At 64.1% G+C, this 55,117-nt stretch carries 59 protein-coding genes (2 of these 59 cut by a window edge); 29 read left to right on the top strand and 30 right to left on the bottom strand.

Going from position 1 to position 55,117, the window contains the following annotated elements:
* On the top strand, window positions 1-321 hold the 3' portion of the coding sequence (locus tag F1609_RS13715) for a TonB-dependent receptor (protein WP_167076970.1). Its footprint begins 2,457 nt before the window's first position; only the last 321 of its 2,778 coding nucleotides appear in the window; its start codon lies off the left edge, out of view; its stop codon occupies window positions 319-321.
* A gap of 417 nt (window positions 322-738) precedes the next feature.
* A complete protein-coding gene (locus tag F1609_RS13710) occupies window positions 739-1,392 on the top strand; it encodes a hypothetical protein (protein WP_167076969.1) in 654 nt (217 codons plus the stop codon).
* A 127-nt stretch (window positions 1,393-1,519) separates the two neighbouring features.
* Here the strand turns inward: F1609_RS13710 and F1609_RS13705 are convergent, their stop codons facing one another.
* From F1609_RS13705 to F1609_RS13630, 16 genes are all read right to left on the bottom strand, one after another.
* Window positions 1,520-1,810: a type II toxin-antitoxin system RelE/ParE family toxin gene (locus tag F1609_RS13705; RefSeq protein WP_167076968.1), complete on the bottom strand. Its 291-nt coding sequence runs from the start codon at window positions 1,808-1,810 to the stop codon at window positions 1,520-1,522.
* Complete coding sequence (locus F1609_RS13700) at window positions 1,798-2,082, bottom strand: hypothetical protein (RefSeq protein ID WP_167076967.1); 285 nt, start codon at window positions 2,080-2,082, stop codon at window positions 1,798-1,800. The genes F1609_RS13705 and F1609_RS13700 overlap by 13 nt, the downstream gene beginning before the upstream one ends.
* Before the next feature lie 222 nt (window positions 2,083-2,304).
* Complete coding sequence (locus F1609_RS13695) at window positions 2,305-3,639, bottom strand: tetratricopeptide repeat protein (RefSeq protein WP_167076966.1); 1,335 nt, start codon at window positions 3,637-3,639, stop codon at window positions 2,305-2,307.
* 184 nt (window positions 3,640-3,823) lie between these two features.
* Window positions 3,824-4,927 (bottom strand): ABC transporter ATP-binding protein, encoded by a 1,104-nt coding sequence (locus F1609_RS13690; protein WP_167076965.1) that lies wholly within the window; start codon window positions 4,925-4,927, stop codon window positions 3,824-3,826.
* A gap of 1 nt (window position 4,928) precedes the next feature.
* A complete protein-coding gene (locus tag F1609_RS13685) occupies window positions 4,929-6,245 on the bottom strand; it encodes an MFS transporter (protein WP_167076964.1) in 1,317 nt (438 codons plus the stop codon).
* A 17-nt stretch (window positions 6,246-6,262) separates the two neighbouring features.
* Window positions 6,263-7,081, bottom strand: a complete 819-nt coding sequence (locus F1609_RS13680) for a carbohydrate ABC transporter permease (protein WP_167076963.1) — start codon at window positions 7,079-7,081, stop codon at window positions 6,263-6,265.
* A complete protein-coding gene (locus F1609_RS13675) occupies window positions 7,081-7,947 on the bottom strand; it encodes a carbohydrate ABC transporter permease (protein ID WP_167076962.1) in 867 nt (288 codons plus the stop codon). Before F1609_RS13675 ends, F1609_RS13680 begins: the two co-directional genes overlap by 1 nt.
* Window positions 7,947-9,176, bottom strand: coding sequence for an ABC transporter substrate-binding protein (locus tag F1609_RS13670; RefSeq protein ID WP_229421873.1), 1,230 nt, complete (start codon window positions 9,174-9,176; stop codon window positions 7,947-7,949). The genes F1609_RS13675 and F1609_RS13670 overlap by 1 nt, the downstream gene beginning before the upstream one ends.
* A gap of 46 nt (window positions 9,177-9,222) precedes the next feature.
* The gene (locus tag F1609_RS13665; RefSeq protein WP_187363022.1) at window positions 9,223-10,233 is read right to left on the bottom strand and encodes an SIS domain-containing protein; all 1,011 of its coding nucleotides are present in this window, start codon (window positions 10,231-10,233) and stop codon (window positions 9,223-9,225) included.
* On the bottom strand, window positions 10,226-11,338 hold the full coding sequence (gene nagA / locus F1609_RS13660; protein WP_167076960.1) for an N-acetylglucosamine-6-phosphate deacetylase: 1,113 nt from the start codon (window positions 11,336-11,338) through the stop codon (window positions 10,226-10,228). Before nagA ends, F1609_RS13665 begins: the two co-directional genes overlap by 8 nt.
* Window positions 11,335-12,069, bottom strand: a complete 735-nt coding sequence (locus F1609_RS13655; RefSeq protein WP_166874143.1) for a GntR family transcriptional regulator — start codon at window positions 12,067-12,069, stop codon at window positions 11,335-11,337. Before F1609_RS13655 ends, nagA begins: the two co-directional genes overlap by 4 nt.
* Window positions 12,070-12,071: 2 nt before the next feature.
* Window positions 12,072-12,944 (bottom strand): glucosamine kinase nucleotide-binding domain-containing protein, encoded by an 873-nt coding sequence (locus F1609_RS13650; protein WP_167076959.1) that lies wholly within the window; start codon window positions 12,942-12,944, stop codon window positions 12,072-12,074.
* 272 nt (window positions 12,945-13,216) lie between these two features.
* The gene (locus tag F1609_RS13645) at window positions 13,217-13,789 is read right to left on the bottom strand and encodes a hypothetical protein (protein ID WP_167076958.1); all 573 of its coding nucleotides are present in this window, start codon (window positions 13,787-13,789) and stop codon (window positions 13,217-13,219) included.
* Window positions 13,790-13,873: 84 nt separating this feature from the next.
* A complete protein-coding gene (locus tag F1609_RS13640; protein WP_167076957.1) occupies window positions 13,874-14,776 on the bottom strand; it encodes a head GIN domain-containing protein in 903 nt (300 codons plus the stop codon).
* A gap of 273 nt (window positions 14,777-15,049) precedes the next feature.
* On the bottom strand, window positions 15,050-15,295 hold the full coding sequence (locus F1609_RS13635; protein WP_167076956.1) for a hypothetical protein: 246 nt from the start codon (window positions 15,293-15,295) through the stop codon (window positions 15,050-15,052).
* Window positions 15,296-15,442: 147 nt separating this feature from the next.
* Complete coding sequence (locus tag F1609_RS13630) at window positions 15,443-15,700, bottom strand: hypothetical protein (protein ID WP_167076955.1); 258 nt, start codon at window positions 15,698-15,700, stop codon at window positions 15,443-15,445.
* Between the two features lie 175 nt (window positions 15,701-15,875).
* Between F1609_RS13630 and F1609_RS13625 the strand changes: the two genes are divergently transcribed.
* From F1609_RS13625 to F1609_RS13575, 11 genes are all read left to right on the top strand, one after another.
* Entirely contained in the window at window positions 15,876-16,793 is a 918-nt protein-coding gene (locus tag F1609_RS13625; protein WP_167076954.1) for a LysR family transcriptional regulator, read from the top strand.
* 583 nt (window positions 16,794-17,376) lie between these two features.
* Window positions 17,377-17,562 (top strand): hypothetical protein, encoded by a 186-nt coding sequence (locus tag F1609_RS13620; protein WP_167076953.1) that lies wholly within the window; start codon window positions 17,377-17,379, stop codon window positions 17,560-17,562.
* 232 nt (window positions 17,563-17,794) lie between these two features.
* Window positions 17,795-18,256 carry a hypothetical protein gene (locus tag F1609_RS13615; RefSeq protein WP_370661626.1) on the top strand — a complete coding sequence of 154 codons (462 nt, stop codon included), beginning with the start codon at window positions 17,795-17,797 and terminating at the stop codon, window positions 18,254-18,256.
* Window positions 18,257-18,283: 27 nt separating this feature from the next.
* On the top strand, window positions 18,284-19,912 hold the full coding sequence (locus tag F1609_RS13610; protein WP_167076951.1) for an ExeA family protein: 1,629 nt from the start codon (window positions 18,284-18,286) through the stop codon (window positions 19,910-19,912).
* 1 nt (window position 19,913) lies between these two features.
* A complete protein-coding gene (locus tag F1609_RS13605) occupies window positions 19,914-20,651 on the top strand; it encodes a general secretion pathway protein GspB (protein WP_167076950.1) in 738 nt (245 codons plus the stop codon).
* A gap of 53 nt (window positions 20,652-20,704) precedes the next feature.
* The gene (gene mobB, locus F1609_RS13600; RefSeq protein ID WP_167076949.1) at window positions 20,705-21,220 is read left to right on the top strand and encodes a molybdopterin-guanine dinucleotide biosynthesis protein B; all 516 of its coding nucleotides are present in this window, start codon (window positions 20,705-20,707) and stop codon (window positions 21,218-21,220) included.
* Window positions 21,221-21,278: 58 nt separating this feature from the next.
* Complete coding sequence (locus F1609_RS13595) at window positions 21,279-21,470, top strand: YjfB family protein (RefSeq protein WP_167076948.1); 192 nt, start codon at window positions 21,279-21,281, stop codon at window positions 21,468-21,470.
* 201 nt (window positions 21,471-21,671) lie between these two features.
* Window positions 21,672-21,950 carry a BufA1 family periplasmic bufferin-type metallophore gene (locus tag F1609_RS13590; protein WP_166874111.1) on the top strand — a complete coding sequence of 93 codons (279 nt, stop codon included), beginning with the start codon at window positions 21,672-21,674 and terminating at the stop codon, window positions 21,948-21,950.
* A 13-nt stretch (window positions 21,951-21,963) separates the two neighbouring features.
* Window positions 21,964-23,634: an MNIO family bufferin maturase gene (gene bufB, locus F1609_RS13585; protein WP_167076947.1), complete on the top strand. Its 1,671-nt coding sequence runs from the start codon at window positions 21,964-21,966 to the stop codon at window positions 23,632-23,634.
* A gap of 134 nt (window positions 23,635-23,768) precedes the next feature.
* Window positions 23,769-24,284, top strand: coding sequence for a hypothetical protein (locus F1609_RS13580; RefSeq protein WP_206752956.1), 516 nt, complete (start codon window positions 23,769-23,771; stop codon window positions 24,282-24,284).
* A 9-nt stretch (window positions 24,285-24,293) separates the two neighbouring features.
* The gene (locus F1609_RS13575) at window positions 24,294-25,238 is read left to right on the top strand and encodes an NTF2 fold immunity protein (RefSeq protein WP_167076945.1); all 945 of its coding nucleotides are present in this window, start codon (window positions 24,294-24,296) and stop codon (window positions 25,236-25,238) included.
* A 66-nt stretch (window positions 25,239-25,304) separates the two neighbouring features.
* Here the strand turns inward: F1609_RS13575 and F1609_RS13570 are convergent, their stop codons facing one another.
* From F1609_RS13570 to fumC, 3 genes are all read right to left on the bottom strand, one after another.
* The gene (locus F1609_RS13570) at window positions 25,305-25,589 is read right to left on the bottom strand and encodes a DUF883 family protein (RefSeq protein ID WP_167076944.1); all 285 of its coding nucleotides are present in this window, start codon (window positions 25,587-25,589) and stop codon (window positions 25,305-25,307) included.
* A 158-nt stretch (window positions 25,590-25,747) separates the two neighbouring features.
* A complete protein-coding gene (locus F1609_RS13565; protein WP_167076943.1) occupies window positions 25,748-25,981 on the bottom strand; it encodes an RNA-binding S4 domain-containing protein in 234 nt (77 codons plus the stop codon).
* 114 nt (window positions 25,982-26,095) lie between these two features.
* On the bottom strand, window positions 26,096-27,487 hold the full coding sequence (gene fumC / locus F1609_RS13560; RefSeq protein WP_167076942.1) for a class II fumarate hydratase: 1,392 nt from the start codon (window positions 27,485-27,487) through the stop codon (window positions 26,096-26,098).
* A 116-nt stretch (window positions 27,488-27,603) separates the two neighbouring features.
* Here fumC and F1609_RS13555 point away from each other — a divergent pair, with 116 nt between their 5' ends.
* Both F1609_RS13555 and F1609_RS13550 read left to right on the top strand, forming a co-directional pair.
* The gene (locus tag F1609_RS13555; RefSeq protein WP_167076941.1) at window positions 27,604-28,761 is read left to right on the top strand and encodes a type IV pilus assembly protein FimV; all 1,158 of its coding nucleotides are present in this window, start codon (window positions 27,604-27,606) and stop codon (window positions 28,759-28,761) included.
* A 360-nt stretch (window positions 28,762-29,121) separates the two neighbouring features.
* On the top strand, window positions 29,122-30,342 hold the full coding sequence (locus F1609_RS13550; protein ID WP_167076940.1) for an aspartate aminotransferase type Ic: 1,221 nt from the start codon (window positions 29,122-29,124) through the stop codon (window positions 30,340-30,342).
* Window positions 30,343-30,404: 62 nt separating this feature from the next.
* Here F1609_RS13550 and F1609_RS13545 read toward each other — a convergent pair whose 3' ends face one another.
* Together F1609_RS13545 and F1609_RS13540 are read right to left on the bottom strand one after the other, a co-directional pair.
* On the bottom strand, window positions 30,405-30,683 hold the full coding sequence (locus F1609_RS13545) for a flagellar protein FliT (RefSeq protein WP_167076939.1): 279 nt from the start codon (window positions 30,681-30,683) through the stop codon (window positions 30,405-30,407).
* A 122-nt stretch (window positions 30,684-30,805) separates the two neighbouring features.
* Window positions 30,806-31,633, bottom strand: a complete 828-nt coding sequence (locus F1609_RS13540; protein ID WP_167076938.1) for an HDOD domain-containing protein — start codon at window positions 31,631-31,633, stop codon at window positions 30,806-30,808.
* Between the two features lie 198 nt (window positions 31,634-31,831).
* Here F1609_RS13540 and F1609_RS13535 point away from each other — a divergent pair, with 198 nt between their 5' ends.
* The 6 genes from F1609_RS13535 (at window position 31,832) to F1609_RS13510 (ending at window position 40,084) form a co-directional block, all read left to right on the top strand.
* Entirely contained in the window at window positions 31,832-34,459 is a 2,628-nt protein-coding gene (locus F1609_RS13535; RefSeq protein WP_167076937.1) for a M1 family metallopeptidase, read from the top strand.
* Between the two features lie 24 nt (window positions 34,460-34,483).
* A complete protein-coding gene (locus F1609_RS13530) occupies window positions 34,484-36,517 on the top strand; it encodes a M13 family metallopeptidase (protein ID WP_167076936.1) in 2,034 nt (677 codons plus the stop codon).
* 64 nt (window positions 36,518-36,581) lie between these two features.
* Window positions 36,582-38,630, top strand: coding sequence for a M13 family metallopeptidase (locus F1609_RS13525; protein WP_167076935.1), 2,049 nt, complete (start codon window positions 36,582-36,584; stop codon window positions 38,628-38,630).
* A 13-nt stretch (window positions 38,631-38,643) separates the two neighbouring features.
* Window positions 38,644-39,267: a class I SAM-dependent methyltransferase gene (locus F1609_RS13520; RefSeq protein ID WP_167076934.1), complete on the top strand. Its 624-nt coding sequence runs from the start codon at window positions 38,644-38,646 to the stop codon at window positions 39,265-39,267.
* Between the two features lie 96 nt (window positions 39,268-39,363).
* Window positions 39,364-39,546: a CsbD family protein gene (locus tag F1609_RS13515; protein WP_099874788.1), complete on the top strand. Its 183-nt coding sequence runs from the start codon at window positions 39,364-39,366 to the stop codon at window positions 39,544-39,546.
* 358 nt (window positions 39,547-39,904) lie between these two features.
* Complete coding sequence (locus F1609_RS13510) at window positions 39,905-40,084, top strand: CsbD family protein (protein WP_166896229.1); 180 nt, start codon at window positions 39,905-39,907, stop codon at window positions 40,082-40,084.
* A 69-nt stretch (window positions 40,085-40,153) separates the two neighbouring features.
* On the opposite strand, the gene F1609_RS13505 is transcribed toward F1609_RS13510, so the two are convergent.
* Together F1609_RS13505 and F1609_RS13500 are read right to left on the bottom strand one after the other, a co-directional pair.
* Window positions 40,154-42,370: a S9 family peptidase gene (locus F1609_RS13505; RefSeq protein WP_167076933.1), complete on the bottom strand. Its 2,217-nt coding sequence runs from the start codon at window positions 42,368-42,370 to the stop codon at window positions 40,154-40,156.
* An 87-nt stretch (window positions 42,371-42,457) separates the two neighbouring features.
* Window positions 42,458-43,849 (bottom strand): MATE family efflux transporter, encoded by a 1,392-nt coding sequence (locus F1609_RS13500; protein ID WP_229421872.1) that lies wholly within the window; start codon window positions 43,847-43,849, stop codon window positions 42,458-42,460.
* 172 nt (window positions 43,850-44,021) lie between these two features.
* Here F1609_RS13500 and F1609_RS13495 point away from each other — a divergent pair, with 172 nt between their 5' ends.
* From F1609_RS13495 to F1609_RS13470, 6 genes are all read left to right on the top strand, one after another.
* A complete protein-coding gene (locus F1609_RS13495; RefSeq protein WP_167076932.1) occupies window positions 44,022-44,894 on the top strand; it encodes a beta/gamma crystallin-related protein in 873 nt (290 codons plus the stop codon).
* A 96-nt stretch (window positions 44,895-44,990) separates the two neighbouring features.
* On the top strand, window positions 44,991-45,914 hold the full coding sequence (locus F1609_RS13490; RefSeq protein ID WP_167076931.1) for a DnaJ C-terminal domain-containing protein: 924 nt from the start codon (window positions 44,991-44,993) through the stop codon (window positions 45,912-45,914).
* 3 nt (window positions 45,915-45,917) lie between these two features.
* Window positions 45,918-46,247 carry a chaperone modulator CbpM gene (locus F1609_RS13485; protein ID WP_167076930.1) on the top strand — a complete coding sequence of 110 codons (330 nt, stop codon included), beginning with the start codon at window positions 45,918-45,920 and terminating at the stop codon, window positions 46,245-46,247.
* An 87-nt stretch (window positions 46,248-46,334) separates the two neighbouring features.
* Window positions 46,335-46,925 (top strand): type 1 glutamine amidotransferase domain-containing protein, encoded by a 591-nt coding sequence (locus F1609_RS13480; protein WP_167076929.1) that lies wholly within the window; start codon window positions 46,335-46,337, stop codon window positions 46,923-46,925.
* A gap of 77 nt (window positions 46,926-47,002) precedes the next feature.
* Window positions 47,003-47,539, top strand: a complete 537-nt coding sequence (locus F1609_RS13475) for an NADPH-dependent FMN reductase (RefSeq protein ID WP_167076928.1) — start codon at window positions 47,003-47,005, stop codon at window positions 47,537-47,539.
* The gene (locus tag F1609_RS13470; RefSeq protein ID WP_167076927.1) at window positions 47,536-48,054 is read left to right on the top strand and encodes a DUF5063 domain-containing protein; all 519 of its coding nucleotides are present in this window, start codon (window positions 47,536-47,538) and stop codon (window positions 48,052-48,054) included. Before F1609_RS13475 ends, F1609_RS13470 begins: the two co-directional genes overlap by 4 nt.
* A 31-nt stretch (window positions 48,055-48,085) precedes the next feature.
* On the opposite strand, the gene F1609_RS13465 is transcribed toward F1609_RS13470, so the two are convergent.
* From F1609_RS13465 to F1609_RS13435, 7 genes are all read right to left on the bottom strand, one after another.
* The gene (locus tag F1609_RS13465) at window positions 48,086-48,637 is read right to left on the bottom strand and encodes a hypothetical protein (protein WP_167076757.1); all 552 of its coding nucleotides are present in this window, start codon (window positions 48,635-48,637) and stop codon (window positions 48,086-48,088) included.
* Between the two features lie 105 nt (window positions 48,638-48,742).
* The gene (locus F1609_RS13460; protein ID WP_167076926.1) at window positions 48,743-49,171 is read right to left on the bottom strand and encodes a hypothetical protein; all 429 of its coding nucleotides are present in this window, start codon (window positions 49,169-49,171) and stop codon (window positions 48,743-48,745) included.
* Between the two features lie 40 nt (window positions 49,172-49,211).
* Window positions 49,212-49,598 (bottom strand): hypothetical protein, encoded by a 387-nt coding sequence (locus F1609_RS13455; protein WP_167076925.1) that lies wholly within the window; start codon window positions 49,596-49,598, stop codon window positions 49,212-49,214.
* Window positions 49,599-49,657: 59 nt separating this feature from the next.
* The gene (ampC, locus tag F1609_RS13450) at window positions 49,658-50,815 is read right to left on the bottom strand and encodes a class C beta-lactamase (protein WP_229421871.1); all 1,158 of its coding nucleotides are present in this window, start codon (window positions 50,813-50,815) and stop codon (window positions 49,658-49,660) included.
* Between the two features lie 44 nt (window positions 50,816-50,859).
* Window positions 50,860-51,720 (bottom strand): subclass B3 metallo-beta-lactamase, encoded by an 861-nt coding sequence (gene bla, locus F1609_RS13445; RefSeq protein WP_167076924.1) that lies wholly within the window; start codon window positions 51,718-51,720, stop codon window positions 50,860-50,862.
* A gap of 23 nt (window positions 51,721-51,743) precedes the next feature.
* Entirely contained in the window at window positions 51,744-53,600 is a 1,857-nt protein-coding gene (gene blaOXA, locus F1609_RS13440) for a class D beta-lactamase (RefSeq protein ID WP_167076923.1), read from the bottom strand.
* Complete coding sequence (locus F1609_RS13435; RefSeq protein ID WP_167076922.1) at window positions 53,597-53,980, bottom strand: BlaI/MecI/CopY family transcriptional regulator; 384 nt, start codon at window positions 53,978-53,980, stop codon at window positions 53,597-53,599. The genes blaOXA and F1609_RS13435 overlap by 4 nt, the downstream gene beginning before the upstream one ends.
* Before the next feature lie 208 nt (window positions 53,981-54,188).
* On the opposite strand from F1609_RS13435, the gene F1609_RS13430 reads away from it, so the two are divergent.
* Together F1609_RS13430 and F1609_RS13425 are read left to right on the top strand one after the other, a co-directional pair.
* Window positions 54,189-54,419, top strand: coding sequence for a response regulator (locus tag F1609_RS13430; RefSeq protein WP_196785436.1), 231 nt, complete (start codon window positions 54,189-54,191; stop codon window positions 54,417-54,419).
* A gap of 225 nt (window positions 54,420-54,644) precedes the next feature.
* Window positions 54,645-55,117: the 5' portion of a hypothetical protein gene (locus tag F1609_RS13425; protein ID WP_167076921.1), read on the top strand. 73 nt of this gene lie beyond the right edge of the window; the window shows 473 of its 546 coding nt (coding positions 1-473); it begins with the start codon at window positions 54,645-54,647; its stop codon lies beyond the right edge, outside the window.

Genomic DNA, 55,117 nt, shown 5'->3' with positions numbered 1-55,117 from the left:
ATCGGAACGTCCAAGAACGCCTATAACGTCGGCGCTTTCTATGAGCAGAACAAGATCAGCGCGCGTTTGACGTATAGCTGGCGCTCGGGCTTCCTCAATGGCACGAGCCGCAGTTCGGCCTCGTACCAGGCCTCGGTGGGATCGCTGTCGGCATCGCTGGCGTACCAGATCAACGAGAACTTCAGCGTCACGCTCGATGGCAAGGACCTGAACAATCCGTTGGTGCGTTCGGTGATTCATACCGCCGGCGCGATGGATGTGCCGGGTTCCCTGTACAAGAACGGCCGCCAGATCTACCTGGCGCTGCACGGCAAATACTAAGCCGATGATGGAGGGACTTCGGTCCCTTTGATAAATAACGGGACGCTTGTGCGTCCCGTTTTTTTTGAGAGCTCTTTGTGCTGGATCCTTCCCGGACTGCCTTGGAGAAACGATACCGCGATCTGCGGCAGGTTGCGCGGCAGGCGGTGATGGAGGAGTTCTCTGGAAAGACCTATGCCAGGGTGATAACGAGGCGGTAAGATTACTGGTCTCAAGAAATTTTTGCCCGTATCAGTGGGGCGAGATGGGAGCGGACATGAAGAAACATACACGTGACGGTCATGTGGAGGAGGGTGTTTCCGACACGCCGGTTCCACGGCGAAGCAAGGTGGCGATCTGCGAGCCAGCGGGTGGTATCGTCATGCGAATACGAACGAAAACGTTATCTTTGGTCTTTCACGCATTGCATCGGAAACCATGAAATTTACCGACGACATGGCAGCAGCTTTTCCAAAGCGAAATCCACTGCCGGACGTGCTGCGGCAAGCCCTGGAATTCATAGAAGAACACGGTTGCGTCCGGACGCGCCCCGATGGGAGCCGCTACATGACGGTGTATCCGGCGCCTGAATATGACGACATGACCCACCTTGCCTTCCACGTGCCGGACCCTTCTGATACCGCCGGCTGGACCCACTGTAATGATCCCGAGGTGAACGACCGCCTGGTGATATTCCTGAGAACCGGCGGCGATGGATCCTGGGCCGGGCTTTGGCTGGACGACGATGGGCAGCAGCGGATCGTGCATTTGGGCTCCGGGTCCGGGTCGGTGATGCTTTGTGTGCTGACAGACAACATGGAAGACCTGTTACGCCTGCTGGCAATCGGCTACGCGGATCTCTGTTGGCCCGACAACTTCGAGCGAACGCCCGACGACATATTCCAAGAGGAAAGCGACGACAATGACGAGTACACTCCGCCGCCCCTGCTGTTTCAAGAATATGTCGAAGCGACGCTCGGACTGAGCATTCCCGCACGGGCATCGGAGATTGTTTCAAGTACTGTCGGTATGCACGAGGAGGAATCGGACGACCCGTTCTGGAACTGGATCAAGGGTCTTCAGCGGTGGTGAAGGGCTGCCGTGTGCGTGTGAACGCGTGGCTGGTTGTCAGGCTGAGGCCTTGGCGCACGATCCGGATTCATACCTGAATGGGCCCGCTGCTCAACCAACGCTACAGGCAGCAGATTTGCTAAACGAACTATATCCGGAAGCCCACTTCGCGTTGGTGCCTGATGGATAGGATATGAATGACATCATGCTGCGCAGCGTAGTTATACAGTGCGATATAGCCACTCTTCCCTTGTGAAATGACCAGTTCGTGCAATCCCGTCTCGGCTGGCCGTCCAACGAAAGGATGACGGCCGAGAATGCTGATGGCTTCGTCAATCAGGTCGAGTGTACCCAACGCATCTGAATTTCTCGTCAAGAGAAAGTGGCTTATATGGTCAAGATCGGCAACAGCGCGATTTGTGTAGCTTACTTTCGCCATGGCTTGGCCTTGGGCCTGGCTGTATCAGGATTGGTAAGGCGCTCTCGCAGATACTTGCGCACGTCGTCAGCATCGTAGCCCAACCCGGTTTCAAGCGTTTCTGCGAGCGCGGCTTGGGCCTGGGCAACGAACTCCGCTCGCTGCTCAGCCGCATCTGTCGCTTGGCTGATCGCACCGACCATGAACGCATGTGTGCTGATTCCCAATTCGTCGGCTACCGCCACGGCACGCTCTTTGAGCTCTGAAGATAGTTTTAGTGAGGTGGTTGACATGATCAAAAAACTCCTTAAAAGGTGCTACTAGGGTAACACCTTTGTGCCTGGGGTGTAAACGCTTGGACCTAGAGGCTGGGTACAAAGTTTAGAAGGGGACAACATGCATTTGGTTCATCAAACATTCATCCTGTTTGACTGCGATTAATCTACCTGCGCCAACGAAAAAGGGCGGGCCCGGCTTGCGCCGGAACCCGCCCGTTCATACAGCCATGCCGTGAATTACTTGGCCACTGGCGCTGCTGCCGGGGCCGCTGCCGCTGCCGTATCGGCAGGACGCTTCAACCACATCACCCAGTAACGCGCCAGGTCGCCGATGCCATCGGTGCCCTTGATGCCCTCGAAGGTCTTGATCGCATCGTCCTTGCGGCCGGCCTTGGCCAGCGCCATGCCCAGCTTGAGCTTGGCTTCTTCAGGACGCTTCAGGCCGCCTTTGGCGATGCCTTTTTCGATCAGGTCGACACCCTTGTCGAACTCGTCCATGGTCGAATACGCGTAACCCAGGTTGACCAGGCCGGTGCCGTCTTTCAGTTTCGATGCGCTCGCTTCGCCCGACGCGATGTTCTTGACGTCGTCGGCGGCATTCTTGTTGGCGCGCTCGCGCAGCGACTTGTGCTTGGCGGCGTTGGCGCCAGTGCCCAGCACATTGGCCGCGAAACCGGCGTCAACCGCCTTTTTCGCTTCGATCGGGAAACCGGCCAGCAGTGCCAGTTCAGCCATCTCGACGTACTGTTCCGCTTCCATCTGCTTGAGCACGGTGGTCTCGAGACGGTACGCGTCCAGTTGCAGCTTGCTGTTGAAGCTGGTCTTGCCGTACATGCGGTGCAGCAGGTCGGCCCACAGTTCTTCGGTCGGATACGAGGCCACCAGCTTCTCGACGGTGGCGGTGTAGGTTGCCATGTCCTTCTGCTTGCCGGCGATGGTGGCCAGCAGGCGCAGGTCGTCCGCAGGCGGCACTTTGCCGGCTTTTTCGGACTCGGCCAGCATGGCCATCACTTCGGTCTTGGCCGCAGGGAAGTCATTGTTCAGATAGTAGGCACGCACGATCGAGCCGCGCACGCGGGTTGGCGAGCCGCCGTCGCTGATGTAGCGCTTCATCCATTCAATCGCCTTCGGATAGTTCTTGGCGTTGAACTGCATGTTGCCCATCGCCAGGATGAATTCCGGCTTGTCGGCCGCCGGCGTGCTTGGCGAGTTGATGATCGCTTCAAGCGAACTCATTGCCAGGGCATCGTTGCCGCTGGCTGAGGCCAAGGCGAACTTCATGCGTTCGATGACGTAGGTCTCGTACGGGGTGCGGTTGGCAAAGGCTTCGGCAGCGGTGACTTTTTCCTGGACTTCGGCAAATTTCTTGCCGTCGATCAAGCCCTTGATCATGCCCGGTTCGAGCAGTTTGTACAGATCCGGACGAACGGTGTCGGGTTTGGTCGGAGCGGCGCTGGTCGCAGGCGTAGCCGGGGCGGTTTGTGCGCTGGCGCTGGTCATCAGCGCGGGGGCGGCGTTGAGGCCAATGGCGGCCAAGATCAGGCTGATACGAGCGAGACGAAACTGGGACATGGAAAATCCTTCAATCAAAGACATAAAGACAGCCTGACGCTATAACGCATCAGAGCGCCGAACCGTGGACACGCGACCTGCATACGCGACATCCGGCTCAGGGGGAGCCGGGTGCGAATTTCGGACGAAGCGCATATTGTTACATAAACTCTATCTTTGCACGCCAATTTCCGTGCGGACCGCTTCATGCACGGGCAAACGCGCGTCCGCCGGCGTCGAAAAGATGGCAGTGCGCGGGCGGCAACTGCACCGCAATGCGCTCGCCCGCGCGCAGCATGGCGCCTTGCGGCTGGCGCAGCGCAATCAGGGCCGGGTCGCCCGGCATGCTGGCGTAGACGATGGTCTGGTCGCCCAGGTACTCCACGTGGCCGACCGTGGCGGCCACGGTATTGGCCTGCTGCGCCGCTTCCGGCAACACCGCCATGTGTTCGGCGCGCACGCCCAGCGTGAGCTTGTCGCCGATGGTGGCGGCGCTGCCGTCGGCATCGACGTCGACCAGGGTGCCGTCGGCCAGGCGCACGCGCACGCCGATGGCGCCGATATGCGCCACTTCGGCAGCGATGAAGTTCATCTTCGGCGCACCGAGAAAGCCCGCCACGAACAGGTTGCCCGGGTTGTTATACAGCTCGTAGGGCGTGCCCACCTGTTCGATGCGCCCGCCGTTGATGACCACAATGCGCTCGCCCAGGGTCATCGCCTCGACCTGGTCGTGGGTCACGTAGATCATGGTGGTCTTGAGTTCCTTGTGCAGGCGCGACAGTTCCACCCGCATCTGCACGCGCAGGCTGGCGTCGAGGTTCGAGAGCGGTTCGTCGAACAGGAACACCTCGGGTTTGCGCACGATGGCGCGTCCGATCGCCACGCGCTGGCGCTGCCCGCCCGACAGCTCCTTGGGGCGGCGCTGCAGCAGGTGCGTAATCTGCAAAATCCCGGCGGCGCGCCCGACCTGGGCCTTGAGCTCCTCGCCCTTGTGGCCGGCCAGCTTGAGCGCGAACGCCATGTTCTCGAACACCGTCATGTGCGGATACAGCGCGTACGACTGGAACACCATGGCCAGCCCGCGCCTGGCCGGCGCCACATCGTTGGCCAGCAGGCCGCCGATATGCAGTTCGCCCGCGCTGATTTCTTCCAGCCCGGCGATCATGCGCAGCAGGGTCGACTTGCCGCAGCCGGACGGCCCCACGAAGACCACGAATTCGCCATCGGCGATGGCCAGGTCGATGCCGTGGATGATGGTCTGCTTGTCGTCGTAGCGCTTGACGACGCCCTTGAGGGTGACGGCGGCCATGTCAGTTCGCCGTCGATGGCCGGGCGGCCGCCAGGTCGGCCTGCTGGCGTCCGCTCGCGCTCATCGGAATGATCTGCGACAGGATCGCCACCGGCACCGCGGCGGCCAGCACCCACAGGAAGAAGTTGTGGTAGCCGAGCGCGATCTGGATGTCGCCGCTGACCCACTTGAACAGCGAAAAACCGAGCTGCATGATCCCGGTGGCAAACGCATAGTGCGCGGTCTGGTATTTGCCCGGCGCGACCACCTGCATCATGTACAGGATCAGGCCCACGAAACCGAAGCCATAGCCGAACATCTCCACCGCCAGCGCCGCGCCGATCAGGGTCAGGTCGGTCGGCAGGGTGGTCGACAAGAAGTAGAACACCAGGTTGGGCAGGTTCACCGCCAGGATCAGCACCAGGATGGCGCGCTTGAGGCCCAGCCACGAGGTGAAGTAGCCGCCGGCGATGCTGCCGATGACGAAAGCGACGGTGCCGGCCGTGCCGTACACGGCGCCCACTTCGATCGTCGTCAATCCCAGCCCGCCCAGGTTGCGCGCCTCGCGCAGGAACAGCGGGCCGATGGTCTGTACCTGCGCTTCGCCGGCGCGGAACAGAATGATGAACAGGACCGAGACCCAGATCCCGGGCTTCTTGAAGAAGTCGATGATGACTTCCTTGAGCGTGCGCGCGATCGCGCTTGCGGTGATGTCGGCGCTGACCGGATTTTTCGCCAGCGGCAGCGCCCAGCCGTTGTACAGGCCGAGCGTGACCATCATCAGCGCCAGGATGCAGAACACGATGGTCCAGGCCGAGGTGACGCCCATGGTCTTTTCAAAATACCCGGCCAGTAGCAGCAGGCCGCCGGACGAGATGAAGCGCCCGGCGTTGAAAAAGGTGCCGGTCCAGCCGGCGTAGGCTGCCTGCTCTTTTGGCGTCAGGCTGGAGATATACAGGCCGTCGCAGGCCACGTCGTGGGTAGCCGATGAAATGGCGACCAGGGTGAGCATCACCACGCAGGCGGCGAACCAGAACGGCATGTGCAGGGCGAGGGCCACCAGGCCGAGGCAGGCGCCGCCGATCAGCTGGAAGCTGACCACGATGATCTTTTTGCTGCTCGCCAGTTCCAGAAAAGGACTCCAGAGCGGCTTGAAGATCCAGGCCGACATGATGGCGGCGGTCCAGTGGGCGATGTCGTCGTTGGCCACGCCCATGCTCTTGAACATCTGGCCGGCCACCATCGCCACCGCGAAGAAGGGCAGGCCCTGCGCCAGGTACAAGCTGGGGACCCAGGCCAGTGGGCTGCGTTCTTTTTTCGTTGTTTTAGTCAGTTCCATCGACATCCTTGAGTGGGTTACTTCACTGCGCCGTCCATGCCGCGCATGAAGAAGCGCTGCGTGAACAGAAAGGCGGCCAGCGTGGGCAGGATCGTCAGCACGGTGCCGGCGGCGATCACGCGGGTGCTGCTGCCGAAGGTGCCGCGCAAATACAGCACGCCCACCGACAGCGGAAATTCATCGGGTTTGCTCATCACGATCGACGGCCAGATGTACTCGTTCCAGGCTTCGACCGCCGTCAAAATGCCGACCGTGGCCAGCCACGGGGCGATCAAGGGCAGCATGATCTTGCTAAAGATGATCCACTCCGAGGCGCCATCGACGCGGGCGGCGTCGATCAGGTCTTGCGGCACTTCCTCGAAGGCCTGCTTGAGCAGCAAAATGGCGACGGCGGTGACCACGTTCGGCAGAATCACGCCGGTATAGGTGTCCACCAGCGACAGCTTGGTGACGGTGATGAAGTTCACCAGAAAATTGACTTCGGACGGCAGCACCAGCGTGGCGAGGATGATCCCGAACACCAGTTTACGGCCACGGAACTGCATGCGCGCGAGCGGGTACGCCGCCAGCGAACACAGTGCCAGCTTCCAGAACACGGTGCACACCGCGATCAGCACCGAGTTCTTGAAGAACGCCAGGATGGGAATCGCGCGGAACACCTCGGCAAAGTTTTCCAGCGACGGCTTGCGCGGCCAGAAGGTGGGCGGGAAGGCGAACACATTGCCTTCGGTCGACATGGCGGTCACCAGGGTCCACCAGAACGGGAACACGCACACCACCGCGAGCAAGCACAGGATCAGGTAATGGCCGAACGTGGCCAGCGGACGGGCGCGCATCAGCGGTGCTTCGGCTTGAGGTAGCGCAGGCACACCAGCGCAATGCCGATGCAGATGCTCGATACCACCAGGCTGGCGGCCAGCGCGCGCGGCAGCTTGAGGTGCTTGAGGCCCTGGTCGTAGGCGTAATACAGCGCCGTGAAGGTCGAATTCATCGGCCCGCCCTGGGTCAGTACGTCGACTTCCTGGTAAGCCTTGAGCGCGGCCAGCACCGACAGGATGGTGCACACCGCAATCGTGGGCCTGAGCATCGGCACGGTGATTTTCCAGAACTGCTGCCAGCGGTTGGCGCCGTCGAGCATCGCGGCTTCCTGCATGTCCGCCGGGATCGATTGCAGCGCCGCCAGGTACATCACCATGTACCAGCCAAGCCCGCGCCAGAGCGTCACGAACATGACCGCGAACAGGGCCAGCGTGTCGTCGGTCAGCCAGCCGATCGGCGCGTTGGCGAGGCGCAGCTGCATGAACACGTAATTGAGCGTGCCCTGTTCGTGGAACATGAAGCCCCACATGATGCCCACCACCGACACCGTGGTCACCACCGGCACGTAAAAGGCGGCGCGGAACCAGCGGATGCCGGGCAGCTGGTTATTGACCAGCACCGCCAGCGCGACCGCGCCGATCTGCACGAAGGGCACCATCACCAAAAACAGCAGCGAATTTTTCAGGCCCGTGACGAACATCTCGTTATCGAAAATGTAGCGGAAGTTGTCCAGTCCGACGAACGAGGTTGGCCGGATCAGCGAGTAGTCGGTGAACGCGAGGAAGGAGCCGTAAGCGACCGGCCAGAACGAAAACACGGCCAGCAGCACCAGGGCCGGTGCCAGGAACATCCATGCCTGCAAGGTGTGGCGCCGTGTACTCATTAATGCAGCCTCTGTTTGGACAGCTTCTTGTTCCAGATCGCGACCGCCTGGTCGAGCGCTTGTTGTACATCCTGCTTGCCGGTGACGCCGGCTTCAACCGCCTTGACCAGCGAGCGGCGCAATTCGTCGTAGTCGTCGATGCCGGCCACGTACAGGGTGTGCGAATGCGCCATCGAACGCGCGCCCGCTGCCACCGCTTTTTCGGCCGCGCCGGCGTTGGCGGGCAGCGCCAGGAAATACGGATCGGCGGCCGCCTTGACGGTGGTCGGGAACACGCTGGCCTGCCTGGCAAAGGCGAGCTGGTTGGCGTCGCTGGTCAGGTACAGCGCAAATTTGCCGACTGCGGGCAGCAGCTTGGCATCGACGCCCTTGGGGATCGCAAAGTGAATCAGCCAGCCGCCGTCGGCGATGCCGGTGGGGCCGAGCGGCGCCGGCGCCACGCCGGTAATCGCGTAGATGTCTTTTGCGTCGCCCTGGATGCGTTTCAGTGCGGTCGGCGGCGCGAGCAGCATGCCGAGGCGGCCGCCCTTGTAGGCGTCGATCACGGCCGGGAAGTTATCTTCGGCGAACAGGCTTTCTTTCAGCAGCCCGCCGGCCTTGTAGGTGGCCGCGAGTTTCTGCACCAGCGCCACGTGCTGCGCCGAATTGAACACCGCCTTGCCATCCTTGATGACGGCCAGGCCCTGCCACATGAACAGGCCATCGATTTTCGACAGCGCCGGGGCGATGCCGGCCTTGCCGGTGCGCGCCGCGATCTGGCGCGCAAACGCCAGCTGTTCATCGAAGCTTTGCGGACCGCGCGTCAAGCCCGCATCCTTGAAAATCACCTGGTTGTAGGCGATCACGGCGACGTTGCTGTACATCGGGAAGCCGTAGGTCTTGCCCTTGAAGCGCAGGTCTTCCAGGGTGCTGGGGATGTAGCTGGATTTGGACGCGCCGAGCAGGGCGTCGACGGGCGTGAGCAGCTCGTCGCGCGCGTATTCGTCGGCCCAGGGCACGTTCAGGTTGACCAGCGCCGGCGGCGTGCCGGCCACGATGCGGGTGACCAGCTTGGTCTGGATGACGTCCCATGGAAAATCGATCCATTCGATCTTCACGCCCGGATTGGCCGCCTCGTAATTGCGCGCCACCGATTCGAAGAAGGGCGTGAACTTGGGCTTCATGCTGAAGGTCCAGAATTCGATCTTCGTTTCGGCGGCGGCTGCGGATGCCGCCAGGCCAAATGCCATCAATGCCGTCAGGAGTGTCTTGATCTTCATCGATGGCGGGGGAGGGTCAGTTGGTCTTGGTGACTTTGCTGAGATGGCGCGGACGGTCCGGGTCCATGCCGCGCGCTTTCGACAGCTGCGCCGCCATCACATAGAAGGCTTGCACGGCGACGATCGGGTCCAGGTCCGGGGTGGCGGCGGTGGGCAGGGTCAGGTCGCGCTCCGCTACGTCCGCGGGTGCGGCCAGCAGCACGCGCGCGCCGCGGGTGCGCATTTCGGCCGCCAGTGCAATCAGGCCGGCCTGGGTCGGTCCGCGCGTGGCGAAAATGAGCAGCGGATAACCGTCTTCGATCAGCGCCATCGGGCCGTGCTTGATTTCGGCGCCGCTGAAGGCTTCGGCCTGCAAGGCCGAGGTTTCCTTGAATTTGAGCGCCGATTCGAGCGCGATCGGAAAACTGATGCCGCGTCCGACCACCATGATGTTGCGCGCCGGCGTAAGCACCTCCAGCGCCGGCGACCAGTCCACTTCCGTGGCGCGGCGCAGCGCATCGGGCAGGGCGGCCAGGCCTTCGGTCAGTTCCGGGTCGTTCTGCCATTGCGCTACCAGGCGCGCACCGGCCACCAGGCTGGTGATGAAGCTCTTGGTGGCGGCCACGCTTTGCTCTTTACCGGCGCGCAGCGGCATGGCCCATTCGGCGGCGGCGGCCAGGGGCGAATCGATATCGTTGACCAGCGCGATGGTGGTGGCGCCGCCGTCGCGGAAGTAGCGGATCGGTTCGACCACGTCCGGGCTCTGGCCCGATTGCGAAATGGCGATGGTGAGCGTGTCGCGCGTGACCAGCGGCGACTTGTACAAGGTCACCAGCGACATCGGCAGGGACGCGACGATGCGCCCCATGCGCGCCATGATCAGGTAGGCGCAGTAGTTGGCGGCGTGGTCGGAACTGCCGCGCGCCACCGTCAGCGCGGTGTTGAAGGTGGTGGTCCTCAGCTTGCGGCCCAGCTCCGCGTAGCGTTCGACGTCGTTTTCCAGCTGCAGGGCGACGCAGTCGGCGGCGGACAGGGCTTCTTTAAGCATCAGTGAGGTCACACTTTTCTCCTTCGATATAGACAGCTTTGATTTTCAAATCGCGGTCCAGCACCACCATGTCGGCAAAGGCGCCGGTCGCCAGGCGTCCGCGTTCGGTTTCGCCGAGGTAGTCGGCGGCATAGGTGGAGACCCGGTGCGACGCGTCTTCCAGCGTCAGGCCCAGGCTGACCAGGTTGCGCAGCGCCTGGTCCATGGTGAGCGTGCTGCCGGCCAGGGTGCCGTCGGGCAGGCGCACGCCGCCCATGCATTTCTGCACGCTGTGGCGGCCAAGCTTGTAGTCGCCGTCGGGCATGCCGGTGGCGGCGGTGGAATCGGTGACGCAGTACAGATGCGGAATCGAACGCAGGGCCACCTTGATGGCACCCGGGTGCACGTGCAGCAGGTCGGGAATCAGTTCGGCGTACTGCGCATGCGCCAGCGCCGCGCCGACCATGCCCGGCTCGCGGTGGTGCAGGCCGCTCATGGCGTTGAACAGGTGCGTGAAACCGGCCGCCCCATGCTCGAGCGCGGCCACGCCATCTTCGTACGATCCGAGCGTGTGCCCGATCTGCACGCGGATGCCGGCGTTACTCAGTTCCCTGACTAAATTGAGGTGGCCGGCGATTTCTGGCGCCACGGTAATGAGGCGCATCGGCGCCAGGGTGCCCAGCTGCTGCACTTCGGCCAGGGTGGCGGCGCGCGCGTAATTGGGTTGGGCTCCCAGCTTGCCGGAATTGATATACGGGCCTTCCAGGTGCACGCCGAGCACGCGCGCGGCGCCCGGCCGGCGCGCCGCGCAGGCCGCCCCGATGGCTTTGAGCGCGGCCGTGATTTCGTGCGGCGGCGCCGTCATGGTGGTGGCCAGCAGGCTGGTGGTGCCGTGCTTGGCATGCATGGCGGCGATGATGTGCGGCGCGTCGCCGGCCTCCATGATGTCCTTGCCGCCGCCGCCGTGTACGTGCAGGTCGATGAAGCCGGGGATGACATAGTCGTCGCCGTTGACCGACGGGTCGACCGCGCCGCCGATGATGTTGGTGATGCGTTCGCCGAAGCTGACCGCGCCGTTGACCCAGCCGCTGCTGGTCAGGATGTTGCCCTTGATTGCATCGCTCATCGGCGCGACTCCGCTACAAATTCATAATAATCGCTGCGGCAGAACGAGTGGGTCAGTTCCACCGCCGCGCCGCTGTCCAGGTAACTTACGCGGGTAATGTGCAGCATCGCCGCACCCGGCGCCAGGCCGGCCAGGCGCGCCTGCTCCGCATTGGCGTTGACGGCGCGGATATGCTGCAGCGCGCGCATCGGAATCGCGCCGCGTGCTTCAAGGTAGCCGTACAGCGAATCGGTCACGCCGTGCGGGTCGGGCATGTGGATCGCCGGGATGGTGGTCGTTTCGATCGCCATGACCACATCGTCGGCGGTGCGCAGGCGGCGCAGGCGCGCCACCGGCATGTTGGGCGAGAGCCCGAGCGAGAGCAGTTCCAGGGGAGCGGCCACGCCGATTTCGCGTTCCAGCCAGCGCGAGCCGGCGGTAAAGCCACGCTGGCTCAGTTCTTCCGAAAAGCTGGTCAGGCGCGAGAGCGGCTGTTCCAGCTTGGGCGTGATGTAGGTGCCGGACCCGCGCCGGCGCGTCAGCATGCCGCGCTCGCACAGCATGTCGATGGCTTTGCGCGCGGTCACGCGCGAGATGTCGAGCATGTCCGAGAGCATGCGCTCGGACGGCAATGCTTCGTTGGCGCGCCAGTCGCCGCTGGTGATGCCGGCCGATAGCTTGTTCGCCAGCTGCATGTAGAGCGGGGTGACGCTGTCGGCGTCGGGCTTGAAATCGCTGAGCTGCGCAAGCATGGTTAGTGTCCTCTCACGTGGAGTTCGATCATGCGCAGCGCGCCGCTGGCGGAGTCGCCCAGGGGAGCGACGCTGCGTGCCAGCAGGTCTGGCGGCAGGTAAGCGCGCAGCGGCGCGCCAAGGCCGCCGCACAGGGCCAGCGGCAGCTGGCCGGCCGCGTCGAGCGCGTGCGCCATCAAGGCCACTTCGCGTCCGGCGTCGGCCAGGATGGCGCGCGCGGTGTCGTTCGATTCGGCGTGCGCCACCACCAGCGGCGCCAGCGAGGCGAATACGGTCTGGGTGGCGCCGCCGATCCAGACCTGGATGGCATTGCGTTCGCCGCCGCAGGCGTCGATCACCGCTTGCGCAAAGGCGCTGTGCGGCGCGCGGCCGTCGATGACTTTTTCGATATGGGCGATGGCGCGCAGGCCCATCCAGCCGCCGCCGGCTTCGTCGCCGGTCGGAAACCCCCAGCCGCCCACTTCGCGCCGGCTGCCGTCGGCCAGGATGGCCTGGCCCACGCTGCCGGTGCCGATGGCGACGATGCTGCCCGCTTTGCCGCCGTGCGCGCCGATCAGGGTGGTGTAGCCGTCGTTATCCAGACGCAGGGCGCCGAAGCCCGGATCGGCGGCGACGAATTGTTCGGCCCACAGCGGATTGTGCACGCCGGCCAGTCCGAGTCCGATGGCGATGCTGGCCCTGGCCGGCTGCGCAATGCCGGCCGCGTTAAAGGCTGCGGCGATGGCGTCGGCGACCGACTTCCACGCCTGCGCAATGCCGAGCGAGAGGCCGGACGGGCCGCCCTGGCCTTGCGCCAGTTCGCTGCCATCGGCACGCGCCAGGCGCACTCTGGTACCGGTTCCACCGCCATCGACGCCGATGAGATATTCGATCATGTTTGCTCTTGTCCGGGTTCTGAAGTGGGGAAGGTGTGGGCACTATATGATCGACAAACCACCTTGTCAACAGGTATTTAAGTGGTATTATAAAATACCGAATTGGCATGCTGTGGCTGCATGCCTGAATCGGCTTAACCGGTTGTTTTTAAAGTGATTTTAAAAGAACGGAAATGGTATTGCGGCGGCGTTGGTTTAGTGCCAATTTGGTATGGAAGGAAGCGCGCCCGGCGCCCGCGGCGGGCGCGCGGCACGCGTGCAAGCGCGCTGGCTCAGCCTTTGAAGCCGGTGGCTTTGCCGATTCTGGACTCTACCAGGCACGCCGTGCTGGCATGATCGAAAGCCCTACTGGAAATGAGCGCACCATAGCGCTTGAAGGCGGGATGTTCAAAGAACGCCGGCGTTTCGGTGCGCTCTTCTTCCGTGATGGACGACCAATCGACAGGCGGATACGCGTCCTTATCTAAACTGGCCATGAGTCCCCTGTGGTGGATGTCAAGTATCTTTTTACCGAGCGGCGAAGTGAACATCCGGACCAGTTGCACGGCGTCCTGTTGCGTGACGGGTCCGCTGGCATAGGCTCGCCCCATGCAGTCGCGCATGTCGCTCAGGTCGGCGACGGCGACTTTGGCCATGAAGGCGGCGTGGGGGTTCCGGTCACCTGGCTCGAGGCTGGCGGAAACGCGCACCGATACGGCCGCCATTTCCTTGTAATTGGCGAGGAAGCGGGCGGCGTCGGCGAGTTGGAGGAAAGCCTGATCGGGCTTGGCCTGGATGGTGCTGGTATCCGAGCCAAGCGCCGCGTTGCAGGCGCTGATGAAAATGAGGAGGGCGGCGGAGCGCATGGTTGTTTTTATCATACGCCTATTGTATCTGCCGCCCGCAGTTCGAAGGAGCCTGCGTCGCTTCAGGCGCCCACCGCGCTAGCATCAGCCGCGTGTCGCTTTTGCGCCCTTGCGGTCATAACGCATCAGCTGCGCGGCGCCATTGCCGGCTTGCTTGACGCGCACTTCCACATTGCCCGAGCCGCGCACGGATACATTGGCCTGTTGCGCCACCAGCTTGTCGGCCTCGATGCTGCCCGAACCGTTCAGGTCGGCGGTGAGGGTGCCGACGCTGCCGTCGATGTCAACCTCGCCGGAACCGGTCACCACCAGGCGCGCCTTGTCGGCCTGCAATTGCTTGACCGTCAGCTCGCCCGAACCGTGCAGTTCACCCGAGAATTCCTCGGTGCCGCCGGGGACGCAGACTTCACCCGATCCGCGCAGCACGGCGCTGCTGCGCTTGACGTTCAGGCTGCAAGCGTCGAAGTCGCCCGAGCCCTCGGCGCTGGCCTGCAAGACAGTGGCGTCGCCGCCCAGGTCGACGTCGCCCGAGCCTTTCATGCTCACGTTCAGCTTGTCGGTCTTGAGCTGGAACATCTCCACATCCCCCGAGCCGCTCACGTTCAGCGCGAATTGCGGGCTCTCGACATTGCGCGCCGACACGTCGCCGCTGCCGGACTTGGCCAGGCTGCGCAGGCCGGGCGCGGTGATCCTGACGACGATGCGCTCCTTGTCGTTGAAGCTGATGTTGATGCCGCTTGTGGAGCGCGGGCGCACGATCAGGGTGTCGCCCTGGACGATGGTGTCGATGCGCTCGAGTTCCTTGCGCGGACCCGACAGTTGGAGCGATTGCGTGCCCTGGCCCTGGATCTCCACTGTATAAGGACCGGACACCTCGATCGCGTGGAAGGGGGCGACCTTGCGCACGTCGGAGATGTCCTGGGCGCTGGCGGCTGCGGCGGCGCAGAGGAGGGTGGCGAAGGTGGCTTGCTTGAATAAGGTGGTCATGGCATGTGGCCGCTGGGCGGCGTTGAGTACGGAGCATCAACAATACGGCGACAGGGCCGCGCACACGCGCACAAAACGATGGATTGACAATTCAAGGGCTTGAACGGTCGGGATGCGGTGCCGGATGGAGGCGAAGAGGAGGTCGGAAAACCCGAGGGGGCGTCGGGTTTTCCGGTTTGAACTGTGCTGCGGAGGGTGCTGCGCGCGTGCGGCCGGGGGCTGGCCGCTGCGCTTTAAAGCTTGCTTATTGCTTCGTGCTTGCTTCTGGCTTGCTTAGTTCTTGTACTGTTCCAGCTGGATGGCGAAGGCGGTCTTGTAGTTCTTGACGAATTCAACAGCTTCGGCGCTCACGTCGGCACGGTTACGGCTGGTCGACTGGCTGATGGTCACTGCTGGCACGCTCAGGCTCGATGCGGCGGCTGCGGAAACAGCGGTGCTGGCGGCAGGGGCGTCGGCGGCAAATGCCGAACCGCTCAGGACCAGGGCTGCTACGGCGGTAAACAATGTCGATGCTTTCATAATATTTCTCCAGTATTAAGTCAACGTCGCATTTGTCTGCGGCGGCAAGAGCGGTGCTCTTTGATTAAGGTCAGTGTATTCCGACTGATTGATTCGAAAAAGACCGAATGACGCAATGCACAATTGCTAAATTCGGAATAATCAATCTCAGTTTGCTGTCAGGTCGAGCTGCGTGCTCAGGGTCGGCCTGGCATTCCTGGCTGCGGCCAGCGCCTCGGCGCGTACTTCGGCGCGGGTGCGGCTCGACGCCACGGCCAGCTCAGGCACGTTCAGGCGGGTGGCGGTGATGCTGCTCGCGGCGGCGCTGACGCCGGCATGGGCCACGGTGGTATCGGCGGCAACAGCGGAACCAGCGAAGGCGGCAACAACAACGGCAACAGCAGCAATGAAGGATGATGATTTCATGGTGTTTCTCCAGTAATTGAGTGGACGTCGCTGGTGGCTGGCGGCGCTGACGAGTTGCTTGTTTGCGTTTGCTCGTCCATGTGAAGCAGTCTATACGTTGCGGTATCCGCAAAAAAGGCGAATAATCGCAATGCAACGTTGCGCAATTTGGGATAATCCACAATCGGGGGCGGGGATGGACAGGCTTCAATCAATGCGCGTGTTTGCCAAGGTGGTCGAGCAGGGCAGCTTTGCGCGCGCGGCGCAGGCGATGGATATGTCGAACACGGTGGTCACGCGCAACATCGCCGACCTGGAAGCCCACCTCGGCACGCGCCTGCTCAACCGCACCACGCGCAAGCTCTCGCTCACCGAAACCGGCAAGCAGTACCTGGAGCGGGTGCGCCAGATCCTGGCCGATATCGACGATGCCGACGCCATTGCGTCCTCGTCCTCGCGCAAGGCCAGCGGCACCTTGCGCATTTATTGCCATCCCGGCTTCGGCCAGTATCAGCTGGCCAAGCTGCTGCCGCTGTACGCCGCCACCGTGCCCGACGTGGTGCTCGACGTCACCATGGCCGACCACGCGGTCGATATCGTCGAGGAAGGTTTCGATGTCGGCATTTTCATGGGCTTGCAAAAATTCGATGCCAGCCTGATCGCGCGCCGCCTGGCCACCTCCAACGTGGTGCTGTGTGCCTCGCCCGACTATGTTGCGCGGCGCGGCGAACCGCTCACGCCGATCGATGTGTCGAGCCACGATTGCCTCAATTTCGCCTTCGAGCAGTTGCGCCACAGCTGGCCGGTGACGTGGGAGAACAAGCGGGTCGATGTGCCGATTACCCCACGCGTGATATCGAACAATATTTCGGTGCTGCGCCAGGCGGCCATTGCCGGCATGGGCATCATGGTGCGCTCCTCGCTGACCCTGGAAGACGACTTGAGCAGTGGGCGGCTGGTGCAACTGCTCAAGGGCCACCACCTGGGGCGGCTGGAAGTGTCGCTGGTGTATCCGAGCCGGCGCTTGCTGTCGTACAAGGTGCGCAGTTTTGTCGATTTCATGACGGCCCACTTTCCGCGTCCGGAAAGCGACCCGTGGCTGGCCAATGTCTAAGTAAGTGCGCATAAATTCTTGCAATTTCCAGCTTCCATCAGCGGCGCCCTGCTGTGTTGCCCACCGCTAGCAGTGCTCGCACTGCGTCGCGGCGTGCGCCTTGCAAGGCATCCGCTTCTGTTCGCTAGAAATCACAATAATTTCTGCACACTCATTTAGGCGTTTCTTTCTCGCCACACTCGCTGACATTTTGTTCATGTCACGCCGATGTCATGTGCTATATTTCTAGTCGGAATTTAGTGATTCCAGAGTGGCATCAGCGATATGCTCTCTGGCAAATTTTACAAAAGCAAGAAGTTTTACGGGCCCTAGCGGCCCATCTCGAAAGCCCGCCTCCGCGCGGGCTTTTTTTCGTCCGCAAAATCGACCTTGGGTAGCGAAATCGCGCCGGGCAGTGTCATAATGTGGCGATGTGAGTTAACAGAGGTTATTCGCTCCGCTCACGGAACATAGGAGATGTCGAAAACCGTAGCGAGCGACGCAAGTTTCGTTCGAGAAGCGCAGCCGTACGAAAGTACGGTGAGCATCGCAGGGCGAAAATTGGGCCGCGCAGTAGGTTTTAGAGGTCTCATCAGGAGGAATAATGATCCGCTATATGGGCACACGACAAAAAGACGATGGTGCCGTCGTATATGTGTTTATTATCAACGGTTTGCAGAAAGAAATCCGCGAGAACGCGCTCAAGCAGTATCCCGGCTGTTACGAGATGCTGCCGGCCTCGGCCAAGCAGAAAATCGCTGCGAACCGCAATTGGCTGTCCAAGCTATAAATCGTTATCAGGAGCCCGCAATGAGTAAAGCGCAAGACAACAAAAAAGAAACGAAAAAAGAGCCCGCCAAGTCGGTGAAAGAAAAGAAGGAAGCCAAGAAGGTCAAGAAGGAAGAGCGCGCGCGTCAGTAAGCACGTTCTCCACCGGAGGTCGGATGCGCCTGGCGATCGGATCGAAGCAGGTTTCACCTGGTGCAGCCCGCTTGCGCGCACTGCCCGGGCGAAGCTGCGCCGTGATACTGCTGACTCTGCTGGCACTGGCCGCCGCCGCGCCGCCGGCAGTGCAGGCCGCACCGTCCACCTTCGGCCCCGTGATCGGCAGCGCCATCCTGTGCCGCAGCGGGCTCGATAACGCTTACTTCCACGATTACCTGGTCAACGCCTTCGGCCCGTCCTACAAGCACGAGGGCGGCGCCTACTGGTTCAAGGCCGAGGGCACCCTGTGGGGCGCGCCGGTGACCGACATCATGATCAGCGACGATACCAGCGAACTGGTGTTCGTGGCCGCCGTGGCCGATACCACGCCCGACAAGCTCGAAGAGTCGATCCGCAACGCCGTCGGCGTGCGCCACCTGTCGGTGGACAACTCGCGCTATCCGGTGCGCGCGTCCAATCCCGGCAGCAAGATCGTCTACTTCAAGACCAAGTCCAAGATTTACTGCGCCAAATACAAGCCGCTGCCCGTCGGCCGCTAGCGCGGGTGATGCACTTCCAGGGAATCCATGTACAAGCAATTCTTCAGCCTGAAGCAATCACCGTTTTCCATCGCCCCCGATCCCCGTTACCTGTTCATGAGCGAGCGCCACCGCGAGGCGCTGGCGCACTTGCTGTACGGCGTGGGCAGCGGCGGCGGCTTCGTGCTGCTGACCGGCGAAATCGGCGCGGGCAAGACCACCGTGTGCCGCTGCTTCATTGAGCAGATTCCCCCGGGCTGCCGCCTGGCCTACATCTTCAATCCCAAGCTCACGGTCGAGGAACTGCTGCTGTCGATCTGCGATGAATTCCGCATCGACCTGCCGCCGGCGCCGGCCGGCGCGGTCAGCGTCAAGAGCTATGTGGACGCGATCAACCGCTACCTGTTGCTCAGTCACGCGCAGGGCAAGAACAATGTGCTGATCATCGACGAGGCCCAGAACCTGTCGGCCGATGTGCTGGAGCAATTGCGCCTGCTGACCAACCTGGAAACGAGCGAGCGCAAGCTGTTGCAGATTATCCTGATCGGCCAGCCGGAGCTGCGCGCGATCCTGGCCCGGCCCGAACTCGAACAGTTGGCCCAGCGTGTGATTGCGCGCTATCACCTCGGTTCGCTCACCGAAGCGGAAACCGCCAGCTACGTCGCGCACCGGCTGGCGGTGGCCGGGGGCGGGGCGTCGCGGCCGTTTCCGCGCTCGCTGATGGGACAGGTGTTCCAGTTGTCGCAGGGCGTGCCGCGCCGCATCAACCTGTTGTGCGACCGCGCGCTGCTGGGGGCGTATGTCGAAAACAGCCGCGAAGTGACGCGCCAGATCCTGCGCCGCGCCGGCAGCGAAGTGTTTTCGGGCGGCGCCAATGCGCCCGCGTCCCGGATGCCGTGGCAGTATGTGGCGGCCGGCGTGCTGGCCACCGCTGCGATCGGCGCGGCGGCGGCGTGGCAATTTCGTCCTGCCACCAAGCCGGTGCTGGTGCAGGCTGCGCCAGCGCCGGCCCCGGTCAAGGCCGTGGCCGCTGTTGCCTCGCCGGCCCCGGTGGCGCCGGTGGCGCGCGCGCCGGCCGTGCCGCTCACGCACGCCAGCGAAGCGGCTGCGCTGCACGCCTTGTCGGCGCTGTGGGGCGTGGCCTTGCCCGCCGGCGCCACCTGCGACGATGCGCTGAAACTGAACCTGCGCTGCCATCAGGGCAAGGGCGGGTTATACGAATTGCGTCTGCTCGACCGTCCGGCCGTACTGACCTTGCGCGACGGACCGGTGGTGAGCTACGCGTTGCTGACCGGCATGGACGAGAGCAGCGTGCGCCTGAACGTCGACGGCAAGGAGCAGACGCTCGACCTCGGCGCGCTCGCCACCCGTTCGGACGGCAGCTTCGTGACCTTCTGGACCATGCCGCGCTATTTCCGCGACCAGGTCAGCGCGGGCGAGCAGGGCGCCGATGTCGACTGGATCGCCTCGCGCCTGGCCAAGGTCAACGGGCTGGCCCCGCCGCCGGCGGACCGTCCGCTGGGCGCGCCGACATTGGAACTGCTGCGCGCATTCCAGGCCCGTCAAAACCTCAAGGCGGACGGCGTAGCCGGTCCGCGCACCTATATGCGCCTGAACCAGTTGACCGGCGTGGCCGAACCGCGCTTGCTGGCGGCTGGCGCAACGGGGAAACCATAAGATGTCCTATATTCTCGAAGCACTTAAAAAGGCGCAGGCCGAACGCCAGCTCGGCAACGCCCCGACCATCCACGCCACGCCGATCCATGCCGCCGAGCCGGAGCGGACAGGCGCTGGCGGCAAACCGGTCGTGATCGCACTGGCGCTGCTGGCATTGGGCGCCACCGGGGCTGCCGTGTATGCCTGGAAGCAGACGGCAACGCCGCCGGCGCCGGTGGTGCAGGCGGCTGCGTCGGCTACCGTGCCGGCTACCGCGCCGGCTGTGCCTGCGCCGTTGCCTCCACCTGCTCCGCAGCCGGCGCCAGTGGTGGAAGTTGCGCCTCCGCCCAAGCCAGAACCGGTCAAGGTGGCCGAGGTCAAGCCCCAGCCGGTGAAGAAGGAAGAGCCGGTGAAGAAGGAAGAGCCGGTGAAGAAGGAAGAGCCGGTGAAGAAGGCGGCGCCGCTCAAAAAAGACGAGCCGGCCAGGACCGACACGGTCAAGGCCGACAAGCCGGTTCCTTCTGCGGAAGAGAATTTGCGCACCCTGCGCGAGCTGCCGGATGCGCTACAGCACGAGATTCCGCCGATCGCGGTCGGCGGCTACATCTATTCCAGGAATCCGGCCGACCGCCTGTTGCTCATCGATAAAGTCTTGCGCCGCGAAGGCGACGAAGTGGCCCCCGGCCTGGTCCTGGAAAAACTGCTGCCCAAGTCCGCCGTGATGAGTTACAAGGGCCAGCGCTACCGCCATCCGTATTGATGACCGCGACCTTTGTATAATTGCCCTCTTACTTCTCGGCGGAAAGGCCGCGCATGCACAACTTACTCGGTGTGATCGGCTGGTCCGGCAGCGGCAAGACGACCTTGCTGGAAACGCTGGTCGGCCAACTGGCGGCCGACGGCCTGCGCATCAATGTCGTCAAGCACAGCCATCACGATGTGATGCTCGAACCGCCCCACAAGGACAGCGCGCGCCTGCGCACGGCCGGGGCGGCGCAGGTGATGATCGCTTCGCCTTTCCGCGTGGCCATCATTCGCGAGCTGCGCGGCGAGCCGGAACCGACCCTGGGCGAGCAGTTGGCGCGGCTGGACCCGGCCGACCTGACCCTGGTCGAAGGCTACAAATGGGAAGCCATTCCCAAGCTGGAGGTGCAGCGCCCGTCGCTCGGTCATCCGCCGCTGTACCCGAATGATCCGCATATTGTCGCCGTGGCATCGGATGCGCCGCCCCCGGATGATCTTCCCGATAACGTGGCCTGGCTCGACCTGAATGCCCCGGCAACCGTGCTGGCATGGCTCAAGGCCAGAATTAATTCGCTCCCGGCCTAAAGTTCGGGCAAACGGCGTCGTTACCATCCGTGATAGCCAATCAAACGGGAGAGCTCTCATGGACGTTTCATCAATTGCATCACTGGCCACCAGCATGGCCGAAACGGGCGTCAAGCAGGAAGTCGGCTACGCCGTGTTGAAGAAAGCGCAACAGATGGAAGGCCAGGTTGCTGCCCAGCTGATCAGCGCGCTGCCGCAGCCGCAGCGCTTGCCGGCCAATCTGGGCAATACGATCAATACGACTGCCTGATTCCATCGCTCAACGATGCCTGCATCGCCCGGTGTCCTCCCATTCAAGGAGGAACCGGGCTTTTTTACGTTAAAATTGGCGCTGGCACGGGGAAGTTGTAAGGAACTGAAAGGCACGCCTGGCAATCGCGTGGCTGGCTTTACAATCGCCTTCAAGCTGGCAGTTCCTGTTTCACTTCAAATAAATTCAAGGAGATTTACGATGAACAAACGTCAAGCCCTGATCGCCGCCGCCCTCGCTGGCGTGTGCGCAGTGTCCTCCGGCATGGCCGCCGCGCATGATGCGCCCATGTCCAAGGGCGACAAGTCCGACAAGGAGAAGTGCTACGGCATCGCCAAGGCTGGCCAGAACGATTGCGCCAGCGCGACCGGTTCGCACGGCTGCGCCGGCGCATCGACGGTCGACAAAGCGCCGGAAGAGTGGAAATGGGTCGCCAAGGGCACCTGCGAAAAGGCCGGCGGCAAGCTGTCCGGCAAGTAAGTTCAAGTAAGTCATGACGGGCGGGGCCTTACCGGTCGACACTGTTGCCGGTCCCGCCTCGCCGGGCGCCGGCGTCGGCTTGCGCGCGCCCCATTACCGCCAGTTTCTCGAGCAAAGGCCCGCCATCGGCTGGCTCGAAGTCCACACCGAAAACTTTCTCGATCGCGCTGGCTGGGACTGGCATGTGCTGCAAGAACTGCGCCGCGATTATCCCATCAGCCTGCATGGCGTCGGTCTCGGCCTGGGCTCGGCGCGCGGGTTTTCAACGGCTCACCTGGATCGTGTCTGCGCGCTGGTCGAGCGGGTCGAGCCCATGCTCGTGTCCGAACACCTGTGCTGGGGCGCCGTCGCCGACCGCCAGCTCAACGATTTGTTGCCGATGCCGCTCAGCGGCGCCGCGCTCGACCTGCTGTGCCAGCGGGTCGAGCAAGTGCAAGAGCGGCTGCAGCGCCGCATTTTGCTGGAAAATGTCTCCACCTACGTGCGTTTTAACGACGATACGATGAGCGAAGCCGAGTTCATGGCCGAGCTGGCCAGCCGCACCGGCTGCGCCTTGCTGCTGGATGTAAACAATCTCTACGTCAACCAGTGCAACCACGGCGAAGACGCGCTGGCGGCGATTGCGGCCATTGCGCCCGGCAGCGTCGGCGAAATCCACCTGGCCGGCCATCTGGTCACGCCGCAGGCGGTAGTCGACCATCATGGCGACGTGGTGGCCGCGCCGGTCTGGGCCCTGTACCAGGCGGCGCTGGCGCGCTTCGGCCGCCTGCCGACCCTGATCGAATGGGATACCGATGTGCCCGCGCTCGAGGTGCTGCTGGGCGAAGCGCGCAAGGCGCAGCACATCGCTGCGGCTTACCCGGTGATCAATGTCGCCAACCCCTGGCGCGGCCGCCACCCGCAAGCGCCGGGCGAGGGCGTCCTGGCCGCTACCCAGCAGCGTTTCGCGCAAGCCCTGTTCGACTACGGCAGTGAAGCCGATGCCCTGGCGCAGTTCAAGGGCGGCGCCAATGCCGACCGCTTCGGCCTGTACCGGGGCAACCTTGGCGTGACCTGGAACAAGGCCTTGTCGGCGGCTTGTCCGGTGCTGCGCCAGCTGGTTGGCGACGCATTTTTCGGTGCGCTGGCACGCGCCTACGGCATGGCCCATCCCTCGCTTGACGCCGACCTGAACCGCTTCGGGGGCAGTTTTGCCCGCTTTCTCGACGGCTTTCCCCACATCGCCGAGTATCCGTACCTGCCCGACATGGCGCGTCTGGAGTGGGCCGTGCACCGCGCCCATTACGCCCCTGACGCCGACCCCATCGGCGCCGATGCGCTGGCCTCCCTCACGCCCGACGCCTTCCAAAACGCGCGCTACGCCCTGCATCCGGCCTGCAGCCTGATCGCATCAGGCTGGGCGGTGGTGCCCCTGTGGCAAGCACACCAGCCGGACAGCGGCGTCGGCTTCCCGCCGGCCATGGATTGCCCGAGCGCAGCCCTGGTCGCCCGCCCGCGCTGGAAGACCGAACTGGTCGCGCTCACCCCCGCGCACGCAGGCGCGCTCGCCGCGCTGGCCGGGGGAGATACAATGGGCGAAGCGCTCGATGCCGCATTCGCCCTCGATGAGCAATTCGACATCGGGGCGCATCTGGCGCAGTGGATTGCACTGGGCATCTTGCTGGCGCCTGCGGGGCAAGACTGACCGTTTGCGCCCGTCGCAGCCTGTCAGTATTTCTGTGCGGAATCACGCCATTTTTTCCGGGTCTGGCTCTGGTGCAAAAGGGGCGCGTTTTACTCACGCTATAATCATCCTTTAAATCGATTTCATTCATGTCAATGAGCGCTGATCAAGTTATCGCCGAGTACCAGAGCAATGGCAATGCTGTTTCTCCCGCAATCGCAAGCGCGCTGCTCGCGCCGGAACTGAGGCGGGCGATCTACAAGCAACTGGTCGGCGCGACCCTGGCGCCGTACCGCGCGCTGCTGATCGAGCTGCTCGACGAAGAAATCAACCTGCGCACGGCCCTCTGGGACCACATCGTGCAGGACGAGATGGATTACTACGAAGGCATCTACCAGTGCGCCTTCCTGCTGTACCGCGCCGGCGACGTGGCCGACACCTTGCTGCTGTGGAAAGCCAAGCACATCAACATGGATGTGGGGACCTCGCTCGGCGCCGAGTATTTCGTCGGCGCCGGCCTGGACGCCACCATGGCCTACCTGTCGGCCTCGCCCATGCCCGAAGCGGCCGAGATCGCCGATTACCTCCAGCAATGGTTCGAGAAGCCGGGCGCGATTACCTGGCAGGAAGCCTGGGAGCAGGAGCGCAGCTCCGCGATCGCCAACGCCTGAGCACGAGCCATGCTTGAACTTCCCGCACGGCCCAGGTTTCTCGACATCCATGACCGCGCGCTCGGCGCCGCCGACATTGCCTTGTTGCTCAGCAAGCCCTCGATCCGCGGCCTGACCTTTACCGGCTGCGGCATTGGCGATGACGCCGTGCGCGCCCTGTGCGCGCTGCCGAAGCTGGAACGCCTGTGGCTGGGCGGCAGCGCCATCAGCGACGCCGTGCTGCCCGATATCGCCCGTGTTCGCGCCCTGAACTGGCTGGTGCTGGACAACACCGGCATCAGCGACGCTGGCGTGGCTGCCTTGTCCGGCCACGCCAGATTGCACCATTTGTCCCTTCGCTCGACCCAGGTGGGCGACGCCAGCGTACCGCACATCGTCGGCCTGGCCTCCTTGTCGTACCTGGATGTGACGGGCAGTGCAGTCACGCGCGATGGCGTGCTGGCGCTGGCGGCCCACCCGACCCTCACCTTACATTCGGATGACATCCACCCAGCCGGGCTGGACGGGGATTTCGTGCGCGAGCAGCGCCGCCTGGCCAGCCGCACCCCGCCCGGTTTTATGCCCGGCGCGGGCGAGCAGGCGGCCGCGCTGGCGGCCCTGCAAGGCTTCTGGGATGGCATCAGCGCCTGGGAAACCCAGCTCGCACTCGACCAGAGTGTGGACCGGCACCTCAGCGACTGGCGCCCGGCGCTCCGGGCCGCCGTGTTCGCGCAATTCTGCACGCCCAGGCACAGCGCCTCGGGACAAGCCGAGGCGGGCAGCTTCGGCATCCCGCCCACCTACGAACAGCACAGTATCATCGACGTCGAATGGCTGTCGGCGCGCAAGGTATGCGTGTACACCATCCATCTCGGCCACTTGCAAAGCCGCTTCGTGCTCATGAAAAAGGGCAGTACCTGGCTGCTCGATCACATGCAGAATTTGTTCGATGGATGGAAAAACGGGTATTTGTAGCAGCCCGGAGAACGGCGCGGGCGAGGGCGGAAGCAGCGGCGCGCGGGGGAGGCGCCGCTGGCGTGGTTAATGAAACGCGCGCATGATGCGCGCTTCGCCGGACAGATCGGCGTTCTCGGCGTTGGCGGTCCTGGTCGCTTCGATCATGCGTCCGAGTTGCTCGTCCTCGAAGCGGGCCAGTTCTTCGGTGGCCGCGTTAAGCGCCAGCGCCAGCTTGGCGCGGGCACTGCGGTATAACACGCTGGTGTACTGGTCCGTGTTCTTCAGCAATTCTTCCGCGTTTTCGATCACGAGCCGCAGGTCGCCGATCAATCGTTCCTGGGTTTGCTGGTTTTCTTCAGGGTTATCCATGGTGGCCACCTTGAATCGGTTAATCACGTCTTAGAATATATACAAAGCATGGAATTTCGTGTTTGTCGCCGCGCAAGAACACCCGCGCCGCTGCCGGCTTCACTCAGCATATTTCTAATATTGCCCGATTGCAAGGTGTTTATCCTGCGCTGGCGCAATCAGGCGCCGTCCGCTCCGGTGCTGCGCACGCTGATGCGCACGTCGCCGATGCCGACTACCTGGCCGTCGCGGATCTTGGCGGTCTTGCGCAACTCCTTTTTGCCATCGACCGATACCACGCCCGTGGCAACCAGGTTCTTGCCCGCGCCGCCGCTGTCGCACAGACCCGACAGTTTCAATAGCTGGTTCAGTTCGACGAACTCGCCTGTGAGGTCAAAAGTGACTTTCTGCATTTACCGCTCGTCCTAAAATAGATGTAAGAACCGCAGTGTGGCGGCATCGGCGCGGCGCGTCAACGTTGCCCGCGCGTCGCGCCGTGCCCTGCGGCGTTGCGCCTTGTCGCGGCCTTACAGGCCTGGCCGGGTCATGTCGAGCGGCACGATCCACTCTTCGAACTGTTGTTCCGTCACAAATCCGAGCGCCAGCGCCGCCTGCTTGAGGGTGGTGCCCTCGTGCTGCGCCTTCTTGGCGATCTGGGCTGCGCGGTCGTAGCCGATGTGCGGCGCCAGGGCCGTCACCAGCATCAGCGAGCGCTCCATCAGTTCGCCGATGCGCTCGCGGTTCGGCTCGATGCCGTGCGCGCAATGATCGTTAAAGGAACGCATGCCGTCGGCCAGCAGGCGCGCGCTTTGCAAGAAATTATGCGCGATCATCGGCTTGAACACGTTCAGCTCGAAGTTGCCCGACGCGCCGCCCATGGTAATGGCGACATCGTTGCCGAACACCTGGCAGCACAGCATGGTCAGCGCTTCGCACTGGGTCGGATTGACCTTGCCCGGCATGATCGAGCTGCCCGGCTCGTTTTCGGGAATGCTGATTTCGCCCAGGCCCGAGCGCGGGCCGGACGCCATCCAGCGCACATCGTTGGCGATCTTCATCAGGGCCGTGGCCAGGGTTTTCAGGGCGCCATGGGTGCCGACCAGCGCATCGTGCCCGGCCAGGGCCGCGAACTTGTTGGGCGCAGTCTTGAAGCTGATCGCCGTGCGCGAACCGATTTCGGCCGCGATGCGCCCCGCAAAATCCGGGTGCGCGTTCAGGCCGGTGCCGACCGCCGTGCCGCCGGCGGCCAGATGCAGCAGGCCGGGCAGGGTGGACTTGATCGCATGCTCGGAGTATTCCAGCTGGGCCACATAACCCGAGAATTCCTGCCCGAGCGTGAGCGGAGTCGCATCCTGCAAGTGGGTGCGGCCGATCTTGACGATGTCGGCGAACTCGCGCGACTTGATTTCCAGCGTGCCGCGCAGGCGCGCCAGGGCCGGCAGCAGCGACTGCACCACGGCCTGGGCCGCCGCCACGTGCATGGCGGTCGGGAAAATATCGTTGGACGACTGGCCCAGGTTGACATGGTCGTTCGGATGCAGCAGGCGGCCTTCGCCGCGCGCGCCGCCGATCAGCTCGGAAGCGCGGTTGGCCAGCACCTCGTTCATGTTCATATTGCTCTGCGTGCCAGAACCGGTCTGCCACACCACCAGCGGGAATTCATCCGGATGTTTGCCGTCGAGCACCTCATCGGCAGCCTTGACGATGGCTTCGGCCTTGTCGGCCGGCAGCAGGCCGAGCGAGCGGTTGACGGCGGCGGCGGCGCGCTTGACCTGGGCCAGCGCGGCCACCAGCTCGGGCGCCATGCGCTCGCTCGAAATGGCGAAGTGCTCCAGCGAGCGCTGCGTCTGCGCGCCCCACAAGCGTCCGGCCGGGACCGCGATCGGGCCAAAACTGTCCTTTTCGATTCTTGTTTCCATGTTGCTTCCTGTTTATTTGGGAATGCGGTTAAAGAGTTTATCTCAGCGTACGTTAATTACGGCAGGGCTACAGATTTCTCTGCTCCTCCGTCATTAGCTGGACAACATTACCATATATGCACCATTCCCGAATCGTCCGGCTGGTCCGGTCCGTCACTACCCTGATGTTCTCTCTGCTGCTGGCGGTCGCGCTTGCCAATGCCGACGCGGCCGAGCTGGGCGATGCCCAGGTGCGCTCGTACATCGGGCAGCCACTGGTGGCCGATGTGGAACTGACCTCGCTGGCCGAGCCCGCAGCCAGCGTGCAGGTGCGGCTGGCCGATCCCGATGTGTGGCGCGGCGCCAATGTGCGCATGCATCCGGTGCTGTCGAACCTGTCCATGTCGGTGATGCGGCGCGACGGCCGCCAGTTTCTGCACATCACCTCGGTCAAGCCGGTCGAGGGCGATTACGTGCACCTGTTTCTCACGCTCGGTGAAGGCGGCAAGCGCGAAGTGCGCGCGGTGACCTTGTGGCTGAGCCACGATCCGCAGCCGGCGCCACCGCCGCCGCCACCGCCACCGGTTGCGGTCCCGGTCCCGGTGCCGGCGGCCTTGCCTGCCGCCCCCGTGCGCGCCGAGCCGGCCAGGGTAGCCGCGCCAGTGCCAGCGCCAGCGCCGCGCCCGGTGCGGGTCTTGCAACTGCCGTCGGCGGCGCCGGCATCCTGTCCCCAGATCAGTGAGGACCAGATCAAGACGTGCGCCGACCTCGACCGCAAGAATGGCGTGCTGTCCGCCCGGATTGTGGAGCTCGAAGAAAAGGTCAAACTGCTGCAACGCGCCATCGAAGGCAAGGGTGCCGCCGCAAGTCATGCCGCAGCTTCCGCCAGTCATGCTGCCGCCTCGGCCGGGCATGAAGCGGCCTCAAGCGGGCATGACACCGCTTCAACCGGGCATGACGCCGCCTCGGCCAGCCATGCGGCCGAGCCAGCGGTGCCGCCGCCGATCCTCTCGCGCGCGGCCCTCGCCAAGAAGAACGCCGCCGCCAGCAAAGGCGAGCCATTCCCCTGGATGCTGGTCGCCGGCGCCGTCGGCGCGACCCTCGTGACCGCGCTGGCCGTCTGGTTCCTGCTGCGCCGGCGCAAGCGCAAGGCCGCGCTCGCTACCGAGGCCGCCGTACCTGCCGACCCGCCCGCAGCGGCCAAAACAGGCATGTTCGCCGGCCTCGCCGCGCGCTTCAAACGCAAGCCCAAAGAGCCCGCGCCGGTGGTGCACGTGGAGCCCGACCCGAGCTGATTTCCTTGCAAATACAAAAATGTTGAAAAAAAGACTCGCACGCACGCAAAGTGGTCTACACAACTTGAAAAACTGCGCTATACTTGTTTCCGTAGTCCTGCGGGACTGCAAAAACGGGCCCAGGATCTGGCGCAGCCACCAACGATAGCGTGGCGCGGCAAGCAGATAATCGTTGAAGAAACGCCTGTCCCCGGAAGCGGTCCGCCAGCCAACGATGCGCTAGCGGACGCCGGATGCAACCGGCAAGAGGCGACACCAGGAGATACCTGGTGATCGCTCTCCAGAATTCTTTCCTCCCCCAGCGATCAATTTGCCTTCAAGCTATACTCTTCGGTGACCCTCATCACCAAAGGCAAGCACATGACGACGGCAGCAAACCCAGCACAAGCGCAATACGACCTGTTCCTGCAACGCGGACTCAAGCTCGACATGTCCCGCGGCAAACCCTCTCCCGAACAACTTGACCTGTCCAACGACCTGCTCGACGCCTTGCCCGGCTTTAGCGCGGCCGACGGCGCCGACGCCCGCAATTACGGCCTGGGCGTGGGCCTGCCCGAAGCGCGCGCGCTGTTCGGCAGCCTGCTCGACGTCCCAGGCGCGCAGGTCGTGGTCGACAGCAGCGCCAGCCTGTCGCTGATGCACGATGTGATCGTGTACGCGCTGTTGAACGGCGTGCCGGGCGGCCAGCCATGGGTCGGCCAGCAGCCGGTGTTCCTGTGCCCGGTACCGGGCTACGACCGCCATTTTTCGATCTGCGAAGCGCGCGGCATCAAGATGATCAACGTGCCGCTCACCGACGACGGCCCGGACATGGATCTCGTCGAGCGCCTGGTTGCGAATGACGCCAGCATCAAGGGCATGTGGTGCGTGCCCAAGTACAGCAATCCGTCCGGCACGGTGTACTCGGACGCGGTGGTGCGCCGCCTGGCCGCCATGAATACCGCCGCGCCGGACTTCCGCCTGCTGTGGGACGACGCCTATCGCTTCCATCATCTGACGGATGAGAAGGTGCGCATCGCCGAGGTCATTGGCGCCTGCGCCGAAGCTGGCAATCCGGACCGGGCGATCGTGTTCGCCTCGACCTCGAAGGTCAGCTGGGCCGGGTCGGGCATTGCCGCGCTGGCGTCGTCGCCGGCCAATATCGCCTGGTGGACGAAGCACGCGGGCATCCGCAGCATCGGTCCGGACAAGATCAACCAGCTGCGCCACGTGCGCCTGTTGAAAGACACTGCGACCGTGGAGGCCCTGATGACGCGCCACGCGGCCCTGCTCAAGCCCAAGTTCGACGCCGTGCTGGCGCAGTTCGGCGCGCACCTGGGCGATGTGCCGGGGGTGTCGTGGACGGTGCCGAAGGGCGGCTATTTCATCGATCTGGTAACGCCGCCGGGCGCGGCCAAAAAGACCATCGCGCTGGCCAGGGAAGCCGGCATCACGCTCACGCCCGCTGGCGCTGCCTATCCGTACGGGCTCGACCCGCAGGACAGCCATATCCGCATCGCCCCGAGCTTTCCATCGCTGCCCGAGATTACCCAGGCGGCGGAGGGGATTGCACTGGCCTTGAAACTGGCCGTGGCGGGTTGACCGGCGCCACGCCAATAAAAAAGCGCCCTCGGGCGCTTTCGTTTTACTTCTTGAAAACCAGCTCAGTGCGTTGCGCACATCACATCGGACAACTGCCACGGTTCGGTAATCTCGCGCACGGCGCGGTCGTTGGCCATGATCTGCTTGAGCAGGTCGATCTTGCGCATCCGTGGCGCCCCATCGAGTGCCGGCACGCCGGTCTTGACCGCCGCCGCCTGCTGCTTGCACTGCATTTCCAGCTTGGTCAGGCCGTTCCAGTCGCCTGCTTTTGCCGCAACCGCCATCTTGCCAGTCAGGCCAGCAATATTTTCGTACATCGAGAGAACTTCGTTGGAGGTCATGCGCTCACCTGGCCAAAAAATTTATAAAGATTACCGCGTGTCCTTCCATTACGGCGGGATTGCGCGGAACTTTAGGATTTTTCAAAAAAATCTGAAAATATTTTTAGCCCGGTAAATAATGCTTAATTGATAAGCTCTTCCAGCCCGCCACTGAGTTCCCCGAGCGGCGGAATTCCCGCGAACACGGCCTCCGGCGCCACGCCCAGCCCGGTCGCCAGCGCCGGCGTAAAGCACGCCGCCAGTTCCTCGTCGTTCGGCTGGCGCTCCTCGTAGCGCGCGCGCAGCACGGCCAGGTGAATCACCGCCGCCATCCGGTACGAGGGCGACTCCGGCGTCGGCTCGGCAAAATGGCGCAAGGTCTGGTGAAACAGGTCCGGGAACTTCCAGCGCAGCGCCAGTTCCGCCCCCACCACGCCGAAGTCGTAGCCGAACAGATCGCGCTCGGCCGCGATCCGGCCGTTCTCGTACGGCCCGACCGTCTGATCGAGTTCGCGCGCCTGCTGCGCCACGCCCGCATGCATCACCAGCTGCCCGATCCCGTGCATCATCCCGATCGTAAACGCCAGGTCGGTATTGGCGCCGATCTGCTTGGCGATCCACTTGGCCGCCACCGCCGTGTGCAGGCTGTAGCGCCAGAAGCGCTTCAGGTCCAGCCCCGGCACCGTCTTGAAACTGCCCACCAGGCCCGAACTGATCACCAGGGTGCGCACCGTCACGAACCCGAGCATGCGCACCGCGCCGCCCACATTGCCGATCCGGCGCGACACATGATAGTAGGCCGAATTGGCCAGCCGCAGCAGCTTGGCGCTCAGGACCGGGTCGAGCGAGAGCTTGCGCGCGATTTCTTCGACCGCCACATCGGGGTCGTCGAAGCTGCTGATCAGTTCGGCCACCACTTTGGGCGCGGAGGGCAGGGCGTTCGGATTTTGCAGCAAGGCTTCAAGGGTCATCGTGTCTCCTGTTGGGGCAGGGTGACTATATACAAAACCTCCCGCGCGCGCCACTGCCGCTACGGTTCGCATTTTTCGCACTCTGGCGGCGTATTCTGCGGTTTGTCGCATTTGGCAAGCATTTCGCCCGGCCCTCCATTACAGTGCAGGCTGGGAAAAATGCGCCGGACCTGGCGCCGCCATGAAAAGAGAACAGACATGACATTATTGAAACAGCTCCGCCTCGCCGCCGCCATCGCGCTGGCCTGTACCGCCTTCGCCGCCAACGCCGAAGCCCCGTACACCTTCGCCACCACGCCGGGCAAGCTGCCCAAGGATATCGTACCGGTGCAATACGCCGCCCACCTGATTCCCGACCTGGCCGCCAACACCTTCCTCGGTTCCCAGACGGTCGAAATCGAAGTACTCAAGACTACCTCGCGCATCATGCTCAACGCCGTCGATATCGAGATCGACGCGGCCAGCCTGTCCGGCAAGAACATCGGCGCCATCAAACTGGCGCCGCTCATCGACAAGGAACAGGAAACGCTCAGCTTCGCGCTGGCGCAGCCGCTCGCGCCGGGGCGCTACAACCTCGCCCTCAAGTTCCACGGCCTGATCAACCGCGAAGCGCGCGGCATGTTCCACATGAAGTACAAGGCCGGCAGCGCCGCCCGCACCATGATCGCCACCAACATGGAACCGACCGACACGCGCCGCCTGCTGCCGACCTGGGACGAACCGGCCTTCCGCGCCGCCTTCAAGCTCACCGTCGACCTGCCGTCGAACTTCAAGGCTTACTCCAACACCCCGCTCGAACGCCAGGAAAAGCTCGACGGCGGCCTGCAGCGCTTCCACTTCGGCGTCACGCCCAAGATGCCGAGCTACCTGTTCGTGCTGGTCGCCGGCCAGCTGGAACGGGTCAGCGCCAGGCAGGACGGCGTCGACATCGGCATCGTCACCACCGAAGGCAAGCTGCCCTCGGCGGCCTATGCGCTGGCCGCCACCAAGGACCTGCTGCGCTACTACAACAACTACTTCGGCGTGCCTTACCCGCTGGCCAAACTCGACCAGATTGCCATCCCCGGCGGCTTTAACGGCGCCATGGAAAACTGGGGCGGCATCGTCTACAACGAATCGACGCTCCTGGTCGACCCGCAAAAAAGTCCCGACAGCGTGCGCCAGACCTCGTTTGGCATCAACGCCCACGAAGTGGCGCACCAGTGGTTCGGCAACCTGGTGACCATGGGCTGGTGGGACAACCTGTGGCTCAACGAAGGTTTCGCTTCCTGGATGGCGGCCAAGGCCACCGACCATTTCCATCCCGAGTGGCGCGTGCAGCTGGCCGCGCTGGCCAACCGCGAAAGCGTGATGAACCTGGACGCGCGCAAGACCACGCATCCGATCCAGACCCCGGTGCTGACCGAAGCGCAGGCCGCCGACGCCTTTGACGACATCACCTACACCAAGGGCCAGGCCTTCCTGCGCATGCTCGAAGCCTATCTGGGCGAAGAACCGTTCCGCAAGGGCATCCGCGCCTACATGGCCAAGCACCAGTACGGCAACACCACCAGCGCCGACCTCTGGGCCGCGCTCGAAAAGGCCACCGGCAAGCCGGTCGAAAAGCTGGCCTCCGACTGGACCACGCAGCCCGGCTTCCCGCTGCTGAAGGTCGAGCAAAGCTGCACCGACGGCAAGCGCCGCGTCACCTTGTCGCAGGAGCAGTTCCGCCTCGACGAACCGGCGGTCGAAAAACGCCTGTGGAACGTGCCGGTGCAAGTCGGTACCGTTGGCGGCAAGGCCAGCTACGCCCTGTTCTCCGGCGCCAGCACCACCGTCACCCAGCCCTCGTGCGAGGGCGCACTGGTGATCGACCCGGCCAGCGTGGGCTACTTCCGCGTCCAGTACGACCAGGCCGGCTTCGACGCGCTGGCGGGGCAGGCCGCCAAACTGCCCGACACCACCCGCCTCAAGCTGCTGGGCGACACCTGGAGCCTGGTCCAGGCCGACCGCGTGCAGTTGGCCAGCTACGTCACGCTGGCATCGGCCTACGCGGACGAGCCGCGCCTGGCGGTGTGGAACGCCATGCTCGACAGCCTCTCCACGCTCGACAACCTGGCCGAGGGCGAACCGGAACGCGCACTGGTGCGGCGCTACATCACCAGCCTGGCGGCGCCCAAGTTTGCGCGCCTCGGCTGGGACGACAAGCCGGGCGAATCGACCGAAGAGCGCCAGCTGCGCGCCTTGCTGGCCGGCGCGCTGGCCAAGGTCGGCGACCCGGCCGTGATCGCCGAAGGGCGCGCCCGCTTCGCGCGCTTCCTGAAAGACCCGGCCAGCGTGTCGCCGTCGATGATCGACTTCGTCATACGCGTGGCCGGCCGCCACGGCGACGCCGCCACCTACGACGCGCTGGCCAGCCGCCTGGCGCAATCCCAGACCGTCGAAGAACGCAACCGCTACGCGCGCTCCATGACATTGGCGAGCGACCCGGCCCTGGCCAGGCGCACCCTGGCAATGGCGCTCTCGCCCGAACTGCCGCCGCAGCTCACTTCCACCCTGGTGCCGGCCGTGGCTCGCGCCCAACACGTGGAGCTGGCGTGGGCTTTCGCCACCGCCAACCGCGCGGCATTGATGAAGGACCAGGAATCGGGCGACCAGAATAGCTTTCTCCCTAGCGTGGTATCGTCCTCCTCCAATCCGGCCCATGCCGAGATGATGGAAGCGTACGTGAAGCAGCACTTCGGCCCCGATGCCCAGGTCGAAGCGCAACGCGTGGCCAACGCCGTGCGCACCCGCGCCGCCCAGAAAGCCCGTTTGCTGCCGCAAGTGCGCGCGGCGCTAAAATAGAGCCCCACCGAACCGAGGCCCGACATGACAACCAACTGGACGCCGCTCAAGACCGCCCTGAAACTCGCCCTGTGCGGCGCCGCGGCCGTCTTTGCGCCGGCCTACGGCGCCGGCCAGTCCGCGCCTGCGCCGGCAGCGCCCCTGCCCGGCGCTGATTTCTACTACTACGCCAACGCCGACTGGCTCAATCGCACCGAGGTGCCGGCCGGGCGCGGCAGCTGGTCACTGGCCGAGTCCATCGGCGCCGAGGTCGATGCGCGCATCGTGCGGCTGATCGGGGAAGTCGCGGCCAGCAAAAAGGCCAGCGGCGAGGCGCGCAAGGTGGCCGATTTTTACGGCGCCTACATGGACCAAGCGGCCATCGAGGCCAAAGGCAGCGCGCCCCTCAAGCCGCTGCTGGCGAAGATCGACGCCATCGAGGACAAGGCGCAGCTGGCGCGCGCCCTGGGCGCCTCGCTGCGGGCCGATGTCGATCCGCTCAACAAAGGCGAATTTTTTACCCAGAACCTGTTCGGGCTGTGGGTAGGGCAGGGGCTGAACGATGCGACCCGCAACATGCCCTATCTGGTGCAGGGCGGCCTTGGCATGCCCTACCGTCCCTACTACCTGGGCCAGGAGGCGCGCATGGCCGACATGCGCGCCAGATACCGCCACAATATCGGCGTCATGCTCACGCTGGCCGGCTACCCCGACGCCGACGCGCGCGCCGCCAGGGTGCTGGAACTCGAAACACGGATCGCCCAGACGTACGCGGGCGACGCCGAATCGGGCGACGCCAACAAGGCAAACAACAGCTGGACCCTGAAGGACTTCAATGCGCGTGCGCCCGGCATGGACTGGGCGGCATTTTTCGACAGCGCCGGCTTGGGCGGCGCGCGCGAGTTCATCGTCTGGCATCCGGCGGCGATGACGACGGCCGCGGCGCTGGTCGAGAGCACCGACGTGGCAATCTGGAAGGACTACCTCGCCTATCATCTGGTAAACCACTTCGCAGGTACCTTGCCGGCTGCGTTCGAAAACCAGCGTTTCGCCTTCTCCGGCAAGATACTCAGCCGCCGCCAGGAGCCGGCCCCACGCCGGGACGATGCATTGAACGCGACCGCCCGCGCGCTGGGGGACCCGCTTGGACGCCTGTATGTCGAACGCTACTTCCCGGCCGAGAACAAGGAGCGCGTGCAGAAGATCGCGCGCGACATCACCGCCGCCTTCGGCAAACGCATCGACCAGCTCGCGTGGATGGCCCCGGCCACGCGCGCCCACGCCAGGGAAAAACTGAAGAACATGGTGGTCGTGGTGGGATACCCGGACCGCTGGCGCTCTTACGAGGGCCTGAAGGTTGTGCCGGGCGACGCCCTTGGCAACGCCGTGCGCGCCGAGCAGTTCCACTACGGGCAGCAGATCTCGCTTCTGAAACAAGCTGGCGATCCGCGCGCCTTGCCGATGCAGGTAAGGCAGGCCAATCCATTCGTGGCGCTGCAAAATGTCCTGCACTTTCCAGCGGCGTTCCTGCAGCCGCCTTACTTCGATCCCAAGGCGTCCGACGCGCACAATTATGGCGCGATCGGCTCAGCGATCGGCCACGAGATCAGCCACGGCTACATGGACGAGGGCGCGCAATTCGACGCACGTGGGCGTTTGAGCAGCTGGTGGACCGGGGAGGACAAGGCCCGCTTCAATATCGCCGCCGATAAACTGGCCGCGCAGTTCAGCGCCTACAAACCATTTCCCGACATGGCCATCAACGGCCGGCAGACGCTGATCGAAAACGTGGGCGATCTGGCCGGCGTGTCGGTAGCCTACGACGCTTACCAGGCCACGCTGGCCGGCAAACCGGCGCCGGACGGCGCCGACCGCGAGTTCTTCCTCGGCTATGCGCGCCTGGTGCCGGCCATAGTGGGCGACGCGGTTGCGCGCAAACGCTTGCTGAGCGACGCCTTCGCGCCCAGCGAATATCGCGCCGCCACCGTGCGCAATCTCGACCAGTGGTATAACGCCTTCGACGTCAAGCCGGGCCAGTTCCTGTACCTGGCGCCGGCGGCGCGCGTGAAAGTCTTCTAGACCCGCACGGCCAGATCGCTGGCCGACACCGCCTTTTTAATAGAACACCGTATCAAGGAACGACATGAAAACACATTGGACCCCGATCAAGACCGCATTGACCCTCGCCCTGTGCGGCGCCTCCTTCGCCTTCGCGCCTGCGCATGGCGCCGGCCAGGACGCGGCGCCGGCCGCCAAGGCCATCACCGCCCCGGTGCTGCCGGGCGACGACTTCTTCGCCTACGCCAATGGCGACTGGCTCGCCAAAACCGAGATCCCGGCCGACCGCAGCAGCTGGGGCGCCTTTGCCGCCATGGCCGAAACGAGCAACGCGCGCATCGTCAAACTGATCGAAGAAGTCTCGGCCGATAAAAAAGCCAGCGGCGACGCGCGCAAGGTCGCCGATTTCTACAACACCTTCATGGACGAAGCGGCCATCGAAGCGCAAGGCACGGTGCCCCTCAAGCCGCTGCTGGCAAAAATCGACGCCATCAAGGACAAGACCGCGCTCACGCGCGCGCTGGGCCAATCGCTGCGCGCCGACGTCGACCCGCTCAACGCCACCAACTTCTTTACCGAAAACCTGTTCGGCCTGTGGATCGCCCAGGGCCTGAACGACCCGTCCCGCAACACGCCCTACCTGCTGCAGGGCGGCCTGGGCATGCCCGACCGCGCCTACTACCTGACCGACAGCCCGCGCATGGCCGAACTGCGCACCAAGTACAAGCAGCACATCGGCGCCATGCTCAAGCTGGCCGGCTTCCTCAATGCCGACGCGCGCGCCGCCAAGGTGTTCGACCTCGAAATGAAGATCGCCCAGTCGCACGCCAGCCGTGAAGATTCGGCCGACGTCCTCAAGGCCAACAACAGCTGGACGCTCAAGGACTTCGCCGCCCGGGCGCCGGGCATGGACTGGAACGCGTTCTTCAAGAGCGCGGGCCTGTCGGGCGCCGACAAATTCATCGTCTGGCACCCGAGCGCCGTGACTGGCGCCGCCGCGCTGGTCGAGAGCACCGACATCGCGACCTGGAAGGACTTCCTCGCCTTCCACCAGATAAACCACTTCGCCCCGACCCTGCCGAAAGCCTTCGCCGACCAGCGTTTCGAATTTTCCGGCAAAGCCATGACCGGCACGCCGCAGCAATCGCCGCGCTGGAAGCGCGCGCTGGCCGCCACCAACGAAGCGCTCGACGAACCGGTCGGACGCCTGTACGTGGAACGCCACTTCCCGGCCGAGAACAAGGCGCGCGTCCAGAAAATGGTCGGCAACATCATCGCCGCCTTTAGTAAACGCATCGACCAGCTGGACTGGATGGCCCCGGCCACCCGCGCCCAGGCCCAGGAAAAGCTCAAGACCATGCACGTCGGCGTGGCCTACCCGGACCGCTGGCGCTCGTACGCCGGCCTGAAAGTGGTGAAGGGCGACGCCCTTGGCAATGCCGTGCGCGCCGAACAATTCCATACCGCGCAGGAGATCGCGCGCCTCAGGCAAAAGGTCGACCGCAGCGCGTGGGCGATGCCGCCGCAACTGGTCAACGCGGTCAACCTGCCGCTGCAAAACGCCATGAACTTCCCGGCCGCGATTTTGCAGCCGCCGTTCTTCGACCCCAAGGCGTCCGACGCGGCCAACTACGGCGCCATCGGCTCGATCATCGGCCACGAAATCAGCCACAGCTTCGACGACCAGGGCGCGCAGTTCGACGCCCAGGGACGCCTGCGCGACTGGTGGACCAAGGAAGACATGGCCCACTTCAAGGGCGCCGCCGACAAGCTGGTGGCGCAGTTCAGCGCCTACAAACCGTTCCCCGACCTGGCGGTCAACGGCCAGCTGACCCTGAGCGAAAACCTGGCCGACCTGGCCGGCGTGGCGGCGGCGTACGACGCCTACAAAGCCTCGCTGGGGCCGGACGGGCCGGCCGACGCCGACAAGCAGTTCTTCCTCGGTTACGCGCAGGCGTGGCAGACCAAGGTGCGCGAGGCGGCGGCGCGCCAGCGCGTGCTGACCGACGGCCACGCACCGGCCGAATACCGCACCGCCATCGTGCGCAACCTGGAGCCGTGGTACAAGGCCTTCGACGTCAAGCCCGGCCAGGCCCTGTACCTGGCGCCGGCCGAGCGCGTGAAGGTGTGGTAGGCGCGGGCATGCCATGAGCGACGATATCGACGCCATCACGCGCCGCACCCTGGCGCATTACGACAGCACCGCGGAGCAGTTCTTCCGCGGTACGGTCGACCACGACGTGAGCCAGAACATCGCCGCGCTGCTGGACGCCATCGAAGGCGAGGTGCCGTACACCCTGCTCGACCTGGGCTGCGGCCCGGGGCGCGACCTGAAGACCTTCAGCGCCCTTGGCCACCGCGCCATCGGCTTGGATGGCGCGGGCGAGTTCGCGGCCATGGCGCGCGCCTACAGCGGCTGCGAGGTGTGGCACCAGGACTTCGTGCACCTCGACCTGCCGGCCGGCCTGTTCGACGGCGTGTATGCCAACGCGGTGCTGTTCCACGTGCCCAGCCGCGCGCTGCCGAAGGTGCTGGACGATCTGTACGCGGCCCTGAAACCGGGCGGCGTGCTGTTTTGCTCCAACCCGCGCGGCGACAACCAGGAAGGCTGGAACGGGCCGCGTTACGGCAGCTACTACGACTTCGCCACCTGGCAGGAGTACATGACAGCGGCCAACTTTTCCCCGCTGCATCATTACTATCGTCCGGAAGGCTTGCCGCGTGAGCAGCAGCCCTGGCTGGCGAGTGTCTGGCGAAAGCCGGTAGGTTAAGTAGCGAACGGAACGGTTCAATCGAACGTCGTATTCTGAGTCTGTCGCACATTCCAGTGCGCTCCGCAGTTTCACTCACCATATGAGGTACCGAAAATGAACGAGGACCAAGTAAAAGGCAAAGCGAAAGACATCGGCGGCAAGATCCAGGAAGAAGTCGGCAAGGTCGTCGGCAGCAGCGAACAGCAGGCCAAAGGCCTGTCGAAGCAAGTCGAAGGCAAAGTCCAGGAAAAATTCGGCGACGCCAAAGAAGTGCTCAAGGACCAAGGAAACCGCTGATCCAGCGCTGATTCCCCCTACAACCGGGGTCAGAGCTTTAATTAGAAATCTTTGTGATTAAAGCGCTGACCCCGGTGCCGTTTACCGCTTCCGTTCGCTTTTCCGTGCATACAAGCAGCAAATTCGACCGTTCAGCAGGTTTCGGTGCTGAAAATTTGGGTCACCGGGCACCAAGGTCGGAAGTGAAACCTTTTCCTTGCTAGTTAAAGCTCTGACCCCGGTTGGGGATGTGAATTTTGGTGGTTGGAAATTGATTGTTCGCTTATGTGCGGAAACGAACTGATCTGCTTTGGACTCAGCAGTAAGATGGCTTCACTGCATCGCCATTCTGGCCATGAGCACTTCAAGGAGCTTTACCATGAACAAAGATCAAGTCAACGGCAAACTGCAAGACATCGGCGGCAAAATTCAGGAAGAAGCTGGCAAACTGGTCGGTAGCACCGAACAGCAAGCTAAAGGTCTGGAAAACCAGATCGAAGGCAAAACCCAGGAAAAAATCGGCGACCTCAAAGAAGCCGTCAAGGATGCGACCAACTAATTGGTCCGCTCCCTATGAAAAAAGCCGCGAATTTCGCGGCTTTTTTTTGTCCGGCGTTTCGTGCGCCGTTTACTTCGGCGCGTCGGCCAGGTTCTTCTTGAAGAATGCTTCGATGGTGCCGTACACGTGGCGCTGCCCCGGCCGCGATGAGATACCGTGCTTGGCGCCCGGGTAGGTCATCAGGTCGAAACGCACGTTGCGGTTGACCAGGCCATCGATCAGGCGCGTGGTATTGGTGAACAGGACGTTATCGTCGGCCATGCCGTGCACCAGCAGCAGCGGTGACTTCAGGCCATCGAGGTGCGCGAATACGCCGCTGGACTTGTACGCGTCCGGCTGCCCCTTCGGCGTGCCGCCCACATAGCGCTCGGTGTAGTGGGTGTCGTACAGCGCCCAGTCGGTCACCGGCGCGACCGAAACGCCCATGGCGATCTTGTCGGACGCCGCCGCCAGCAGGCGCAGTGTCATGTAGCCGCCGTAGCTCCAGCCGAAGACGCCGATCCGCCTGGCGTCGACAAAACCCTGCTTGCCCAGCCAGTCGATCCCGGTCAATTGATCTTCGACTTCGTGCTTGCCCAGGCCATTGTAGATGGCGTCGGTGAAGGCGCGTTCGCGCCGCCAGGAGCCGCGGTTATCGAGGCGGAACACCACGAAGCCCTGCTGCGCCATGTACTGGTCGAAGTAGTTGCCCCACTTGCGCGAGACGTGCTGCGCATGCGGCCCGCCATACGTCGACAGGTACACCGGATATTTTTTCGCGGCGCTGAAGTTGGACGGCTTGATCATCGAGTAGTACAGGGTCTGGCCGTCGTTGGCCTTGATGGTGCCGTAGTCGGTGGCCAGGTGGTCCGATGTGTATTTGGCATACGGGTGGCTGGCATCGAGCTTGTTTTCTTCAAGCCAGCCGACCATCGCCCCATCCGGCCGGCGGATCGAAATCTGCGGTGGGGTCGCTGGGTCGGAGAAGGTGTCGACGAACACTTCGCCGTTGCGCGAGAACGCCGATTCGTGCCAGCCGTCGCCCTTGGTGATGCGCACCGGCTTGTCGGCGCCACTGCCGTCGAGCGCCAGGGCATAGGTCTGCTTGTCGATCACCGCGTCGCGGTTCGAGGCGACGTACACGCGGCCGGCTTTTTCGTCCACCGCCAGCACGTTGTCGATGCCCCATTCGCCGCTCGACACCGGATGCAGCAGCTTGCCATCGAGGTCGTACAGGTACAGGTGATTGCGCCCGCTGCGCTCGGACGTCCACAGGAAGGCATTGCGCTTGGACAGAAAACGCAGGTCGTCGTGGATGCTGACCCAGGTCTTGGACGTTTCGGTGAGCAGGGTGCGCTGCGCCAGCGTGGTGGCATCGACCGAAATCAGGTCGAGGCGCTTCTGGTCGCGCGACTGCAGTTGATACAGCAGTTGCTTGCTGTTGGCGCTCCAGTCGGCACGCACCAGGTAGATGTCGCGGTTCGGGCCCAGCTCGACCTTGCGCTGCACGCCGGTGGCGGGCGAGACGATCATCAGCTCGACCAGCACGTTGGCGTCGCCGGCGGCAGGGTAGCGCTGTTCGACGACATCGGTGCGGTCGGCAAAAATCTCGAAGCGGCGCACCACCGGCACCGGCGCCTCGTCGTAGCGTTTGTAGGCGATGGCCGAATCGTCCGGCGCCCAGTAGTAGCCGGTGCGCTGGCCCATTTCTTCCTGCGCCACGAATTCGGCTTCGCCGTTGAAGATGGTGCCGGCGCCGTCGGTGGTGAGCTGTTTTTCAGCGCCCGAAACCAGGTCGATCACGTACAGGTTCTGCTTGCGCACGAAGGAGACGTAGCGGCCCTTGGGTGAAATCTTCGGATCGGCCACATTGCCCGAGGCGACCTTGCGCGCCGCCTGCGGCTTGGCCGCATCGACCAGGTACAGGTCGCCGGCGATCGGCACCAGCAGCTGTTTGCCGTCCGGCGACCAGCTGTAATTGAGGATGCCGGTCAGGCTGGCGGTGCGCGCGCGTTCGCGCCTGGCCTGTTCTTCGGGCGAGAGGGTCTCGTTCGGAACCAGCAGTTTGGAGTCGACCAGGCGCTTCGAGGTCTTGTCCTTCATGTTGAATTCCCAGAGGTCGAGCTGGAACTGGTTGTCCTGGCGGCCGCGCAGGTAGGTCACGCGCGCGCCGTCGGGCGACACGCGCAGGTTGCGCACGCCTGGTCCCGCCAGCGCCGGGTCGGCGTGGATACGGTCCAGTGTCAGGCGCTCGGCGGATGCGGGAACGCTGGACAATGCGGCGAGAAAGCAGAGAAGAAATCGCATGGATGTCTCGGTGAGGTGAAGGTGGAAGTGTAGGTGGAGAACTGAGGACAATACCAGAGTTCCGCACCCGTGGGCACCCCTCGCCGGCTACCTCGTCACGCCTGCGCGCGCATGCGACAGGTGGTGTAAAGACCGCGTGAGCAGCACCGCGGCCACGGTCAGGCCCAGTACCAGCCCGATCCAGAAACCGGAGGCGCCCATGGGGGCGGCCGGCGACCAGGCGAACCAGCCTGGGGCCAGCCCGAGTACATACCCGAGCGGCATGGCGAAGCCCCAGAAGGCGAGCAGCTGGATCTGCATCGGCTGGCGCGTGACCTTGTAGCCGCGGATCGCGCTCGACGTGGCAACCTGGGTGGCGTCCGACAACTGGAACAGCGCCGCGAACAGCAGCAGGTGCGCGCACAGTTCCTGCACCGCCGGGTCGGATGTGTAGGCGCGCGCGATCTCCCAGCGGAACACGGCGATCAGCGCGGCCGAGAGCAGCGCAAACGCGAGCGACATGCCCACGCCGACCCAGGCCACGAAGCGCGCGCGCACCGCGTTGCCTTCGCCCAGCGCATGGCCGACGCGGGTCATCAGGCCCATGCCGAAACTGAGCGGCACCATGAACACCAGCGACGAAAAATTGAGCGCGATCTGGCTGGCAGAAACCTGCACCACGCCGAAGCGCGCGATCATCAGGCTCACCGCGCCGAAGGCGCTCACTTCGGCCAGGTAGGTCACGCCGATCGGCAGGCCAAGGCGCAGCATGCTGCCGATTTCCGCCCAGTTGGGCCGTTCCCACTGGGTGAACGGGTAGGTCTGGCGGTAGGCCGGGGCGATGCGGATCCAGACCAGCATGGCGCCGAACATGAGCCACAGGCAGATCCCGGTGGCCACCGCGCAGCCAACCCCGCCCAGCCTGGGCATGCCCCAGTTCCCGAACACCAGCAGCCAGTTCACAAAAATGTTAAACAGCAGCCCCAGGACGGCGATCACCATCACCGGCTTGGTCTGGTTGATGCTGGTGGTGTAGCCGTACAGCGCGCGGTAGCAGGCAAAGGCCGGCATGCCGATGCTGATCGCATGCACGAACATGGCGGCGTTGGCGGCAACGTCGGGCGTGAGGCCGATATGGTCGAACACCAGCGTCGACAGGTTGACGATCAGGCAGGCCACCAGGCCCACACCGAGGCCCATCCACAGCCCCTGGCGCACCACGTGCGGAATGCGGCCGAACTGCCCGGCGCCGGTTTCGTGCGCGACCACGGTGTTGAGCGCCATCATGGTGCCCATCACGGTCACCAGGATGATCGACCACACCGACGCGCCGAGCGAGACGGCGGCCAGTTCGCTGGCGCTAACGTGGCCCGTCATCGCCACGTCGGCCACGCCCATGCCCACGCTGGCCAGCTGGCCGACCAGCATGGGCCAGGACAGGCGCCACATGGCGGCGATTTCGGTGCGGACGGGGGCAGGCTTGGCGAGAAGGGCGGACATGGGGCGGGCGCTGGGAGCAAACAGCGATTTTACCGGCTAATGGCATTTACGGCCGGCGGATCTTGTTTTATACGGGCCGCGTAAAGACTTGTTACACATCTGAGCGCGACGCCGCTGGCGCTGCGGCGGCAAGATGGTCACAATCGGGGCATCGCACATCGAGGACCGTCCCATGCTCACATCCCGCATCACCATCGCGCTGCTGTCCGGCGCCGTCTTCTCGCATGCCGTGGCCAGCGCCGGTGAACTGGCGCTGTTCGCGCGCGATGGGTTCGACGGCCGCGAGATGACCCTGCGCTCGGCCACGCCCAGCCTGGTCGACGCCGGCTTCAATGACCGCGCTTCGAGCATGATCGTGCGCTCCGGGCGCTGGGAGCTGTGCGAGGACGTCGGCTTCGCAGGGCGCTGCGCGGTGTACGGGCAGGGCGAGTATCCGACCCTGGAGCGCTTTAACGAGCGCATTTCGTCGGCGCGCGAGATCCTGCCCGAACGCACACATGGCGGCGCCCGCCCGCATGGCGGCAAGCGCGGCATGATCGCGCTGTTTTCAGCCCGTGGCCTGGACGGCGACGCCAAACGCCTGCGGCGCGACGCCGACGATTTCGGCGAGATCGATTTCAACGACAGCGCCGCCAGCGCCCAGGTCATCGAAGGCAGCTGGCAATTGTGCAGCGATGCCGGCTACCGCGGCACCTGCCGCATCTTCGCGCCGGGCCGTTACGAAGACCTGGGGCGCGGCCTGCGCGGGCGGGTCTCGTCGGCGCGCCTGGTCGACCAGGAAGGCGGCGCCCAGCGCGAGGGCGATGTGGAGCTGTTTTCGTCGAGCGGCTTTTCGGGCCAGCGCCTGGTGCTGCGCGACGATACGCGCGACCTGAGCGACGTCGGTTTCAATGACCGCGCCGACGCCCTGGTGGTGCATCGCGGCCGTTGGGAATTCTGCAAGCACGCCGATTTCGGCGGGCACTGCATGACCTACGGGCCGGGCCGCTACGAGCGCCTTGGTCCCATGGGCAACATGATTTCATCGGTGCGCCGCGTCCGGTAAATGGCAAGCCCCGCTTGGTAAATACACAAGGCAAGCGTGCGCTGCGTCCGCCGGAGGCGTTGTAGGATAATCAAAACCGATCCTGGAGCGCCGCCCGTGGAATACAAGGACTACTACAACACCCTCGGTATCGACAAAGGCGCCAGCGCCGAGGAAATCAAGAAGGCGTACCGCAAGCTGGTACGCAAATACCATCCCGATGTGAGCCGCGCGCCAGACGCCGAGCACATGACCAAGGAAGTGAACGAGGCCTACGGCGTGCTGGGCGACGCCGACAAGCGCGCTTCCTACGATGCCTTGGGCCGCAACCGCCGTGCCGGCGAGCAATTCAGCCCGCCGCCGGACTGGGGTTCCGGCTTCGACAACGGCGGCGCGGGCGGTTCCAGCGATTTCTTTTCCGACCTGTTCGCCCACGTCGGGCGCCGCGCGCGTACCGGCGGGCAATCCTTTCAACAACGCGGGGACGATATCCACGCGTCGATCACCATCGACCTGACCGACGCCTATCACGGCTCGGTCCGCGCGGTGACCCTGCGCGTGCCCCAACACGATGCGCAGGGCAGGGTGGTGACGCGCGAGCGCACCGTCAACGTCAACATTCCCAAGGGCGTGCTGCCGGGCCAGCAACTGCGCCTGGCGGGCCAGGGCCATGCCGGCAGCGGCGGCGCGGCTGCCGGCGACCTGTTCCTCGAAATCGGGTTCCATCCCGATCCGCGCTACCGGCTCGAGGGCCGCCATGTGTACACCAGCGTGCCGGTGGCGCCGTGGGAGGCCGCGCTCGGCGCCACCGTCTACGTGCCCACGCCATCCGGCCAGGTCGAGGTGGCGGTGCCGGCCGGCTCGCAAACGGGGCGCAAGCTCCGGCTCAAGGAGCGCGGCATTCCGGGCAATCCGGCGGGCGACCTGTATCTCATGCTCGAAGTGGTGCTGCCGCCGGCCAGCAGCGACCGGGCGCGCGAACTGTATCGCACCATGGCGCGCGAGATGGCGTTTAATCCGCGCGCGCAGGCGGGGGCTTAAATTATGGAAACGACGACGATTATTGGCGTGCTGCTCGACGACGCCGCGCTCGACCTGCATGAAATGGCGCGCGCCTGCGGCGTCGAGCCGGAGTGGGTGGTAAGCCATGTGTGCGACGGCCTGATGGGCGCCGACGACATCATCGCCCTCGGCTTTGACGAACCGGCCCGCGCCCAGTGGCGCTTTCGCAGCGGCGACTTGCAGCGCGCGCGGCGCCTGGTGAGCCTGGAGCGCGATCTCGATGCCAACGAAGAAATCGCCGCCCTCGTGCTCGATTTGGCCGACGAGGTAAGCCGGCTGCGCACGCGCTTGCGGGTGCTCGGCGCGCTGTAAGGTTCAAGGCGGGCGACACGTTTTCGCCGTGGCTTCTACAATCCTCCTTCAATATTAACGATAAATTAATAGTGCAAAGGAGTTCACATGGAACAAAACAATGGCCAGGCCCTCCAGGGCAAACGCGTTGCTGTACTGATGACCGATGGCGTCGAGCAAATCGAATACACCTCGCCGCGTAGTTTCCTTGAGGAACACGGCGCGACGGTTACCTTGATATCGCCCAAGGCCAAGGGTGAAAAAGTGCAGGGATTTAACCATGCGGACAAGGGTGACAGCTTTGAAGTCGAGCTGCACATCGCCCAGGCGTCGCCGCGCGATTTCGATGCGCTGCTGTTGCCGGGTGGCGTGTCCAACCCGGATGCCTTGCGCCTCGACAAGGCGTCGATCGACTTCATCCGCGCATTCGGCGCCGAAGAAAAGCCGATTGCCGCCATCTGCCACGGTCCCTGGACCCTGATCGACGCCGGCATCGCCAAGGCCAAGCACATGACCAGCTGGCCGAGCCTGCAGAACGACCTGCGCAATGCCGGTGCGGAATGGACCGATGAAGAAGTCGTCATCGATGGCCGCCTGATCACCAGCCGCAAGCCGGACGACCTGCCGGCTTTCAACAAAGCCTTGCTTGAATCGCTGACGATCGACCCGGCCACGGCCGATCGCGGCCTGTCTTCCTGACCGGCTGAACGGCGCCCTCATGGCGCCGCCCCGTGGGGCTCTGTTACGATGATGTACTCATCAACAGCGCTCCACGCATGACTATCCTGATCGCTCTCTCTGGCAGCCTGCGCCGTGACTCGGCCAACACCACGCTGCTGCGCGCAGCCTGCGCACTGGCGCCCGCCGGGGTGCGGATCGTCCTGTACGAGGGCGTCGGTCAGTTGCCGTTCTTCAATCCCGATAGCGAGGCCGATCCGCCGCCACTCGTGCGCGAACTGCGCGGTTTGCTGAGCGCGGCCGATGGCGTCATCGTGGCCAGCCCGGAATATGCGCATGGCGTGCCCGGTGCGTTCAAGAATGCGCTGGACTGGCTGGTTGGCTGCGCGGAGCTGGGCAGCAAACCTGTGGCGCTGATTAATACGTCGGCGCGGGCGCTGCATGCGCAGGCGGCGCTGGCGGACATCGTCACAACCATGGGGTGGAACGTGATCGCCACGGCGTCGCCGGTGATTGCGGTGGCCAACAAGGGATTCGATGCGGCGTGCATGGTGGCCGATGCGGAAGTGGCCGGGCCCTTGCGGACGGCTATCGAGGCGCTGGTGCTCGCCACGCGGACGGAGTGCTCGCCATGACGGATGTCGCGTTGAAAAAAGGAATCAGCATCGACAGCAGCGAGGTATTTTCGCAATCGGTGCGCGATTTTTGTCAGTGGGCCGAAGGCGATTTGCAGCCGGGCGAGGCGCAGGTGCCGATCGCCCGCCGCCACCTGGCGCGTTTGTACGCGCAAGCGCTCGATTTGCCGCAGCGCGATTGCGACTGGGGCGATGAGGCAAGCGACGTCTCGCATGACGCGTGGCAAGCGATGTTTGCGCGCTTCGGGGTGCTTCCGCTTAATTACTACTCGCAGAGCGCCGATGCGCTCGATGCCGGGTGCGGCGAGATGATGGTCGGCGATCTGGCCGATGATCTTGCCGACATCTGGCGTGACCTCAAGCACGGCCTCAATCTGCTCGACGGCGGTAATCCCGATGCCGCCGTGTTTCATTGGCGCGAGCACTTCCTTATTCATTGGGGCAGCCATGCCGCCAGTGCCTTGCATGTCTTGCAGTGCTGGGAGCAGGGCCGGCCGGGTTCATCCACAGCCTGAAAAATCTCGTCGTGCCGGCCGTGCGCCGCCGCTAAAAACCGTTCCCGCGCATGACCTTGTTGTATGCCACCTTGCAACTCGGGCACTGCCACGCGGGCGCTTCATCCTCGGGTTTGCGGCGATACCTGCATTTTGGGCAGTTGGTGATGATCTGCGTTTCAGGCGCCGCGCGCGACAGGCGCTCCTTGCGCGCGTGCATCTGCTCGGGCCTGGCGGCAGGCTGGCGTCGCGCCATCCAGCGCAAGACTAAGGGCAACAGCATCAGGCCAACGATCACGCTCGATTTCAAGCCCGTTGCGTGCTGGCCCGGAAAGGGGAGGTAGATGGCGAGGAACAGCACCAGGCTGTAGCCCCAGGTCTTGGCCACTTGCAGGAAGTTGATTGGTATCTGGTGAATTTCCTGGTACTCAGTGCGGGTCCAGAAAAAGCCCGGCACGTCGACATAGCGCAAGCGCAGCGAAGCGAGCGGAATGATCGGGATGAAAAAACAGATCAGCCATTTCGTGGTGATGAAAGAATGGTCCGATTGATAGTCGGCTTCCCCGTAATAAATGGTGCCGAAGCCGTTGATTGACGTTGCCATGCCTGAATTGCCACACATTGAATAAGTTGTAATTGTGGCATATTAAGTGATTATTGGAAACTTATCGGAATGGGGAGCGGGCAAGGTGTTGTAAATACAGCAGGGTCAGGCGCGGAATTTGCCCATGCGCGCCACATAGTCGGCGCGCCACTCCCAGCGCTGCAAGCATTCCCGTGCATATTTCCGGAGCATGTAATCGGCGTTCCCGGCCAGCTCTTCCAGTGCAAGGCGCGACCCGAGCGTGCCGATTCCGAGCAGTGCGTAGGCGCTCTTGCGCTGGAAGGAATGCTGGTTATCGGTCCGCACCAGATACTCAAGATACCTGGTGGCGGCCTGGAAGATGGGCGTGACGGTGTCCGGATGCGCCAGCTCGGCAAGATTGAACACCATTTCCTCGTGTGAAAAGTGCCATGGCTCAAGCAGCAGCTTGCTCAACATGGGAGCAACGCCGGGCTCCGGTAGCCAGTTCACGCATTGGTAAGCATCATCGGGGTTCTTCGACGCCAGCGCTTGGGCGATCAGGGCAGCTTGCATGGGCGTTCCTTGAATGATGGTGTGGACAGCGGCTGTAGCGTCACCAATGCCTTAAACCTTCGCGTCCGTATTGTCTCAGGATCGGATCGGCGCTGCCGGCAAGCTCTTCGAGCGCAAGCCGCGCACCGGTGGTGCCGATCGCGGCCAGGGTATACGCGCACTTGCGCTCGAAGGCGCGCTGAGACTGCCCTTGCACCATATAATCAAAGCGGGTGTTGGCCGCCTGGAAAATCGCGGGGACCATCTCCGGCAGCGCGATGCTGGCAAAATTGAACACCATGTCTTCGTGCATCCGGTGCCAGGGCGCCAGCAGCAGCTGGCCCATCAGGGCGCCAACGCCGCTATCGTTGAACGATTCGTCCGCGTAGCAACGTACGTCCTCGGGGTTCCTGGTATGGAGCGCCTTGAGTATCAGGGCAGCGTGCATGGGCATTCCTTGGATGAGCGGTGGTCGGGGAAGTCGATTGTCATCCCCTGTCCTGCGCATTATGGCGCAAGCCGCTCCAGGATGGCATGGCCGGCTTTGACGCGATCTGAAATCGGATAGTTTTTGTTGGCCAGGATCACGATGGCGATCTTCTTCGCTGGCACGAATCCCACGTAGTTGCCGAATCCGCCCGTCGAACCGGTCTTGTTGAACAGGGTCGGCGCGGACGGCACCTTGGGTGCGCTGATGCGCCTGGCGGCGTTGGCTTCCATGATCATGCCGCGCGAGTTGCCGGCTTGCAGGCGCTTGAGGCTGACCGGCCACGGATATTGCTCCCAGCCGAGGCCCTGCACCATCGCGCCCACCTGGAAGTAGCCGACATGCGTGCCCTGCACCGCGCGCCGCACCGGCTCGCCCAGCTGGTCCGGTGCAATGTTCACCTGCATGAAGCGGATCATGTCGGCGCTGCTGGAACGCACGCCGTAGGTTGGCGCCGCCAGTACGCCAGGGTCCATGCGGCGCGCCTGGTTGTGCTCGTCGTAGCCCCACGCCTGGTTGGCCACCGCGCCCGCCGGCACGCGCAGGTAGCTGCTGGTCAGGCCAAGCTGCGCGAACAGCTGCGTCATCGCTTCGTCAAAATCGCTGCCCAGCGCCAGCGCCGTCACATGCCCGAACAGGCCAAGGCTCGGATTGGAATAGCGCCGCTGCGTGCCGGGTGCCGCCTGCGCTTTCCATTGCTGGAAATAGTCGGCCATCTGCGCGTCTTTTATATCTTCCGGAAACTGTAGCGGCAAGCCGCCGGCGCTGTAGGTTCCCAGGTTGAGCACGCTCGCCTTGTCGATGTCGCTGCCTTTGAGCTGCGCCATGTAGGCGCTTGGATGCGCGTCCAGCGACAGTTTGCCGCTTGCCAGCGCGTACGAGGCCAGGGTTGCCGTCAGGGTTTTGCTGACCGAGCCGAGTTCGAACAGCGTCGCCTCGCTCACCGGTGTCTGGTCCTTGACCGAGGCCAGGCCGTAGTTGAAGAAATACGCCTTGCCGCCCACCGTCACGGCCACCGCCATGCCCGGTACGTCATGCTCGGCCATGATGGGGCGGATGGCCTTGTCGACAATGGCGCGCAGGCGCGCGTTGTCGTCGGCAGCCCGGCTGGCCAGGGGCGCGCAGCATGCCGCAATGAGGGCGATGCCGAGAGTGGATGTTTTTGGCGAAGTGAACAAGGCAATACTTCCTTTCTGATGCGGTGGGTCGATGCAATGCGGGACTATTTTTGGACAGCTTCGGCGGCCAGCTTGCTTGCCAGCCGCTCGCGCGCGGCGCTGGCGTAAGCGCGGCAGGCGTTGCGGTCGATAAAGGCGGCGTTGCCCAGCGTGGGCTGTTTTGCCAGGCGCTCCCACAGGCCGCTTCCTTCCGGATGGGCCGAGACCAGCACATCGCACTCGAGCGCGGCAACGGTGGCGATCGATTGTTCGAGCTCGGCGCGCACCTGCGGGTAAGTCGTGCTGGCGCCGTAGCGGAAAGGGCCGGCGCTGATCGCGTTCAGGCTGTCGGCATACACCATGGCGGCCGTCTTGCGGCCCTCGGACGAGCGCCAGGTCCAGCTGGTGCCGCCCTGCGTGTGGCCCGGCGTGTAGTGCGCGGTGACCGACAAGGGGCCGAGCGTGACGGTCTCGCCATCCTTGACGGCGCGCGTCCTGGCCACGGGGGGCTGCGTCGGCGGCAGGCTGGTGTATTGCGGGTCGCCCTTGCTGGTCACGCCGGTGCGCAGCACTTGCTCGCCGTGCACGCTGGCCAGCACGGTGGCGCCCGACAAGCGCTGTAGTTCGGCAATGCCGCCGGCGTGGTCGAAGTGCTCGTGCGAATTGAGGATGTACTTCACGTCCGCGATCTTGAATCCCAGCTGGCCAATGTGCTGCACGATCTGCACGGCCGACTTGGGACTGCCGCCGTCGATCAGGATGTGCCCGGCAGGGGAGGTGATCAGCACCGCGCTCAGGCCGCGCACGCCGACGTAGTAAGTGTTGCCGTACAGGGAGAACGGTTCTTGCGGGTCGTTCCAGTCGGCCCCCAGCGCCGGGGTGAGCGGCACGGCGGCCAGCAGGGTGGCGATGAGCAGGTGTTTCATGTTGTCTCCTTGGTGAGCTGGGTTTATTGGAGTGCGTCCAGGCGGGCGGGCAGGTCGCGCAGGAAGGCTTTTTTGGTCCTGGTGCCGGCGGCGTTGCCTTCCTGGCGCGGGTCGAGCACCAGGCGCGCGAACAGCACCGTGCGGCCGCCCTTGCTGGCCCAGCCGACAAACCAGCCGTATTCGTGCTTGGCGTCCTCCGGCCCGCCACCGGTGACCGGCGCCGAGGTGCCGGTCTTGCCGTGGATTTCCCAGCCGTTGACCAGGTTGTCGAGCCGGGTGATGCGGGCCGTCATGTCGTACGCTGCCGGCGCCAGCCCCAGCTCGCGCTTGACCACCTTGCGCAGGAAGGCAAGCTGTTCGACGGGCGAGATGACCAGGGTCGAACTGATCCAGGGCAGCGTGAGGGCGTTGTCGTCGCCGGCCCCGCTCAGGACGTCGCGGTTGCCATAGTCAAAGCGGTTGATGTAGCGCTGAAATTGCGCCGTGCCAAGGTGGGCCGTGACTTGCTGGGCGTACCACACGGTGGAATTGCGCATCCAGCTGGACGGGTCGGTACTGGCGCGCCAGGAATCGTTCCAGTCGGCGTAGCCGGCCTTGAATGGCAGCCGCGGGGCATGTTCGTCCCGCAGAAAGCCGCTGTCGTAGCCCATCAGGCTGACAACAATGTTGAAGGTTGAGGCCGGCGTTACGCGCTCGTCGCACTGGCCTTCGTGCACCAGCCGCTGGCCGCTGGCGGCGTCGATCATTGCCGTGCAGCTCAGCAAGACGGCGCTGTTGCTGGTGCCGGTGCTGGCGCTGGCCGGCAACGGCGACGTGTTCTGCAGCGCAGGCGGGGCGGCGTCGATGCGCCAGGCCAACGCCGGCTGGAAGGCCAGGCTGCCCAGCACGATGCCGGCCAGACTGGCGAGCGCGGCGCAGCGTGCCCAGAAGGGACGCGGCGCGCCGGCCGGTTCGCGGATCAGCGCGATGCGCGCCGCCACGCTGCGCTCGCTGACACCGCCGAAGGCCAGCGCCGTCGCAACCGTGTGGTGCTGCAAGCGCAGTTGCGCCACCAGGGCCGCCGCGTAAGCCTTGCGCTGGAGCTGCGGACGTCCGCGCAACACCTCGCGGTCGCAGCCGAGTTCTTGCGCCCACGACAGGTTTACCCGCAGCAGGCGCATGAAGGGGTTGAACCAGAGCAGGGTCTGGAGCAGCACGCCGGCGCTCATCCATTGCAGGTCGCGGCGCCGCAGGTGGGTCAGTTCGTGGGCGACGATTAATTGCTGCTGTACCGGCGCCAGGCTGCGCAGGTGGCGCGGCAGCAGCAGGCGCGGTTTGATGAGGCCGAACAGCATGGGCGAGATGGGGGCGTCGACTTCGATCACGTCCGGTGCCGGTACTGCCGGCGCGGGACCGGCAAAGCCGTCGTGCGGGTGGCGCGTGTCGATCCGCGATCCGGCGGCGGCCAGGCCGTTGAGCATGCGTCGCGCATGCACCAGCTTGATGATCGAATAGCCCAGGCCGAACAGGTAGATCAGCAGCCAGGCTCGGGCGCCGCTGGCCAGCCAGCTTGTCTCGCTGGCCGGCGCGCCGCTGGCGGCCGGGGTGCCGGCGGGCGGCGCCTTTGTTGCCGTGACCGTGGCGCTTGGCACGCCGTTTTGCGCGACGTTCTCCAGGTCGATCTGTGGAATGATGCGCAGGCGTTCGCTGTGCGGCAGCAGGATCACCAGGAAGGCGGCTACGATCGTGACCTGGCTCAGCAGCCACAGGGAGCGCTGCGCGGCAAAATCGGGCAGCTTGCGCCGGCACAGCGCGGTGACCGCCCACACGGCCAGGCCGGCCGCCAGGCAACCAGCGCTGGCGAGCAGGAAGCGCGCCATCAGCAGATCGGCCGGGCTCATTTGTCGTCACCGTTGTCGTCGGGCCAGTCGTGCAGCAGTTGTTCGAGCCGGGTGAGTTCAAGGTCATCGACCAGCTTGCTGCCGGTGAACATGGTGACCGGTAAGGGCGCATCCATCTCCATCACGCGCTTGCCGAAGTCGCGCGCGAAGGAGGCGAGGGTGCCGACTTTTTCCAGCACGGCCTCGTAGACTTGCACGCCGTGCAGGGTGGACTGGGTGATGGAACCCTTTTCCAGCATGCGTTCGAGCGTCTTGCGCGTCGAGGAGTACGACCAGCCCAGTTCGGCTTCGACCTGCTGGTGGATTTCGCGTGCGCTCAGGGGCTGCTGCCGCCACAGGGACTTGAGGACGATCAGTTCGGAAATGGAGGGAATGGCCATGGAATCTTCAAAGGTGCGACGAGTGCCACCATTATGTGACATCCGTCGCATCATCGTCAAGCGCGATGATGCAGCTTGGTGGCACGCGGTGCCAAACAGCCTGCGTCAGGCAGCCCATGATTGGTAACATGGCGCTCGGACAGAAACCCTCGGGGCACGATGCAGATGGCGGGCGGGGGCGATCCCGGGTCCATCCCGGCGCTGCGGGGTGCGGTTGTGGCTGGCGGTGCTGATCGGCGCCCAGGGGTATCAGGTGCGCGTGGTGGGCGATGGCGACGCCGGCTTGCGCCTGGCAGTGCAGGAGCCGGTCGATGCGTTTATTCTCGATATCGGATTGCCGGGGATGGATGGCTACGAACCGGCGCGCCGCCTGCGCGCTACCCCGGGCGGGCATGCCGCCAAGCTGATGCTCCGTCATTCCTGCCATCGGCAGAAATGACTTCCGGCGCAGGCGGGAATCCAAGGCACCGTCGCTCAGCTTGGAAAAATAGGCTAATTTGCGGCGTTGCGATCTGGACGCGCAAAAGGCATGTTGGCGTTTTCGCAAAAATAGGGTACGTTGATGGGCATGCACGTGGCGTTGCTTTGCAAACAGTTGAGCGCATTGCTATTGGCAATATCGCTTGGCTTGATCGTCTTTTCGCCTGTTTATTGAATGTCTTTTATGAAGCCGCCATCGATGCGTATCGTTGTAGCCTGTTTGCTTGCCGCCCAGTTCGCCGCGCCCGGTGCGATGGCTTGCCAGCCCCTGGCAGCCGAGTTCTGGGCGGAGACACCGCGCCGGGTGAAGTCCAATTTTGACGGCGCGCAGTTTGTCGTGGCCGCTACCGTGATCGATGTGAAGATGGTGCATGAGGCCAAGTTGCCTCATCCGGATTTCAAGATGACATTTGAGCGCGCCAAATTCCGGATCGACCGGGTGTTCAAGGGGACGGTGAAGGCCGGCGATACGTTTGTGGTCGACTCGGGAATCTCCTCATGCGGGCGCGGCGTGAATCCGGAAATCGTGAGGGTAGTTGGCTCCGGTTTCAAGAGGGCGCGTTCGCAGGACTATTCGAAGCAGTGGCTGATTTATCACACAAGTTCTCCGCATATCCCGGATGCGCCGGTCCAGTTGCCCGCGTTTGAAATCGAGGA

This window comes from Massilia aquatica (assembly GCF_011682045.1).
GTDB lineage: Bacteria > Pseudomonadota > Gammaproteobacteria > Burkholderiales > Burkholderiaceae_D > Telluria_A > Telluria_A aquatica.
The sequence above is the reverse complement of the archived record's forward strand: the minus strand, read 5'-3'. Positions and strand labels throughout refer to the sequence as shown.

Bases quoted from the DNA above. Each gene is read 5' to 3' on its own strand.
- F1609_RS13710 (WP_167076969.1), top strand. From the start codon at position 739: ATGAAATTTACCGACGACATGGCAGCAGCTTTTCCAAAGCGAAATCCA.
- F1609_RS13705 (WP_167076968.1), bottom strand. From the start codon at position 1,810: ATGGCGAAAGTAAGCTACACAAATCGCGCTGTTGCCGATCTTGACCAT.
- F1609_RS13700 (WP_167076967.1), bottom strand. From the start codon at position 2,082: ATGTCAACCACCTCACTAAAACTATCTTCAGAGCTCAAAGAGCGTGCC.
- F1609_RS13695 (WP_167076966.1), bottom strand. From the start codon at position 3,639: ATGTCCCAGTTTCGTCTCGCTCGTATCAGCCTGATCTTGGCCGCCATT.
- F1609_RS13690 (WP_167076965.1), bottom strand. From the start codon at position 4,927: ATGGCCGCCGTCACCCTCAAGGGCGTCGTCAAGCGCTACGACGACAAG.
- F1609_RS13685 (WP_167076964.1), bottom strand. From the start codon at position 6,245: ATGGAACTGACTAAAACAACGAAAAAAGAACGCAGCCCACTGGCCTGG.
- F1609_RS13680 (WP_167076963.1), bottom strand. From the start codon at position 7,081: ATGCGCGCCCGTCCGCTGGCCACGTTCGGCCATTACCTGATCCTGTGC.
- F1609_RS13675 (WP_167076962.1), bottom strand. From the start codon at position 7,947: ATGAGTACACGGCGCCACACCTTGCAGGCATGGATGTTCCTGGCACCG.
- F1609_RS13670 (WP_229421873.1), bottom strand. From the start codon at position 9,176: ATGGCATTTGGCCTGGCGGCATCCGCAGCCGCCGCCGAAACGAAGATC.
- F1609_RS13665 (WP_187363022.1), bottom strand. From the start codon at position 10,233: ATGCTTAAAGAAGCCCTGTCCGCCGCCGACTGCGTCGCCCTGCAGCTG.
- nagA (WP_167076960.1), bottom strand. From the start codon at position 11,338: ATGAGCGATGCAATCAAGGGCAACATCCTGACCAGCAGCGGCTGGGTC.
- F1609_RS13655 (WP_166874143.1), bottom strand. From the start codon at position 12,069: ATGCTTGCGCAGCTCAGCGATTTCAAGCCCGACGCCGACAGCGTCACC.
- F1609_RS13650 (WP_167076959.1), bottom strand. From the start codon at position 12,944: ATGATCGAATATCTCATCGGCGTCGATGGCGGTGGAACCGGTACCAGA.
- F1609_RS13645 (WP_167076958.1), bottom strand. From the start codon at position 13,789: ATGCGCTCCGCCGCCCTCCTCATTTTCATCAGCGCCTGCAACGCGGCG.
- F1609_RS13640 (WP_167076957.1), bottom strand. From the start codon at position 14,776: ATGACCACCTTATTCAAGCAAGCCACCTTCGCCACCCTCCTCTGCGCC.
- F1609_RS13635 (WP_167076956.1), bottom strand. From the start codon at position 15,295: ATGAAAGCATCGACATTGTTTACCGCCGTAGCAGCCCTGGTCCTGAGC.
- F1609_RS13630 (WP_167076955.1), bottom strand. From the start codon at position 15,700: ATGAAATCATCATCCTTCATTGCTGCTGTTGCCGTTGTTGTTGCCGCC.
- F1609_RS13625 (WP_167076954.1), top strand. From the start codon at position 15,876: ATGGACAGGCTTCAATCAATGCGCGTGTTTGCCAAGGTGGTCGAGCAG.
- F1609_RS13620 (WP_167076953.1), top strand. From the start codon at position 17,377: ATGATCCGCTATATGGGCACACGACAAAAAGACGATGGTGCCGTCGTA.
- F1609_RS13610 (WP_167076951.1), top strand. From the start codon at position 18,284: ATGTACAAGCAATTCTTCAGCCTGAAGCAATCACCGTTTTCCATCGCC.
- F1609_RS13605 (WP_167076950.1), top strand. From the start codon at position 19,914: ATGTCCTATATTCTCGAAGCACTTAAAAAGGCGCAGGCCGAACGCCAG.
- mobB (WP_167076949.1), top strand. From the start codon at position 20,705: ATGCACAACTTACTCGGTGTGATCGGCTGGTCCGGCAGCGGCAAGACG.
- F1609_RS13595 (WP_167076948.1), top strand. From the start codon at position 21,279: ATGGACGTTTCATCAATTGCATCACTGGCCACCAGCATGGCCGAAACG.
- F1609_RS13590 (WP_166874111.1), top strand. From the start codon at position 21,672: ATGAACAAACGTCAAGCCCTGATCGCCGCCGCCCTCGCTGGCGTGTGC.
- bufB (WP_167076947.1), top strand. From the start codon at position 21,964: ATGACGGGCGGGGCCTTACCGGTCGACACTGTTGCCGGTCCCGCCTCG.
- F1609_RS13580 (WP_206752956.1), top strand. From the start codon at position 23,769: ATGAGCGCTGATCAAGTTATCGCCGAGTACCAGAGCAATGGCAATGCT.
- F1609_RS13575 (WP_167076945.1), top strand. From the start codon at position 24,294: ATGCTTGAACTTCCCGCACGGCCCAGGTTTCTCGACATCCATGACCGC.
- F1609_RS13570 (WP_167076944.1), bottom strand. From the start codon at position 25,589: ATGGATAACCCTGAAGAAAACCAGCAAACCCAGGAACGATTGATCGGC.
- F1609_RS13565 (WP_167076943.1), bottom strand. From the start codon at position 25,981: ATGCAGAAAGTCACTTTTGACCTCACAGGCGAGTTCGTCGAACTGAAC.
- fumC (WP_167076942.1), bottom strand. From the start codon at position 27,487: ATGGAAACAAGAATCGAAAAGGACAGTTTTGGCCCGATCGCGGTCCCG.
- F1609_RS13555 (WP_167076941.1), top strand. From the start codon at position 27,604: ATGCACCATTCCCGAATCGTCCGGCTGGTCCGGTCCGTCACTACCCTG.
- F1609_RS13550 (WP_167076940.1), top strand. From the start codon at position 29,122: ATGACGACGGCAGCAAACCCAGCACAAGCGCAATACGACCTGTTCCTG.
- F1609_RS13545 (WP_167076939.1), bottom strand. From the start codon at position 30,683: ATGACCTCCAACGAAGTTCTCTCGATGTACGAAAATATTGCTGGCCTG.
- F1609_RS13540 (WP_167076938.1), bottom strand. From the start codon at position 31,633: ATGACCCTTGAAGCCTTGCTGCAAAATCCGAACGCCCTGCCCTCCGCG.
- F1609_RS13535 (WP_167076937.1), top strand. From the start codon at position 31,832: ATGACATTATTGAAACAGCTCCGCCTCGCCGCCGCCATCGCGCTGGCC.
- F1609_RS13530 (WP_167076936.1), top strand. From the start codon at position 34,484: ATGACAACCAACTGGACGCCGCTCAAGACCGCCCTGAAACTCGCCCTG.
- F1609_RS13525 (WP_167076935.1), top strand. From the start codon at position 36,582: ATGAAAACACATTGGACCCCGATCAAGACCGCATTGACCCTCGCCCTG.
- F1609_RS13520 (WP_167076934.1), top strand. From the start codon at position 38,644: ATGAGCGACGATATCGACGCCATCACGCGCCGCACCCTGGCGCATTAC.
- F1609_RS13515 (WP_099874788.1), top strand. From the start codon at position 39,364: ATGAACGAGGACCAAGTAAAAGGCAAAGCGAAAGACATCGGCGGCAAG.
- F1609_RS13510 (WP_166896229.1), top strand. From the start codon at position 39,905: ATGAACAAAGATCAAGTCAACGGCAAACTGCAAGACATCGGCGGCAAA.
- F1609_RS13505 (WP_167076933.1), bottom strand. From the start codon at position 42,370: ATGCGATTTCTTCTCTGCTTTCTCGCCGCATTGTCCAGCGTTCCCGCA.
- F1609_RS13500 (WP_229421872.1), bottom strand. From the start codon at position 43,849: ATGTCCGCCCTTCTCGCCAAGCCTGCCCCCGTCCGCACCGAAATCGCC.
- F1609_RS13495 (WP_167076932.1), top strand. From the start codon at position 44,022: ATGCTCACATCCCGCATCACCATCGCGCTGCTGTCCGGCGCCGTCTTC.
- F1609_RS13485 (WP_167076930.1), top strand. From the start codon at position 45,918: ATGGAAACGACGACGATTATTGGCGTGCTGCTCGACGACGCCGCGCTC.
- F1609_RS13480 (WP_167076929.1), top strand. From the start codon at position 46,335: ATGGAACAAAACAATGGCCAGGCCCTCCAGGGCAAACGCGTTGCTGTA.
- F1609_RS13475 (WP_167076928.1), top strand. From the start codon at position 47,003: ATGACTATCCTGATCGCTCTCTCTGGCAGCCTGCGCCGTGACTCGGCC.
- F1609_RS13470 (WP_167076927.1), top strand. From the start codon at position 47,536: ATGACGGATGTCGCGTTGAAAAAAGGAATCAGCATCGACAGCAGCGAG.
- F1609_RS13465 (WP_167076757.1), bottom strand. From the start codon at position 48,637: ATGGCAACGTCAATCAACGGCTTCGGCACCATTTATTACGGGGAAGCC.
- F1609_RS13460 (WP_167076926.1), bottom strand. From the start codon at position 49,171: ATGCAAGCTGCCCTGATCGCCCAAGCGCTGGCGTCGAAGAACCCCGAT.
- F1609_RS13455 (WP_167076925.1), bottom strand. From the start codon at position 49,598: ATGCACGCTGCCCTGATACTCAAGGCGCTCCATACCAGGAACCCCGAG.
- bla (WP_167076924.1), bottom strand. From the start codon at position 51,720: ATGAAACACCTGCTCATCGCCACCCTGCTGGCCGCCGTGCCGCTCACC.
- blaOXA (WP_167076923.1), bottom strand. From the start codon at position 53,600: ATGAGCCCGGCCGATCTGCTGATGGCGCGCTTCCTGCTCGCCAGCGCT.
- F1609_RS13435 (WP_167076922.1), bottom strand. From the start codon at position 53,980: ATGGCCATTCCCTCCATTTCCGAACTGATCGTCCTCAAGTCCCTGTGG.